Annotated in this window: 64 protein-coding genes and 3 tRNA genes (2 of these 67 cut by a window edge); 41 read left to right on the top strand and 26 right to left on the bottom strand. The window is 50.1% G+C overall.

Translation table 11 applies throughout. The features are described 5' to 3' along the window. Positions 1-414, top strand: partial view of a 6-phosphofructokinase gene (locus P304_RS0101590; protein ID WP_027389117.1) — the 3' portion only. It extends 678 nt beyond the left edge of the window; 414 of the gene's 1092 nt are visible here — the last part of the coding sequence; the start codon falls outside the window, past its left edge; it ends in the stop codon at positions 412-414. A 2-nt stretch (positions 415-416) separates the two neighbouring features. Then, entirely contained in the window at positions 417-1430 is a 1014-nt protein-coding gene (gene queA / locus P304_RS0101585) for a tRNA preQ1(34) S-adenosylmethionine ribosyltransferase-isomerase QueA (protein ID WP_027389116.1), read from the top strand. 14 nt (positions 1431-1444) lie between these two features. Here the strand turns inward: queA and P304_RS15860 are convergent, their stop codons facing one another. From P304_RS15860 to P304_RS0101560, 4 genes are all read right to left on the bottom strand, one after another. Beyond that, positions 1445-3970 carry an ATP-binding protein gene (locus tag P304_RS15860; RefSeq protein WP_051321303.1) on the bottom strand — a complete coding sequence of 842 codons (2526 nt, stop codon included), beginning with the start codon at positions 3968-3970 and terminating at the stop codon, positions 1445-1447. A gap of 3 nt (positions 3971-3973) precedes the next feature. Further along, entirely contained in the window at positions 3974-4789 is an 816-nt protein-coding gene (locus P304_RS0101575) for a substrate-binding periplasmic protein (RefSeq protein ID WP_027389115.1), read from the bottom strand. Between the two features lie 321 nt (positions 4790-5110). Further along, positions 5111-6229 (bottom strand): cytochrome d ubiquinol oxidase subunit II, encoded by a 1119-nt coding sequence (cydB, locus tag P304_RS0101565; protein WP_034763505.1) that lies wholly within the window; start codon positions 6227-6229, stop codon positions 5111-5113. Next, positions 6229-7767: a cytochrome ubiquinol oxidase subunit I gene (locus P304_RS0101560; RefSeq protein WP_027389113.1), complete on the bottom strand. Its 1539-nt coding sequence runs from the start codon at positions 7765-7767 to the stop codon at positions 6229-6231. The genes cydB and P304_RS0101560 overlap by 1 nt, the downstream gene beginning before the upstream one ends. Before the next feature lie 307 nt (positions 7768-8074). On the opposite strand from P304_RS0101560, the gene P304_RS15855 reads away from it, so the two are divergent. The 24 genes from P304_RS15855 (at position 8075) to P304_RS0101430 (ending at position 31826) form a co-directional block, all read left to right on the top strand. After that, positions 8075-9199 (top strand): gamma-glutamylcyclotransferase, encoded by a 1125-nt coding sequence (locus P304_RS15855; protein ID WP_152514458.1) that lies wholly within the window; start codon positions 8075-8077, stop codon positions 9197-9199. 140 nt (positions 9200-9339) lie between these two features. Continuing rightward, complete coding sequence (gene alr / locus P304_RS0101545) at positions 9340-10431, top strand: alanine racemase (RefSeq protein ID WP_027389112.1); 1092 nt, start codon at positions 9340-9342, stop codon at positions 10429-10431. Further along, positions 10424-11194 (top strand): MlaE family ABC transporter permease, encoded by a 771-nt coding sequence (locus P304_RS0101540; protein WP_027389111.1) that lies wholly within the window; start codon positions 10424-10426, stop codon positions 11192-11194. Before alr ends, P304_RS0101540 begins: the two co-directional genes overlap by 8 nt. A gap of 22 nt (positions 11195-11216) precedes the next feature. Further along, on the top strand, positions 11217-11960 hold the full coding sequence (locus tag P304_RS0101535) for an ABC transporter ATP-binding protein (RefSeq protein WP_027389110.1): 744 nt from the start codon (positions 11217-11219) through the stop codon (positions 11958-11960). Continuing rightward, positions 11950-13602 (top strand): MlaD family protein, encoded by a 1653-nt coding sequence (locus P304_RS0101530; RefSeq protein ID WP_027389109.1) that lies wholly within the window; start codon positions 11950-11952, stop codon positions 13600-13602. Before P304_RS0101535 ends, P304_RS0101530 begins: the two co-directional genes overlap by 11 nt. Before the next feature lie 3 nt (positions 13603-13605). Then, complete coding sequence (locus tag P304_RS13415; protein ID WP_051321301.1) at positions 13606-14271, top strand: cell division ATP-binding protein FtsE; 666 nt, start codon at positions 13606-13608, stop codon at positions 14269-14271. Next, on the top strand, positions 14255-15103 hold the full coding sequence (locus tag P304_RS0101520) for a cell division protein FtsX (RefSeq protein WP_027389108.1): 849 nt from the start codon (positions 14255-14257) through the stop codon (positions 15101-15103). The genes P304_RS13415 and P304_RS0101520 overlap by 17 nt, the downstream gene beginning before the upstream one ends. Then, positions 15100-16179, top strand: coding sequence for a murein hydrolase activator EnvC family protein (locus P304_RS0101515; RefSeq protein WP_027389107.1), 1080 nt, complete (start codon positions 15100-15102; stop codon positions 16177-16179). The genes P304_RS0101520 and P304_RS0101515 overlap by 4 nt, the downstream gene beginning before the upstream one ends. Continuing rightward, a complete protein-coding gene (locus P304_RS0101510; RefSeq protein ID WP_236613287.1) occupies positions 16176-17447 on the top strand; it encodes a S41 family peptidase in 1272 nt (423 codons plus the stop codon). The genes P304_RS0101515 and P304_RS0101510 overlap by 4 nt, the downstream gene beginning before the upstream one ends. A 15-nt stretch (positions 17448-17462) precedes the next feature. Further along, positions 17463-18716 (top strand): divergent polysaccharide deacetylase family protein, encoded by a 1254-nt coding sequence (locus tag P304_RS0101505; RefSeq protein ID WP_027389105.1) that lies wholly within the window; start codon positions 17463-17465, stop codon positions 18714-18716. Further along, on the top strand, positions 18716-19792 hold the full coding sequence (locus tag P304_RS0101500; protein WP_027389104.1) for a D-alanyl-D-alanine carboxypeptidase family protein: 1077 nt from the start codon (positions 18716-18718) through the stop codon (positions 19790-19792). The genes P304_RS0101505 and P304_RS0101500 overlap by 1 nt, the downstream gene beginning before the upstream one ends. 9 nt (positions 19793-19801) lie before the next feature. Next, the gene (locus P304_RS0101495; protein WP_027389103.1) at positions 19802-20905 is read left to right on the top strand and encodes a hypothetical protein; all 1104 of its coding nucleotides are present in this window, start codon (positions 19802-19804) and stop codon (positions 20903-20905) included. 3 nt (positions 20906-20908) lie between these two features. Then, positions 20909-21076, top strand: a complete 168-nt coding sequence (locus P304_RS17000; protein ID WP_160164993.1) for a hypothetical protein — start codon at positions 20909-20911, stop codon at positions 21074-21076. After that, a complete protein-coding gene (locus tag P304_RS0101485) occupies positions 21045-21917 on the top strand; it encodes an ATP-binding cassette domain-containing protein (RefSeq protein ID WP_084417473.1) in 873 nt (290 codons plus the stop codon). Before P304_RS17000 ends, P304_RS0101485 begins: the two co-directional genes overlap by 32 nt. Positions 21918-21932: 15 nt before the next feature. Next, positions 21933-22715, top strand: a complete 783-nt coding sequence (locus tag P304_RS0101480; RefSeq protein ID WP_027389101.1) for a formate/nitrite transporter family protein — start codon at positions 21933-21935, stop codon at positions 22713-22715. Between the two features lie 66 nt (positions 22716-22781). Then, on the top strand, positions 22782-23558 hold the full coding sequence (gene cysE / locus P304_RS0101475) for a serine O-acetyltransferase (RefSeq protein WP_027389100.1): 777 nt from the start codon (positions 22782-22784) through the stop codon (positions 23556-23558). After that, complete coding sequence (purD, locus tag P304_RS0101470; protein WP_027389099.1) at positions 23555-24826, top strand: phosphoribosylamine--glycine ligase; 1272 nt, start codon at positions 23555-23557, stop codon at positions 24824-24826. The genes cysE and purD overlap by 4 nt, the downstream gene beginning before the upstream one ends. Then, the gene (locus P304_RS0101465; RefSeq protein WP_027389098.1) at positions 24823-25590 is read left to right on the top strand and encodes a tRNA1(Val) (adenine(37)-N6)-methyltransferase; all 768 of its coding nucleotides are present in this window, start codon (positions 24823-24825) and stop codon (positions 25588-25590) included. The genes purD and P304_RS0101465 overlap by 4 nt, the downstream gene beginning before the upstream one ends. A gap of 461 nt (positions 25591-26051) precedes the next feature. Beyond that, positions 26052-28850 carry a monovalent cation/H+ antiporter subunit A gene (locus tag P304_RS13410; RefSeq protein WP_034763500.1) on the top strand — a complete coding sequence of 933 codons (2799 nt, stop codon included), beginning with the start codon at positions 26052-26054 and terminating at the stop codon, positions 28848-28850. Beyond that, the gene (locus P304_RS0101450; protein ID WP_027389097.1) at positions 28850-29185 is read left to right on the top strand and encodes a Na+/H+ antiporter subunit C; all 336 of its coding nucleotides are present in this window, start codon (positions 28850-28852) and stop codon (positions 29183-29185) included. Before P304_RS13410 ends, P304_RS0101450 begins: the two co-directional genes overlap by 1 nt. Next, positions 29185-30756, top strand: coding sequence for a monovalent cation/H+ antiporter subunit D (locus P304_RS13405; protein WP_051321318.1), 1572 nt, complete (start codon positions 29185-29187; stop codon positions 30754-30756). The genes P304_RS0101450 and P304_RS13405 overlap by 1 nt, the downstream gene beginning before the upstream one ends. Next, on the top strand, positions 30753-31250 hold the full coding sequence (locus P304_RS0101440) for a Na+/H+ antiporter subunit E (protein WP_027389096.1): 498 nt from the start codon (positions 30753-30755) through the stop codon (positions 31248-31250). The genes P304_RS13405 and P304_RS0101440 overlap by 4 nt, the downstream gene beginning before the upstream one ends. Next, on the top strand, positions 31244-31513 hold the full coding sequence (locus tag P304_RS0101435; protein ID WP_027389095.1) for a K+/H+ antiporter subunit F: 270 nt from the start codon (positions 31244-31246) through the stop codon (positions 31511-31513). Before P304_RS0101440 ends, P304_RS0101435 begins: the two co-directional genes overlap by 7 nt. A gap of 10 nt (positions 31514-31523) precedes the next feature. Continuing rightward, positions 31524-31826, top strand: coding sequence for a Na+/H+ antiporter subunit G (locus P304_RS0101430; RefSeq protein WP_034763498.1), 303 nt, complete (start codon positions 31524-31526; stop codon positions 31824-31826). Between the two features lie 70 nt (positions 31827-31896). On the opposite strand, the gene murB is transcribed toward P304_RS0101430, so the two are convergent. From murB to P304_RS0101395, 7 genes are all read right to left on the bottom strand, one after another. Then, the gene (murB, locus tag P304_RS0101425; protein WP_027389093.1) at positions 31897-32742 is read right to left on the bottom strand and encodes a UDP-N-acetylmuramate dehydrogenase; all 846 of its coding nucleotides are present in this window, start codon (positions 32740-32742) and stop codon (positions 31897-31899) included. Further along, positions 32739-34109, bottom strand: coding sequence for a UDP-N-acetylmuramate--L-alanine ligase (gene murC, locus P304_RS0101420; protein ID WP_027389092.1), 1371 nt, complete (start codon positions 34107-34109; stop codon positions 32739-32741). The genes murB and murC overlap by 4 nt, the downstream gene beginning before the upstream one ends. Positions 34110-34113: 4 nt before the next feature. Further along, entirely contained in the window at positions 34114-34608 is a 495-nt protein-coding gene (locus tag P304_RS15850; protein WP_051321300.1) for a GNAT family N-acetyltransferase, read from the bottom strand. An 81-nt stretch (positions 34609-34689) separates the two neighbouring features. Continuing rightward, positions 34690-34947: a 30S ribosomal protein S18 gene (rpsR, locus tag P304_RS0101410; protein ID WP_027389091.1), complete on the bottom strand. Its 258-nt coding sequence runs from the start codon at positions 34945-34947 to the stop codon at positions 34690-34692. Between the two features lie 21 nt (positions 34948-34968). Further along, the gene (gene ssb, locus P304_RS0101405; protein WP_027389090.1) at positions 34969-35421 is read right to left on the bottom strand and encodes a single-stranded DNA-binding protein; all 453 of its coding nucleotides are present in this window, start codon (positions 35419-35421) and stop codon (positions 34969-34971) included. After that, the gene (gene rpsF / locus P304_RS13395) at positions 35421-35861 is read right to left on the bottom strand and encodes a 30S ribosomal protein S6 (RefSeq protein ID WP_051321299.1); all 441 of its coding nucleotides are present in this window, start codon (positions 35859-35861) and stop codon (positions 35421-35423) included. Before rpsF ends, ssb begins: the two co-directional genes overlap by 1 nt. A gap of 81 nt (positions 35862-35942) precedes the next feature. Continuing rightward, positions 35943-36209 (bottom strand): hypothetical protein, encoded by a 267-nt coding sequence (locus P304_RS0101395; protein ID WP_027389089.1) that lies wholly within the window; start codon positions 36207-36209, stop codon positions 35943-35945. A gap of 140 nt (positions 36210-36349) precedes the next feature. Here P304_RS0101395 and crcB point away from each other — a divergent pair, with 140 nt between their 5' ends. From crcB to hflX, 11 genes are all read left to right on the top strand, one after another. Beyond that, positions 36350-36736, top strand: a complete 387-nt coding sequence (crcB, locus tag P304_RS0101390; RefSeq protein ID WP_027389088.1) for a fluoride efflux transporter CrcB — start codon at positions 36350-36352, stop codon at positions 36734-36736. Between the two features lie 57 nt (positions 36737-36793). Continuing rightward, a complete protein-coding gene (gene rpiB, locus P304_RS0101385; RefSeq protein ID WP_027389087.1) occupies positions 36794-37249 on the top strand; it encodes a ribose 5-phosphate isomerase B in 456 nt (151 codons plus the stop codon). Continuing rightward, the gene (locus P304_RS0101380) at positions 37246-38466 is read left to right on the top strand and encodes a bifunctional 3,4-dihydroxy-2-butanone-4-phosphate synthase/GTP cyclohydrolase II (protein ID WP_027389086.1); all 1221 of its coding nucleotides are present in this window, start codon (positions 37246-37248) and stop codon (positions 38464-38466) included. The genes rpiB and P304_RS0101380 overlap by 4 nt, the downstream gene beginning before the upstream one ends. Positions 38467-38504: 38 nt before the next feature. Next, the gene (locus tag P304_RS0101375) at positions 38505-39683 is read left to right on the top strand and encodes an HD-GYP domain-containing protein (protein WP_027389085.1); all 1179 of its coding nucleotides are present in this window, start codon (positions 38505-38507) and stop codon (positions 39681-39683) included. A 38-nt stretch (positions 39684-39721) separates the two neighbouring features. Beyond that, positions 39722-40237, top strand: a complete 516-nt coding sequence (locus P304_RS0101370) for a chemotaxis protein CheW (RefSeq protein WP_051321298.1) — start codon at positions 39722-39724, stop codon at positions 40235-40237. A 31-nt stretch (positions 40238-40268) separates the two neighbouring features. Then, complete coding sequence (locus tag P304_RS15845; protein ID WP_027389083.1) at positions 40269-41183, top strand: ATP-binding protein; 915 nt, start codon at positions 40269-40271, stop codon at positions 41181-41183. Positions 41184-41186: 3 nt separating this feature from the next. Next, a complete protein-coding gene (locus P304_RS0101360; RefSeq protein ID WP_027389082.1) occupies positions 41187-41372 on the top strand; it encodes a hypothetical protein in 186 nt (61 codons plus the stop codon). Between the two features lie 89 nt (positions 41373-41461). Beyond that, positions 41462-41536: transfer RNA gene (locus P304_RS0101355), tRNA-Thr, on the top strand. Positions 41537-41563: 27 nt separating this feature from the next. Continuing rightward, positions 41564-41648 (top strand) — tRNA-Tyr (locus P304_RS0101350). A gap of 9 nt (positions 41649-41657) precedes the next feature. Beyond that, positions 41658-41734, top strand: a tRNA-Gly gene (locus tag P304_RS0101345). Positions 41735-41812: 78 nt separating this feature from the next. Beyond that, positions 41813-43108 carry a ribosome rescue GTPase HflX gene (gene hflX, locus P304_RS0101340; RefSeq protein WP_027389081.1) on the top strand — a complete coding sequence of 432 codons (1296 nt, stop codon included), beginning with the start codon at positions 41813-41815 and terminating at the stop codon, positions 43106-43108. A gap of 371 nt (positions 43109-43479) precedes the next feature. Here hflX and P304_RS0101330 read toward each other — a convergent pair whose 3' ends face one another. From P304_RS0101330 to P304_RS0101300, 7 genes are all read right to left on the bottom strand, one after another. Further along, on the bottom strand, positions 43480-43740 hold the full coding sequence (locus P304_RS0101330) for a Txe/YoeB family addiction module toxin (protein WP_027389080.1): 261 nt from the start codon (positions 43738-43740) through the stop codon (positions 43480-43482). Continuing rightward, positions 43740-43958, bottom strand: a complete 219-nt coding sequence (locus tag P304_RS0101325) for a hypothetical protein (protein WP_027389079.1) — start codon at positions 43956-43958, stop codon at positions 43740-43742. Before P304_RS0101325 ends, P304_RS0101330 begins: the two co-directional genes overlap by 1 nt. A 158-nt stretch (positions 43959-44116) precedes the next feature. Next, the gene (locus tag P304_RS0101320; RefSeq protein ID WP_027389078.1) at positions 44117-44356 is read right to left on the bottom strand and encodes a CCDC90 family protein; all 240 of its coding nucleotides are present in this window, start codon (positions 44354-44356) and stop codon (positions 44117-44119) included. Between the two features lie 173 nt (positions 44357-44529). Continuing rightward, positions 44530-44778: a DUF2442 domain-containing protein gene (locus tag P304_RS13385; protein ID WP_034763494.1), complete on the bottom strand. Its 249-nt coding sequence runs from the start codon at positions 44776-44778 to the stop codon at positions 44530-44532. Then, positions 44775-45047, bottom strand: a complete 273-nt coding sequence (locus P304_RS0101310) for a DUF4160 domain-containing protein (RefSeq protein ID WP_027389077.1) — start codon at positions 45045-45047, stop codon at positions 44775-44777. Before P304_RS0101310 ends, P304_RS13385 begins: the two co-directional genes overlap by 4 nt. A gap of 429 nt (positions 45048-45476) precedes the next feature. Further along, positions 45477-46733: a porin gene (locus P304_RS0101305; protein WP_027389076.1), complete on the bottom strand. Its 1257-nt coding sequence runs from the start codon at positions 46731-46733 to the stop codon at positions 45477-45479. Beyond that, on the bottom strand, positions 46730-47020 hold the full coding sequence (locus P304_RS0101300) for a hypothetical protein (RefSeq protein WP_152514457.1): 291 nt from the start codon (positions 47018-47020) through the stop codon (positions 46730-46732). Before P304_RS0101300 ends, P304_RS0101305 begins: the two co-directional genes overlap by 4 nt. 957 nt (positions 47021-47977) lie before the next feature. Between P304_RS0101300 and P304_RS0101295 the strand changes: the two genes are divergently transcribed. From P304_RS0101295 to P304_RS0101280, 4 genes are all read left to right on the top strand, one after another. Then, positions 47978-48430 carry a PIN domain-containing protein gene (locus P304_RS0101295; RefSeq protein WP_027389074.1) on the top strand — a complete coding sequence of 151 codons (453 nt, stop codon included), beginning with the start codon at positions 47978-47980 and terminating at the stop codon, positions 48428-48430. Then, complete coding sequence (locus tag P304_RS0101290) at positions 48427-48630, top strand: hypothetical protein (RefSeq protein ID WP_027389073.1); 204 nt, start codon at positions 48427-48429, stop codon at positions 48628-48630. The genes P304_RS0101295 and P304_RS0101290 overlap by 4 nt, the downstream gene beginning before the upstream one ends. A 274-nt stretch (positions 48631-48904) precedes the next feature. Then, a complete protein-coding gene (locus P304_RS0101285; protein ID WP_027389072.1) occupies positions 48905-49204 on the top strand; it encodes a nucleotidyltransferase family protein in 300 nt (99 codons plus the stop codon). Continuing rightward, complete coding sequence (locus P304_RS0101280; protein ID WP_027389071.1) at positions 49197-49580, top strand: HepT-like ribonuclease domain-containing protein; 384 nt, start codon at positions 49197-49199, stop codon at positions 49578-49580. Before P304_RS0101285 ends, P304_RS0101280 begins: the two co-directional genes overlap by 8 nt. 27 nt (positions 49581-49607) lie before the next feature. Here the strand turns inward: P304_RS0101280 and P304_RS0101275 are convergent, their stop codons facing one another. The 8 genes from P304_RS0101275 to era form a co-directional block, all read right to left on the bottom strand. Then, on the bottom strand, positions 49608-50615 hold the full coding sequence (locus tag P304_RS0101275) for an ATP-binding cassette domain-containing protein (RefSeq protein ID WP_027389070.1): 1008 nt from the start codon (positions 50613-50615) through the stop codon (positions 49608-49610). A gap of 5 nt (positions 50616-50620) precedes the next feature. Continuing rightward, positions 50621-51307, bottom strand: coding sequence for a GTP-binding protein (locus P304_RS0101270; protein WP_027389069.1), 687 nt, complete (start codon positions 51305-51307; stop codon positions 50621-50623). Further along, the gene (locus P304_RS0101265; protein ID WP_027389068.1) at positions 51304-52539 is read right to left on the bottom strand and encodes an ABC transporter substrate-binding protein; all 1236 of its coding nucleotides are present in this window, start codon (positions 52537-52539) and stop codon (positions 51304-51306) included. Before P304_RS0101265 ends, P304_RS0101270 begins: the two co-directional genes overlap by 4 nt. A gap of 109 nt (positions 52540-52648) precedes the next feature. Next, on the bottom strand, positions 52649-53863 hold the full coding sequence (locus P304_RS0101260; protein WP_027389067.1) for an ATP-binding protein: 1215 nt from the start codon (positions 53861-53863) through the stop codon (positions 52649-52651). A gap of 240 nt (positions 53864-54103) precedes the next feature. Further along, positions 54104-54406 carry a helix-turn-helix domain-containing protein gene (locus P304_RS0101255; RefSeq protein WP_027389066.1) on the bottom strand — a complete coding sequence of 101 codons (303 nt, stop codon included), beginning with the start codon at positions 54404-54406 and terminating at the stop codon, positions 54104-54106. Further along, positions 54403-54771 (bottom strand): type II toxin-antitoxin system RelE/ParE family toxin, encoded by a 369-nt coding sequence (locus P304_RS0101250; protein WP_201766897.1) that lies wholly within the window; start codon positions 54769-54771, stop codon positions 54403-54405. The genes P304_RS0101255 and P304_RS0101250 overlap by 4 nt, the downstream gene beginning before the upstream one ends. A gap of 70 nt (positions 54772-54841) precedes the next feature. After that, positions 54842-55510: a DNA repair protein RecO C-terminal domain-containing protein gene (locus tag P304_RS0101245; RefSeq protein ID WP_027389064.1), complete on the bottom strand. Its 669-nt coding sequence runs from the start codon at positions 55508-55510 to the stop codon at positions 54842-54844. Next, positions 55507-55941: the 3' end of a GTPase Era gene (gene era, locus P304_RS0101240; protein ID WP_201766896.1), read on the bottom strand. Its footprint extends 468 nt past the window's final position; 435 of the gene's 903 nt are visible here — the last part of the coding sequence; the start codon falls outside the window, past its right edge; the stop codon is at positions 55507-55509. The genes P304_RS0101245 and era overlap by 4 nt, the downstream gene beginning before the upstream one ends.

Here is a 55941-nt window from a genome sequence, read left to right as displayed (position 1 = left end):
ATGGCACGAGAAGGGTTTACGATTATCGTTGTGGCCGAAGGGGCGAAGCCGATGGAGGGAACGGTAACTACACTTGGAAAAAAACAGGGTATCGTTGAACGACTCGGTGGTGTTGGGCAAAAAGTGGCCGAAGAGATTGAACAATTGACCGGTGCGGAAGTGCGCACAACCGTGCTCGGACATGTGCAACGTGGTGGCTCGCCAACGGCCTACGATCGCATCCTTTCCACCCGTTTTGGGGTCGAAGCGGTAGAGTTGATTCACAATGGTCAATTTGGCCGGATGGTTGCGCTGCGCGGTAACGATATCACCTCAGTCACATTTGAACAGGCAATTGAGCAGCTTAAATTCGTTGATCCCGATGGGCAGTTGGTGCACACCGCTGAAGCCATGGGCGTTTGTCTTGGTCGGTAACGGTGCTTCTTTCTGATTTTCATATCACCATTCCTACGGAGCTTATTGCGCAAGAACCGCTGGCACAGCGCGACCAGAGTCGGTTGCTCGTGTGTCGGCGGGGAGCACTCTCCTGCGAGGCAACGACTTTTCGGCAGCTTCCTAACTATGTACAGGCGGGTGACCTGCTGGTATTCAACGACACACGGGTGATTCCGGCACGTCTGCAAGGAAAGAAAACAACGGGTGGCGCTGTCGAAGTGTTTCTGCTGGAAAAACGCGCGGCGGGTACGTGGCAGGTGCTGGTTCGTGGCAAGCATATCCGAGTCGGTACGCTCCTGCACTTTGGTGAGCAGGGCGAGGTTCGCGGGGAAGTGACGGCGGATGAAGGGCAAACCAAAGTCGTTCATTTCGATGCTGACGACGCGCAACTTTTGCAGTGTGGATCGATTCCGCTGCCGCCTTATATTCGGCGCGCTGCGAATCAGCACGATCAAGAGCGCTATCAGTCGCTTTTTGCGCGTCACGAGGGGGCAGTGGCGGCACCAACGGCATCGCTCCACTTTACGCCAGAGATTATGGAACGGATGCAGGCGCGCGGCATTCGCGTCGCGTTCACGACGTTACACGTTGGCCTGGGGACATTTCTGCCGATCAAGGTGGAAAATATACGCGAGCACACCATGCATGCCGAATATTATGACGTTCCAGCGGCGACAATTGATGCGATCAGAGAAGTGAAGGCGCAAGGCGGTCGCGTGATTGCGGTTGGCACAACGGTGGTGCGTGCCCTCGAAAGTTGCTTTGCCGTGCCGGACAGATTGGCTCCGAATGGGCGAACCGAAATCTTTATCTACCCGGGGTATCACTTTCGTGTTGTCGATCAGATGATAACGAATTTCCATTTGCCCGATTCCACGTTAATTTTACTGGTCAGTGCGTTTCATGGCAAAGAGCACATCAAACGTGCGTATGAATATGCGGTGGCGCAGCGGTTTCGCTTCTTTAGTTATGGCGATGCGATGGCAATACTCTAACGGCTTTAGGTGTTTCAGCCGATGGTTTCGCGCGGGAGTTCGATGGTAAAGCAGGCTCCATTACCAATGTTTTCTGCCCAGATTTTCCCTTTCATTTTGTCCATAATGATTTTTCGACTTACCGCCAGCCCGATACCAGTTCCCTTTTCGCCTTTGGTTGAAACGAACGGCTGGAAGATCCCATCGGGCAATAAATGCTCAGGAATGCCACCGCCATTATCGTGGACACGTATAATGGTGGCTTGAGTTGTCTGCTGAAACGATACTTTGACGAGTCCTTGCGGGATAGAACGCTCGGTAAATACATCTCGTGAGTTGACAAAGAGGTTCAGCATCACCTGCTGAAATTCACTGCGATAGCCCGGTGTATAGAGCGGTGAGCCCGGCTCTACGTCGACATCCGCACTGATCATCCGCAGTTGGCTTTCACAGAGTTTCAGTACGGAAGAACAGGCTTCGCGAATGTCGAACATTTCGCTGGTGAGTGAGGGTTTGTAGAAATTGCGGAAGTCTTCAATCGTCTGACTCATAAAGCGCAGTTGTTCCATCATGTCTGTGACGTGTTCGTCAAGCTCTTCTTTGCCGAGCGCCCCTTCGGCGTAGAGGGTGGGCAGGTACATTGTCAGTAGTGAGATGGCATTGAGTGGTTGCTTCCATTGGTGGGCAATCACTCCGATCATGCCCCCAAGTTCGGCAAGTTTTGCCTGTTGAATCATGATGGCTTGTTGTTGTTCTTTTTCGTTTTCGAGATCTTTTAGGAGAGTGATATCGGCTAGCGACGTGACGACCGCAAAGGGTTGCGTTGCGTCATTGAGGATCAATGGTTCGGTATTGACTAAGAGCCAAACGATTCCTTCATCATGGCGCTGTACTTTTAAGATACGGTTGCGTTGTGGTTTACCGGTGTCGAGTGTTTTCTGGCTGGGGAACTGGTGGGGCTTCAAAAGCACACCATCTTCGGTGGTCGCTGTCTGGAGGATTTCCCTGAGGCAACATCCGTGAGGAGCGCCGCAACTGATAGTGTTCGCGCACTCTATGCCAAGTATTTGACGCGCGGCATAGTTGCACGTGGTTATTTCGCCGCTGAACTGTTGCACGATGATCCCGCTTGAAAGGGCATTTACGACGGAGCGATACTGAATTTCATTCGTTTTCATCTTCTCATCAGAGCGTCGCTGGGTGGTGATGTCACGTTGTACGACAATTGCACCGTTCCGTTTCGATTCATGGAGCGGATGGATTTCCAGCTGGAAGTAAAACGTGTGGCTGTCGGCGCCGAGGGAGAATTCTTTCGTTGCGATATCATCGCTGCCCGTAATAATCGCATCGACCTGCACGATGAATGGTTGATAGTCAGGTGCATCGCCAAAGAGGGTTTCGGCAACTTTCCGGTAGGGCCAGCCAATCGCAAAGCGTGTTGGTCGTGGTGCTATATGGCGTTCGCAAAATTTGTTCCACCGTTCATTTGTCATGATAATGTTGCCGTTTGCATCGAGCATAAGAATCGCATCAGGGATACTTTCCAGAAGCCCTTTGCGAAGGTTGGCTTCCATTTCTTCAGTATCCGCCAGTTCGAGTTTCATTTTTTGATGGCGATATACCAGTGCCAGCCCGAGAACAATACACAACAGCGCCAACCCGGCGCTCATGCCGACTACTTGTCGCCGTTCCGCGTGCCATTGAATGAGGATAGCCTCAAGGTCAAAATCAACAATGACCGCCAGCGGGAAATGGCGCGAGGCGCGAAAAGCGTAAATTTTTTCGGCATGAGAATCGTGTTGATCGATAAATTCTCCTGCTCCCATTACAGCCATTTTTTGATGCACGCGATGGTTGTTAAAGTGTGCACCAGCTTGATTGCGGGGATCGGTGGAAAACATCGTGATGCCATCCATCCGCTTGATGGAAACTTCGCCGCCGGACACGACCATGTTCTTTAGGTAATAATTGAGGTAGTAATCAACATTCAAACTGGCCAGCAGGGTGAAGCTGGAATTGCGCATAGTAAAACTTCGAATAACCGGAACAAAGAGTAAATCTTCACTTTTGGCGGGCATTTCGGGTGTTGCCCACAGTGCACCGGCGAGGTCGCGACCAATCCAAGGTACGTCAATGCGTAAGACGGTATCGCTGTGAAATGGGATAGGGAAAAAACGGGAAGTATCGACTTTTAAACCGATATTAGGCGTATAGGTGCTGATAATCACTTCGCCATCACTGTTCAGATATGAAAGGGAACGAAGATAGGGAGCACTGCGCAGGGCTCCCAGGAATACAGCAAGGAGCGTGGTATCGTCAGGATTCGTGTCGATTAACGTGGCGAAATTGCGAAAAAGATTTTCTGTCCCTTCAAGGTTTTGCGTCAGGTGATCCTCAAAGGCATGAGCATGCAGGGCGGCGATTTGCACGTTGGTGGAGATAGCTTCTTGGCGCAGACGCGACATTGCATAAAAAAGTATCCCCGATACCACCACCGCAAATATCAGGGTGCACGTCAGAAAAATACGGCTCGCTGGCAGTTGGAGAATGCGCCAAAGCATAAACTACTCAAGAACCAATATCGGCTCTAATCCATAGCGTCTGGCCGCCGCCTGCAGTCTGCCGTCTCGCTTTACTTGCTGCATAAAGCGTTCGGTGCGTTCGTACCAAGGGTCATCGCCGGGGGCGATTGCCCAACCATACGGCGTGACATGGAAACGTTCAGGCGGAGTAATCAGGCGCGCCCAGTCGGAAAATGCCAGCATCTGGCGTGTGTACGGGAAGTCGGTCATAAAAACATCGGCGCGACCTGCTTCCACTTCTACTTCACGGGCGCGTGGTGAGTCATACACGGCAAGCTCGGCGTGTCGCAGTTTATCGCGCATCACGGGTTCATGTAGCGTCCCTTTACTGACGGCTACAATCCGCCCCGGTTGATCAATGTCGTTCCAAGTTTGGATGCGGCGGTTACTGGCGGTGGTAATCGCATAAATATCGCTTGCCATATGTGGCGAGGTAAAGCGGAGGTGTTGCGCGCGCGCAGAGGTGATGCCAATGCCAAACATGGCGATATCACAACGCGATTGCAGGAGATCGTCAATCAGTGTGGCAAAAGAGCTTTCGACAAATTCTACGGTTGCACCGAGGTCTTTACTAAACTCACGCGCCATATCGGTATCAATTCCGTTTAGCGTCTGTGTGCGGCGGTCAAAGAACGATATTCCGTAATAGTCAGGCCAGAAACAGACGCGAAGTTGCTTTGTTTCCTTGATGATATCAAGGCGACTTTTCGCTTCGTTGCCAGCAGCCAATGCGGGGTGAAATCCAAAAAGAACACAGAGGAGTAACAGGTGTAAAAGGAGAGGTCTTGATTTTTTCATGCGTATTCCTCCTAATGGTCTCAATGCGTTTCCTCAGAGGCTGAATGATTCCGAAATGTAGCATAGTGATGGCGTTAATATCAAACCGAAAGAAAAAAAGGCACCCGCCTGAAATTTCTGGGCGGGTGCCTTTTATGTCGGCATAGAAAGCGTTTGCAATCAGTGCGTGGTCAAATGTGGTGCGGTGGTTACCCTTTATCTTCTTGAGAGGTATACCGTGTTAAACTCCAGACGCTGACTTTGTATCCAACAAAAATAACAAGTGGCCAGAGAAGGAGCAGCAGCGCAGAGCTGAGTTGTTCGTTCATCGTTCTTCCTCCCTTAGTACGCTTCTTTCGAATCTTTAATTTCATCATGGTGCAATTTGTTTTTATCCATTGCTCTCCACGTCAGAATGATGTAGCCCAGCACAACCGGCACGGTGATCGATACGATGGTCATGGCCATCAAGGTGTAGTGGCTTGAAGAGCTGTTGACAATAGTCAGCGAGCTTTGCAAGTCGTGGTACGACGGGTAAAAAGCAGTGCCGTTCAATCCAACGTTTAGGAAAAGACTCATGACGACCAGCACCGAGCCGACGCCGCCACTCCAAATTCCGGCACTCGATTTGGCAAAAGCACCGAGGTACACGGCGTAGAGGACACAAATGACACCAGCCAAAAACATCGCGAGTACAATCGGCATGGCAAGGAAGTTATCCAGATATTTGAAGCTTTCGAGTGTTACTAGCCCCGTTACTTGATCGTAGGCATACCCGTCACGCATCAGAAGTGCCACGACGAAGTAGAGGAAAAAGGGGAGGAAGCAAACGGTATTGATTAAGACCGAACGGCGCGCACGCTCAACCAACGCGGGAGCGTCGATATGGTTGATAAAATACAGGGCACCGAGCATTCTGCCTAAAAAGAAAACCGCCACGCCGAGCGAGACGTTAAAGAGACTGAAAGCCGCTTCAAGGCCGCGCAAATCGTTGTGCCATTGCGAAAGATTGTATTCATTCAGTGAAAACGCTGCGCCACTAAAGAGCGTAGCAACAGCGGTGCCGATCAGAATAACGCCGACCGAACCATTCAGGAATAAAAACGCTTCATAGACTTTCGCGCCAAGGAGATTGCCCGGTTTCTTGCGGAATTCATACGATACCGCTTGCAGTACAAAGCAGAGCAAGATCGCCATCCACACAAAGTACGCGCCGCCAAAGCTGGTCGCGTAGAACAGTGGGAACGCAGCGAAAAAGGCACCACCAAAGAGTACCAGCGTGGTAAAGCCCAGTTCCCATTTTCGGCCAAGCGAGTTTACAATCAGCTGCTTTTCCTCTTCGCCCTTCGCTAAAGTCAAAAGGAGTGTTTGCCCGCCCTGCACGAAAAACATAAATACCAGCAAACCCGCGAGGAGCGAAAGAATAACCCACCAATATTGTTGGAGCAGAAGATGTTCCATTATTTTCCCCCTTCTGGGCCAATCTTGATTTGTTCAAGCATAACCTTTAGTCCCGCCATGAAAAACACAACAAAGATAAAGACGAAGATCCAGAATGATATCTGGATGGCTCCTGCACCAATCGAAGTTGCCGCCGTGTGAACTGGCAAAAGATCCTGCACCGCCCACGGTTGACGCCCCACTTCTGCGACCACCCAGCCTGCCTGAGCGGCAATGTAACCGAGTGGGAGCCCGAGCAGACAGAGGCGCAAAAATGGCGGATATTTTTCGATTTGCCCACGGTGCAAGAGGAAGAGGATCGCGCCAAAAAGGGCGATAAAGAACATGCCCAGCATTACCATGATGCGGAAGCTGTAAAAAGTGATGCCGACTGGCGGCACAATATCTTCCGGTTTTTCGAGTGAACCGTAGCCGATATATGGAGCATTTTCGGCGACCGTCATACGATGAAACTCGCTGCCTGCCCGGTCGCCAGCTTTGACCGATTCCTTGTAGGCGGCCAGAGCAATTTGTGCTAGTGCGCCGCGTTCCATTAGCTCGCCTGCGCCAATAATCCCTTCCGCCGCATTCCCGTAGACTAAATCGTTAATGCCAGGGACAAAGGCATTCACGTCACGATATCCCATAAACGAGAGCGCGTAGGGGATTTTAATCTCAAGCCAGAATGGATCTTGCCCGTCACCCGGCTTGACATTGGGACGGAGGATGCCCATTGCTACCACGCCTGCCTGACGTTCGCCATCGTACAAGCCTTCCATGGCTGCCAGCTTCATTGGTTGCTTTTGCGCAATGATGTAGCCAGACTGGTCGCCAGTTCCCGCAAGGAAAATCGATGTGATCAAACCAAATGCCGCCGCGACGGCAATGCTCCGTTTGGCAAAAACCGTATCGCGCTTTTTCAGCAAATACCACGCGCTGACGGTCACGACAAAGAGTGACGCCACGACGTATCCACTGCCAACCGTGTGCAAGAACTTGATAATTCCCATAGGTGAAAAAAGAATTTCCCAGAAGTTGAGCATCTCAAGGCGAGCCGTGTCAGGATTGTAGTGCGACCCGACCGGATACTGCATCCAGCCATTGGCAATCAAAATCCAGAGTGCCGATAGGTTGGAGCCGATGGCCACCATCCATGTGGCAAAAAGGTGTGTTCCTTTGCGGACTTTATCCCAACCAAAGAACATGACTGCAAAAAACGTTGCTTCCAGAAAGAACGCGACAATCCCTTCAATCGCCAGTGGTGCCCCGAAAACATCGCCAACGACCCATGAGTAGTTTGACCAGTTCATGCCGAACTGGAATTCCATGATGAGGCCGGTTGAGATCCCGACAACAAAATTGATGGCAAAAAGCTTCATCCAAAACTTTGTCACGCGCTTCCAATACTCATCGCCCGTTCTGACATAAATCGTTTCCATGAACGCTACAATAAAAGCAAGGCCAAGCGTCAATGGAACAAAGATGAAGTGGAACATGGCGGTAACAGCGAATTGAAGACGCGACCAATCGACATGCGCCAACCCGGTTGCCAAATCCATAGCAAACTCCTTACAAAAATCGTTACGGGTATCAAGACACCCGATGAAAGACTGATAGCACTTTAATTCTCAAATGAAAAGGGGGGGAAAGTGTCAGCCGTGTGCCCGCCTTGCATTGAATACTGACTTGGTAAACGTAAGTGCTTTTCTGATAAAATTATGGAGCAAAGCACCTGCGAGAATTTTTTTTGCATCTGCTTTTTCCTTTCCATTTTCCAATAGATATTCCTATGATTAGACGCATGATACGCGAGCAGCTCAAGTGAAAGGTGATTTTGAGCTGCTTGATAGCGAGGATGCTCTCTCCATGGTACGAATACAAACACTCCTTGAACTTTTGCCGATCGCGCCGGAAGAAATTTTTCAGGTATTATCGCTCAGTCCACAACAGGCGACGGAGATTGATGATTTTTTTCCGAACGCGCATACGATACTTCCCCATCCTGAACAGTTGGAGTTTTTCACGACTGGTAGTTACCCGCAACAGCCACTTCCCTTTGCGGATCGCTCTTTTGACGTGATTTGCGCGGTTGATTGTTTTCATACCTTTGTGCGCCCTTCCGAAGCGTTATGGGAGATATTGCGGTTGCTCCGCTACGGAGGCGTGTACCTTATTGCTGGGGAAAAAACGGCGCTAGAGCGTTTGGGGAACCGTTTTTTTCTACCGTTTCGCGAGTGCGAAATGGTGGCCGAGCAGGTGCATGATGGGTATCGCGTTCTGGTTGTTCGTTGGCGTCAACCGCAACGGCGAATTTTTGAGCCAGGTACCTTTCTCTGGCCTACGCTGCTCCCGAAAGGGCAGGAGCGGGCGCAAATTCAGCGGGTTGATACCGCCAAAACACCATATTTCTTTTTTTACGGGAGCTTGATGGCGCGTTACAGCAACTTTCGTCGCTATCTGCGCGAGCAGGTGGTGACGGTAGAGCCTGCGTTTTGTGCCGGTATACTGTACGCGTTGCCGATGGGATATCCGGGGATGGTACAGTGTGAGAAGGGTGCGGGGACGATGATTTCCGGCGAGGTGATGACGTTTCATGACCCGTATCGTACGATGCGGGTGCTCGATCGTCTCGAAGAGTGTGTCGCAGAAGATCCGGGGCGTGGGATGTATCGTCGCGTGCTGCAACCCGTCAAAGTGCTGAGTGTTGATATGGAGGGCAATGCGCTCTTTTCACGTCGTTTGGCGTGGGTGTATTTCTTTCCCGAGCACAACTTGCGTACGGTTTGTCAGGGACAAGCGTGCGAGTTGCCTTGTGGTAGTTGGAAAGCGTACCGCACGCCACCCGAGGGAGAGTGGCGCCGTGAAGAGATGCACCTAGCCGCCGATTACGATTTGGTTTCCCCCTATTTACACCACAATTTCACATGGGAAACCCTGCCATGCCGCCGCCGTTGTCAGTCGCAGGTTTCCTGTCCGTGGTCTCCGCGTTAAAATAAAAGTTCATCGACCTGTGGGGCGAGGGTGTGCTATATGTTGCCAACTTTGGTTGGCGGTTTGGACGCGAGGTTTTTCCCTGCGTCCCCGTCAGCCTCTTCATGTTTTTTATTCCGGTCGAATAGGGTGAATGTTCTGTGCGTACTATTTACTGCGAAATTGATTTAGCCAAGCTGACCCATAACTATCGCCTTTTGCAAGATCAAGCGGGGAGATCTGCGGTCGTAGCGGTGGTGAAAGCGGATGGATACGGGCACGGTGATTACCAGGTTGCGCTCGCTCTGCAGCAAGCCGGTTGCCAGTACTTTGCTGTGGCACGGGTGCATGAAGGGGTAAAGTTGCGCCAAGCGGGTGTCGGGAGAAATATCCTGATTATGGGTGGTGCGTTTCCTGGCGAGTTTGAAGATATGTGCCGCTTCTCGCTTACGCCGGTCGTGTCGTGTCGTGAAAACCTTGAAGAAATGGTAGCAGCTGGTTTGCGCGGACTCGGCGTCCACTTGAAGGTAGACACGGGGATGAATCGCCTTGGTATCCATAGCGATGACTTGGGTGGGGTTGTTCATACATTGCGTCAAAGTGGTTTTACTCTTTTAGGCTTGATGAGTCACATGGCGTGTGCTGACGAAATTCAATCGCCGGTGAATCAGCTGCAGTTGGATCGGTTTCAAGTCGCATTGGCATCACTTCCGGCTGCCGAACGTCCAGCGCTGTGCCATATTGCCAATAGTGCGACGCTCTTTCACTTTCATCGCGCCGAAGATTTTTCGTTAGTGCGCTCAGGGATTATGCTCTATGGCGGCAATCCCGTCCCAGAAGTTTCCATTCCTCTGCAGCCAGTTATGACGTTAAAAACACGTGTGTTGCAGGTAAAAAGACTGGCAGTTGGCGAAGGGGTTTCCTACGGGCATAATTTTCGGGCGACACGTCCTATGCAGATAGCTGTGATTGCGGTCGGCTATGCTGATGGCTACCCGCGGTTGCTTTCAAATAAAGCGCGCGTCCTTATCGGAGGCCGTTTTGCGCCGGTGCTCGGGAATGTGTGTATGGATATGACGATGATAGACGTGACGGGTCGCCCAGTTAGCCGTGGCGATGAAGTGGTTCTCTTTGGTACACAAGGAGAGCAGGTGCTCCATGCGCAGGAGTTGGCAGATATCTGCGGCACGATAGATTATGAAATTTTTTGCGGCATTTCGCAGCGTGTAGAACGGGTGTATATCAATGGGTAAACTTCTCGAATCGTTGGGAACGCAAGGATATCGCACGGCGTATCTTTCCGGAGTAATCTTTTTTACTTTCTGGAACGCCATGCTGTGGTTGTTCCGTCCACCGTTCCGCTACCGGGAATTTATACGCCAGTTTGAGTTCATTGGTTTTGGCTCGCTGTTTGTGGTGATCCTGACGGGGACTTTCACCGGAATGGTGTTGGCACTTCAGCTCTATATTGGCTTTAGTAAATTTCATGCCGAATATCTGGTTGGGGCGGTCGCCGCTATTTCGATTACGCGTGAGTTAGGGCCAGTGTTGAGCGCTCTGATGATCACTGCCCGTGCTGGGAGTGCCATGGCCGCCGAGCTCGGGACGATGAAGGTAACGGAGCAAGTTGACGCGCTGGAGTCGATGGCGGTGGAGCCGATTCAGTACCTTGTGACGCCACGAATTGTTGCGGCATTTTTGATGTTTCCGTTGCTGACGATTGTGGCTGATTTCATGGGGATTCTTGGCAGTTATGTGGTCGGGGTGCATCTGCTCGGCATCAATCCCGTTGTGTATATGGATAAAATGGTGGCGCTCGTTGAGATAAGCGATATCACCAGCGGTCTGGTGAAAGCGGCGGTGTTTGGCGTCATTGTCAGTTCGGTAAGTTGCGGCATCGGGCTGCAAACTTCGCAAGGGGCAGTGGGTGTTGGGCGTTCGACGACGTCTGCGGTGGTGCTTTCGTCAACGCTGATTTTGGTGGCAGACTATCTACTCACGGCTCTGATGTTTTAGCAGCTTTTAGCGAGAGGGACACTTGATTCACATTCGCAATCTTCAGAAATCATTTGGCGAAAAACACGTGCTGCGGGGCATTAACCTTGATATTCCTGCCGGAAAAATCACGGTGGTGATCGGCGGTTCCGGCTCGGGGAAGTCGGTATTTCTCAAACATCTGCTTGGCTTAATTAAGCCTGATAGCGGGAGTATAACCGTCGATGGGATAGAGTTGACGGGATTGCGCGGTCGCGAATTGGTTGAGTTCCGCAAGCGTTTTGGGATGCTTTTTCAGGAAGCGGCACTTTTCGATTCCCTGAGCGTGGCCGAAAATATTGCCTTTCCGATGGTGGAACATACCCCATGGAATGTGGCCGAACGGAAGCGGCGTGTTCGTGAAAAACTTGATATGGTTGGGTTAGGAGAGATAGAACATCAATTTCCGGCGGAGCTTTCTGGGGGCATGCGCAAACGGGTCGGTTTAGCGCGAGCCATCGCAATTGACCCGAAGATTATCCTCTATGATGAACCAACGACTGGGCTTGATCCTATTATGAGCCATCAGGTGAATGCGCTGATCAGGGAGACCAATGATCGACTGGGCTTGACTTCGGTAGTGATCTCGCATGATATTCGCGGGGCACTACGAATTGCAGATCAATTGGTTATGTTGCATTTTGGAGCGATACTCCAGGCGGGAACGCCTGCGGAAATATTAGCATCGGAGAATGAAACGATTCAGGAGTTTCTGCGCTACGATGTAAGGGGGGATCATGAGGTTTAATGCCGAAGCCAAAGTGGGTGTGCTCATTATCGTGAGTTTTGCCTTCTTAGTGTATATGAGTGTGCAGCTTGGAACGTTACGGCTTGATGGCCGCAACTACTATCAAGTGCGGTTGCCATTTGAAAGTGTTGGCGGCTTAAATCGCGGTGCCAGTGTTAAAATGGCGGGGGTGAAAATCGGTTCTGTCGATGAGATTGCGCTGGAAGAAGGTCGTGTGCTCGTTACCGTCTCTATTCAGCGTGTCTATCGCGTCCCTGATGACGTACGTGCGGAAATTCGTACCGAAGGGGTGCTCGGTGAAAAATTCCTAGAGTTGGAGTATCGTCTTGATGGTGAACCTCTGGACGATGGTGCTACCGCTCGTGTGGTCAATCGTGCCACCAGTGACGATCTGATGGGCGCGTTTGGCAAAGTTGCCGATGATGTTTCCGATATCACCAGTAACCTCAAGCGTTCGTTAGGGAATCCGCAGACAAACGACAATATCAATGAACTGATTTATCAATTTAAAGAGTTAAGCACCAATCTGAACGCCTTGGTTGTTGCCAATCGGCAAAGTGTGGATGCGACGATGGAGAATCTCTCCGATATCACCAATGCGCTAAAACACATTATTGAGCGCAACGAGTCGCGTGTCGACCAAACGATGAGTAATTTGACGCAAATCACCGACGCGGTAAAAGGGATTACGTTGAGTAATGAAGAGAAGATCAATGCGCTGATTTCCAATCTCGAAATTTTTAGCAGTATACTGCGCGATCGTGGTGCCGGCGTCGTGAATGATCTGGAAGGGACGCTCCGCTCTGCTGATAGTGCCTTCAGTGGGCTTGATACGATTCTGATTGAGAATCGTGAAGATCTGCGCGAAGTAACGCGCAATGTGAATGCGTTGACCGCAAAATTGAATCGTGCGTCAGTCGATATTCAGGATATCACCGGGAAAATAAACCACGGCGATGGAACGCTTGGGAAGCTGGTGAACTCTGATGTGCTTCACGAAAGCTTAGTTGGTGCGGCAAAAGGGATTGAAAGCCTTACCGGAAAAATTGAGCAATTCAAAACAGATGTCACGTTACGCAGTGAATTCTTGACTGCCGTGAGCGAAACGCGAGGGACATTGTCCGTCCGCGTGACGCCGCCGCAGCGGAGTCGATTCTACGAAATTGGTTTTGTCAGTACCCCGTTTGGGCGCAACTCGCGCACGGAACGCCGGACGCTTACCTATGACCATCAGGCCGCTGGGCTGGTGAGTGATATCAGTACGATCGAAGATGAAAACAAATACTCGCTGGAATACAACGCCCTCTTTGGTTTTATTCCCTACGAAGATCTGGAACTGCGCGTTGGGCTGATGGAAACTTCTTTCGGCGTCGGTGCCAGCTATGTGTTGCCGTGGTTTGGCAAGAATATCCGCGTCGGGATGGAAGCATTTGACTTTAACCCGCAAAGCAATGATTCAAAAAATAATAACACGCATCTCAAGTTCACCACGGACTACCATATCTCAAATGCGTTCTACCTCACGGCGGGATTCGATGACCCGTTAAATCCAGCTCGCCGTAGTCCCTTTGCCGGAGTGGCGTTTACCTTTAGCGATGAAAACCTCAAATACCTAGCAGGGATGATCCCCATGGGGAATTGACGCTTGATCCAGTTTAGCAATGTCACCAAAAGTTTTGGCGAGCACTTTGCGCTCGATAACATCCGTTTGCGGGTCGGGCGTGGAGAGCTTTGTTTTCTCTGTGGCCCAAGCGGGTCGGGAAAAAGCACGATTATCAATATGATTCTGGGTACCGAAAAGCCAACTGAGGGGAATATTCTGGTGAATAACCGCAATGTGCCCCGTTTACAGGGGAATGCACTGGCGGAACATTTACGCCATATCGGAATGGTATTTCAGGATTACCGTTTGGTTGACCGCTTGAGTGCGTATGACAATATTGCTTTGGTGTTACGTATCTGTGGTATCTCGAATGTGAAGGAGATCGACCGCCGTATCCAAGCCGTGGCGCAATTGCTGGGGATACGTTCTTTGTTGGGTGCTAACGTGCATCGTCTCTCCGGTGGCGAAAAGCAGCGAGTCGCCATTGCGCGTGCGTTAGTGCATCACCCGCCACTGCTGATTGCGGATGAGCCAACCGGCAACCTTGATCCGCGTCAAACACAGGATATCTTCCGGATTTTCACAAAAATACAGGAAATGGGTACGACTGTTTTTGTCGCAACGCACGATCTGGATATGGTGCATCAGTCCGGGCGTGCCGCGTACGTCATTTCAGGGGGGGTAGTGCGCTATGTGGTTTCACCTTAAACGCGCTATCAGCAATATCTTTGCCACGCCGATCGTGACACTTGTGACGATTTTTACCCTCAGCAGTGCGATTGCGTCGTTGGTGATGTACCAAGCGGTAAACGATAACCTTGCTGGCTATATCGACTATCGGATTTCTCGCAGCGCGATTGCGGTGTATGTGAGTGGCGATGAAAATCGTGGGGTGCGTGAGTATGCTATGAAAGCCGGATTGCGCATTGCCGAGTTTACTCGGGCTGATGCGCTCGATATTTTTGCGGAGCGTTATCCCGACGAGGCGCAACTCCTGCGTGATATGGAAAACAATCCGTTACCCGCAACCTATCTGCTTCACTTGAACGAGCATTCGTTGTTACGTTATGAAGCGCATCTGGAAGCATTGCGTGCGTTGCCGGGCGTACTGTCGATTGAATTCCGATTGCAAGAAGTGGCCGGCCTGCAAGAAGCATTGGGCTGGGCCAGTCACGTTCGCTATGGTCTGGGAATTTTTGTTGTCTTTCTTTCGGCCGTCATGGTTTCGAATGCCATCCGTATTGCGTGGTACAAGTACCATCACGAAGTAGAAATTCTCCGCTTACTTGGAGCAAGTTCGCTCTTTCTGAAGGCCCCTTTTTTCATTGAAGCCTTTATTATTGGTGTTATTAGCGTGTTGGGCGGTGTTGCCTTAGCGTGGGTGTTGCTGGACGTGCTCGTAAGTCGACCAGCACTGCATGCGCTCCTTGATGGATACGAAGTGATATTCCCTGGGTTGACGCATGTCTTTTTTATCACATCGCTGGTGGCAATCCTCTCTATTCTTTCGAGCATGGGGACGCTCAGGAGTCGGCATTGAGGCGAAATCTCTGGTTTTTTGTTGCGCTCATACTGTGGTGCAGTTTCGCGTTGCTCCCTTCTCAAGCACAGACACTCGCCGCCGTTGATGACCGACTTGAATCGGTGTCGGGGCGATTGCACTCCATTTCGGCGGATATTGGTCGCATTGTTGCAACAATGGCACGGCTGGAAAAAACCACGCAAGCGCAGCAAACACAGCGCGAAGTGCTCCTTGAGGAGTTGAAGCAACAGCAAACGCAACTTCGCAATACGTCCAATCGTACCGAGGCTATTCAAGCGCGTTTAGCCGAAATTGAGGGTGAAATAATGGCGCGTCGTGTCGTGTTGGCACAGCAAGAACGTCGCATTGCCACGGTTGCTGATCGTCTCTACCGTGAAATACTCCTTCCTGCCGAACAAACACGCTACCTGCGCGATGCTCTTGGTTCGTTCTCGCTCTATCTGAGCGAAAACCGTGAAAATCTCCGCCAATTAGAGCAATTCGAAAAAGAGTACCGTGAGCGATTGTCTGACTATCACGGTTCATTAGATGAATCATTGCACATCGCGGAAGAAATTGCGCTGAAGCTCAAGGAGATTGAAGGGAAACTGCAGCAGTATCAGCGGACGCTCCGTGCCAGCGAAACCCAACTCAAAGCCCTATATGGAGAAAAGCAGAGTTTAGAAGAAGATATCGCGGTTTTATTCGAAACAAAGAAGCGCCTTTATCAGGATGTGCGTGACTTTTCCGGCTTTAAAGGGGTGCTTGAACCCCCTGCTACAGGAAAAGTGCAGATGGCTGCCGATGGAAAAGGGGTCTATTTCAGCCCGAGAAATGACGGTCGTGTCTATTGTATCTTCGATGGAGAAGTTGTATATAGAGGAGCTATTCCGAAATACGGCAGTGTCTTGATTGTCGATCATGGAGGAAGTTATTTCAGCGTGTACGGCGGCCTTGTCGATATTCTCGTCCAAGAGGGCGATAAGGTGTATGCCAACGAACTATTGGGTTCATCATTGCGGCTTTATTTTGAAATACGCCACCGCAAAGAGACACTTGACCCCCGCAAATGGATGAAATTGGAGGAACTGTGAAAAAAGTATGTATTGCTGTACTCAGTATGAGTGTGTTTGTCACGAGCGTTTGGTCAATGAGCAACGACGAGCTGCGCAAGCAGTTGAAGCTCTTTACGGAAGTGCTCTCGTATGTCAATGTCAATTATGTTGAAGCTCCCGAAGCACAGGAACTTATGCATGGTGCCATTAAAGGGATGCTTTCGGAACTGGATCCCCACTCTTCGTTTATGAAGCCCGAAACGTACAAGGAATTCCGCACCGAAACGAAAGGTGAATTTGGCGGGCTGGGTATACAAATCGCCATTAAAGATAAGGTGTTAACCGTTATAGCTCCGATCGAAGATACTCCAGCTGATCGCGTGGGTATTCTGGCTGGTGATAAAATAGTCCGCATTGATGGCGCTACCACCGAGGGGATGAGTGTCATGGATGCAGTGAAAATTCTCCGTGGCGCCCCGGGTTCAAAAGTGACCATTACGGTGTGGCGCGAAGGGTTCTCCAAAGTACGCGATTTTGAGATTATCCGCGATATCATCCGTGTTAAAAGTGTCAAAGCGACCCGCCATGGGAATCTTGGGCATGTCAAAGTGACGAATTTTAAAGAAAATACGACGCAGGAATTACTTGATGCCCTTGGCCAGATTGACGACCAGAAACTCGACGGTATCGTCCTTGACCTGCGCAATAATCCTGGTGGCCTTTTAAATCAGGCGAGTGATTTGGCAAGTATCTTTTTACCGGAAAATAAACTGGTAGTGTACACCGAAGGGCGTACTGCTGCCCGTTCCGACTTGTATTCACGCAAAATTATCGATAAGCCTCGCAGCTATCCGATGGTAGTGTTGGTCAACGGTGGGAGCGCATCGGCATCCGAAATCGTAGCCGGAGCATTTCAGGACCATAAACGCTCGCTCGTACTCGGCACCCAGACATTCGGGAAAGCCTCCGTGCAAACCGTTATCCCCCTTTCAGACGGAAGCGGAATCCGCTTAACGACGGCGCGCTACTACACCCCATTCGGGCGGAGTATTCAGGGGGTTGGCATTACACCCGACATTATTGTCAAGCAGGGAAAAATTGTCAGTAGTGACGAAGCGATGGATTCGGTGAAGGAAGCTGATTTGCCCGGCCATCTAATTGGCGAAGCCGAAAACGGACAAGGCATAGAAGGTTCTGATACTGGCGAAGCGTACTCTAACGACCTGCAACTGCAACGGGCTTTCGATATTCTGAAAGCGATACAGTTGCTTAAAGGGAATCAGGCTCTTTCCGCAGTCGTGCGCTAAGGCACCCTGCACCGTATGCGTTATCTGATCACCTCGTACTCTGGCCGCTGGGCAATAAGTTTCCTGTTACTGATTGCCCTTGTTGGTTGGATGATGAACATCCACGCGTATGCGTCAGGTCGCGATGTGCGCAACCTGACGTTGGCCAGTATCGCGGTGGAAAATGAATTGCGCCGTGTCTTGCTTGATTTTGACATTACAGCCGATGCGGTTTTGGTAGATGAACTGCAACTCGCCTTCCGCGATGGTGTACAGTGGAACTATTATTACAAGGAAATTACCTTATCAGGGACGATAGATTTCCTCCATTTTGAACGGGAACTCTTGCAGCAACTCGCCCCGTGGAAGATTACCCCGCACTCGCGTGAGTCAGGTAAAAAAGGCGACGAATTTTACTATAAAGTTCGCTTGGCATTCCCGAGCGATATTATCAGTCATAGCCTGTTGTTTTACTATACCGCCAGTACGCCACCACCATCCTTCCCCGAAGGGGTCGCGGCGGCTAAATTACCCGAAGTTCCCATACTGCACGATCAAGTGCAGAGCGCGGACGGGCGTCCACCAATCACGATTGTGCTCGACGATGCGGGGTACAACTTCTCGTTAGCGCGCGCTTTTGTCGACTACGATGTACGGCTAGCGCTTTCTATTCTCCCGAAACGTCCATACTCTCGCGAAATTGCGCGTTATGTGAACCGTAGGGGTGGCGAATACCTGCTGCATCTGCCGATGGAGCCCCTTGATCCCGAACATGAGCCGGGTTGGGGGAATTTACGTGTTTCGATGACCCCCGAAGAGGTGCGGAAAACGGCGCAGGCGTCGTTACTGGCGCTACCGGGATCGGTAGGGGTGAATAACCATATGGGATCGCGCTTTACGCAAGAAAAGGAACTCATGGAAGTTGTATTGCAGGTTATGGCAGACAATAACCAGTTTTTTCTGGATAGCTATACCTCGAACCGTTCGCAAGTCGCAGCGGCCACACAGGCGGTTCCGATCCTGTTTGGCGTCCGCGATATTTTTCTGGATAACGAAGATGATGTTGCTGCCATTGTCACGCAGCTTGAACGGCTGGTGGATCGAGCGCACCAGAAAGGTTCCGGTATTGGTATCGGCCATGTGCGTAGCAATACCTTGACCGCCATAAAACTCTTTTTCGCTTCACCGCGGGGGCAGCAAGTTGAGTTGATCACTCCACGTGAGTTGATTACCCGTTTTCCGGGAACGCTGTTGCCTGAAAAAACGCATACATCTAGCGCGGGTGAGTGATGGGAAAGCTGTATCTGAAGTTGGTATTTCTGCTTTTTCCCTTGTTTTATGTCTCCTATCTGCTCTATGGAGCGCTGACTATACCTCACGAAGATATCCGCATTTTGCGGCAAAGCTCATCGCTTGCATTGGCGATACCTGAGCGTAAGCCAGAACAGGCCGTCATACCGCCTTTGCTCGTAGCGCCGTCTCCTCCACCTCCCGTTGCGGTACTTGATGAACCGCCTAAAAGTCAGATATTGCCAACTCCCCGTGCGTTAGCTCCGAGTATGCGCCGGATACCTCCATTCACCGCCAAGTCTGTCCCTATCACCTACGCGGAAGAACGGCATATTCGCGCTGCTATCGTTGTCGATGCTGATAGCCGGACTATCTTGTATGCCAAAAATCATCGTCAGGAATTGCCAATTGCCTCTATTACCAAGGCGTTTCTGATGGATGAAGTGTATGATCAGATGAAGCGTGGCAGTTTCCGCATGGATACGGTGGTGACAACCTCTCGGCGTGCATCGTTGACCGGAGGGTCAAAAATGTATCTCCGTGAAAATGACCCCGTCATGATTAGTGATTTGATTAAAGGGGCGTTGATTCATTCGGCGAATGACGCAGCACACCAACTTGGCGAGCATATTGGCAGTGGCGATATTCGCCGTGCGTTGTCGCTCTTGAATAATAAAGCACACTCGCTTGGGCTGGAAAAAACCCGTTTATATAACGTAACGGGCTTGCCAGATGGAAATCGCGATAATATCTCTACGGCTTACGAAGTTGCCCAAATGGCGTACAAGATATTAGTAGAGCACGGCGAAATGGTCGGCGTGGCCAATACGCAGCTTGATTATTATATCCGTCCTACGGGGGATGAATTTATGATGGTCAATCGCAATCGCCCACTGGTACGGGTTGATTATATTGACGGACTGAAAACAGGGTTCACCAATCGCGCCGGATGGTGTTTGGTTGCGACGTCGCATAAAAATGGTCGTCGTTTGATTACCGTGATTCTCAACGCTACGGATCGCAATACGCGCGACCGCGCGGCGCGTAAGCTGATCGATCACTATTCGCGAAGCTAGGGAGGACGCATGGCTGGCACAAAACTCTTTTCCCGCACGCTCCCTTTTCTGCGCAATCTTGTGTTGTTTCTTGCGGCACTGCTGGTTGTCTATATCCCTGCGGTCAAACTGTTTGCCGAACATGGTGCTGAGTTTCTCCTGGCGGGGTGGGGGATTGGATGGAGTCGAGTGGTGTGGATTCCACTTGCCACATTGCCGTTGGCCTTTGGGTTCACCTATCTGACGCGAAGTTTGACACGTGGACAGGCCGTGGTGCTTTCATTTGTAGTGCTTGTCAATTTTTTTCTGGCAAAACCGGGTCATTCCGTGTCGCTCTGGCTTGTTTCGTTAGCGGTGCAGAGTGCCTTTCTGCTCCGCGCATGGAAGACCCCAGCCGCGTATATTCAAGAACTCTACCTGCTGGGATTCACGCCGCAACAGCAGTTTCGGCTCCATTTTCTGCCCAACGCCTTGCGTGTGCTTCCCCATGCGTATGGGCTTGGGATGATATTTGTGTTGTACCCCGAAGGGCGTTGGCACGACGCTCCGTGGCCGTTGGGTGTTCGTCTGTTGTATGCCCTTTTGCTGGGATACGCGCTTTGGCAATTGCACCGCACACAAGGGATATGGCGGCGTGATCCTTTTGAAAGTCAGTTGATGCGCCATGCGCTCCTTGGAGGTTTAGCGGCGGCTACCCTGACTATTTTTCTGGCTCCGCTGGCATTTGCTGATGGAATCGTGATTCCTCCGCAGTGGTGGTGGGGATTCGTGCCAACCGGCGCTGGGATTATCGTACTGTTTCTGCTCGGACTCGTCATGGACGGGATCAATGTATGGCAACGTTCGCTGGCGGTCTGCTGTGCCTTGGTGGCCGGTTGGGGCGACTTTTCCCTCTATTATCCCTTGGCGACACTGGAACCGTTGGTGTGGCGTTCGCTGAGCGTAGCATTCTGCGTTGCGCTACTGGCAGGTGCGTTTTGTACGGAACGGTGGCACCGCGCAGGTGGCGTGGCCGCATTGTTTGGTGCCGTGTCGTTCAGCTTTACTGGCTGGTGGGGTGGTATGCTGCTGGCGATTTGCCTTTGCGCAGTGGCCGCATGGTGTTTTCCAAAATCAACACCGTTGGGGGTGTAATACATGATTCGCTTACGAAAATTTGTCGTCGATGGAGCCAAAGAGCAGATCGATTATACGTTCCGTAAAAGTTATTTCTACACGTTATTGGGGGATCGCGATTCTGGCCGCAACGAAATCTATCGCGCGATGACAGGGATTGACGCCGTTGGCGGGGAAAATAGTTGTTGATGGGAAAGATGTCACCGAATTGCATCCGTCACGTCGTGGCCTAGTAACAATCACGTCGCACCCCACATTTGATATGGAAAAGTCGGTGCTCGACAATGTCATGGTCTATCGCTCGGAGGATCGCACCTTATTGAATGAGGCCATGAGCATTATGGGCTTAGGCGCGTATCAGCATCGGAAATGCCAAGATCTTGATGCCGGATTGCAGCAACGGGTCAGTATGGCACGAGCGTTAACTCGCAAACCGCAAGTGTTGATTTTGAACGATCCCGTCGATCGCCTTGGTTTTGAAGAGGGACTGTATTGCCTGCAAGTGCTCAAGCAATCGCTGGGAACGTTAGGGACGACCATTTTACACTTTACCAGTTCGCGTCAGGCAGCACTGGAGCTGAGTGATGAGATTTTGATCGTGCGTGAAGCCTATATCGTGGAGACAGGAACACCGGAAAAACTCTACTATGAACCGGAAACCGTGCATGGCGCATCGGCTGTTGGCGAAGTGAATTTTGTCAGCGGAGTTGGGCTCATGGAGAACCATATTCAATGTAACTACGGCATGCCGATCCGTATGCCGGAGTCGGTCATTGTACGAGAAAATGCCCCCTGCATGTTGATGTTTCGACCGGAAGCGGTACAGGTAAGCGATCGCAGTGAGCGTGGCTGTTTGAACATTCTGGTGCATTGCGTGGAAAATACCTTCCGTGGGAGCGGCTATTATACGACGTTCCAAAGTGAATTTGAAAAATTTACCGTGTACCTGTATCGGCCATTGCCACGCGACAAAGAGTGTGTGTTGAATGTGCCGTATAGTGAAATTCATATGCTACAACGGGAAAACTAAAGGAGTATCGTCGTTATGGCTTTCAAATCTCCTGCTGCGATTGTCCTGTCGCTCGACGCCGCCATTCCACCTCGCGCCTCTTTCAGTACCTCACGCCTCCTTGTATTAAGCTTCCTTGCGGGAGCCTACATTGCCCTTGGCAGCTTGCTGGCACTGATGGTAGGTGGCGGTCTGCCAGGATGGCAGGAAACGTTACCGGGACTGCAAAAATTCCTGTTTGGTGCCGTATTCCCTGTCGGGCTCATGGCAGTGGTAATGTGTGGTGCTGAACTCGTAACGGGCAATATGGCACTCTGGATATCGCCGTTGCTCCGCAAGAAGGTATCATGGTGGAGTCTGGGACGAAATTGGGGCATTGTATTTGTGGGTAATCTGATTGGATCGATATTTGTCGCGTGGTTTTTGGCGATTGAAACTGGGTTGATTACCGTTGCGCCATGGGCTGACGCGATTCAAGCTATTGCCCTTGCCAAAGGGAATGCCCCTTTCTGGGAGTTGTTTTGGAAAGGCGTTGGTTGTAACTGGCTTGTGTGTCTTGCTGTCTGGATGGCGCTTGCCGCCGAAGATGTGACGAGCAAGATGATAGCGGTGTGGTTTCCGATAATGGCATTTGTGGCGATAGGATTTGAACACTGTGTGGCCAATATGTTTTTTATTCCCGCCGGAATTTTTGCAGGTGCTCCACTCGAATGGAGCGGTTTTTGGATCACAAATCTTGTTCCAGTGACGCTAGGGAATTTGGTGGGTGGAGCATTATTCGTCGGCGGGCTGTATGGATGGCTGTACGGCAAAGAGTAAGCTTGACATTTTTGCTGTCGCCCTTAGGATGGTTTGCTGTTTTGACGTTGTTTTCTGGAGTGCAGAATGAAACTGCTTAAAGCGATGAAAGAAGATATCAATTCGGTTTTCAGCCGCGATCCTGCGGCGCGAAATGTGCTCGAAGTTATTTTATGTTATCCCGGGCTGCACGCGATTTGGATTCATCGAGTGGCACACTGGCTTTGGCGAAATCACTGGTACTTGTTGGCGCGGCTTATATCGCACTTTGGTCGTTTTTTGACGGGGATAGAAATTCACCCTGGCGCAAAAATTGGTCGCCGCTTTTTTATCGATCACGGTATGGGTGTGGTGATTGGTGAAACGGCAGAAATTGGCGATGATGTGACCCTGTATCATCAGGTGACACTTGGTGGCACTTCATGGGAAAAGACCAAGCGTCACCCAACGCTCGGTAATGGCGTCGTGGTTGGCTCTGGTGCAAAAATTCTCGGCCCGTTCACGGTTGGTGATGGCGCAAAAGTCGGATCGAATAGTGTTGTGGTAAAGGAAGTTCCTCCCAATTCAACGGTGGTAGGGATTCCCGGGAAAGTAGTGACGTTGGTTCCTAAGCCGGTGCCATCGGAAGCTCCCGTCAACCTCCCTTTTGGCGACGAGTCGTCGTTTGCCCGTCAAGTACGAGCCAATCTGGAGCATGGCGATATGCCTGATCCGGTGGCCAATGCCTTTCATTGTATGATTGATCGGATTATGGAATTGGAAAAAGAGGTGCGCGACTTGCGTTGCGTTGCGGTTCGCAAACAAGGCGAAGCGGAAAAAAAATTATCACCCGAACAGGGGAATGATAAAGAGGTGGCTGAATGAAGGTTCTTGTGATAGGTGGCGGTGGCCGTGAACATGCGTTGGTCTGGAAGATTGCCCAGTCGCCAAAGGTAACAGCGCTCTATTGTGCGCCGGGCAACCCTGGCATTGAAGGGCTTGCTGAATGTGTGAATATTGCGGTTGATGATTTGCCAGCGTTGTTGGCATTTGCCCAGAAGCAGGCGATTGATTTGACGGTTGTTGGCCCGGAATTGCCGCTGACGCTTGGTGTGGTGGATCTGTTTCAGGCACATGGCCTGAAGGTGTTCGGCCCTGCGCAGGGAGCCGCAGAGCTAGAAGGTTCAAAAGCCTACTGCAAGATGATTATGGAAAAGTACTCCGTGCCGACAGCTGCGCATCGCACGTTTACCGATGCGGCGAGTGCTATTGCCTATATTGAAGCGCAGGGTGCTCCAATTGTCGTCAAAGCAAGTGGCCTTGCGGCTGGCAAAGGAGTGACTGTTGCGCAGACAAAGGAAGAGGCGATTGCTGCCGTGCGTGACATCATGGAAAACCGTATCTTCGGCACCAGTGGTGATGAGGTGGTCATCGAGGATTTTCTGAAAGGTGAAGAGGCGAGTCTGCTGGCGTTTTGCGATGGCAAGCGCGCGGTGCCGATGGTGTCGTCGCAGGATCATAAGCAGGTTTTTGATGGTGACCGTGGGCCGAACACCGGCGGCATGGGGGCGTATTCACCGGCTCCGGTATTGACAGACGCATTGACGCACGAGGCGCAGCGACTGGTGCTCGACCCGATGGTTCGCGGGATGGCGGCTGAAGGACGACCATTCGTTGGGATTCTTTATGGTGGTTTGATGATTGACAATGGTCAGATCAAAGTGCTGGAATTTAATGTTCGCTTTGGTGATCCGGAGGCGCAACCCGTTTTGATGCGCCTGAAAAGCGATTTGGTTGATATTATGCTGGCGTGTATTGAGGGTCGTCTCGATGAGATCACTATCGAATGGCACGAGGCTCCGGCCGTGTGTGTTGTTCTGGCGAGCGGCGGATATCCCGGCGACTATACCAAAGGATTTCCGATTCACGGGCTTGATCGCGTGAGTGACCCTGATGCCTTTGTATTCCACGCTGGTACAGCAAAACGCGATGGCGCTATTGTCAATACTGGCGGGCGTGTACTTGGTGTGACGGCGCGTGGTGCTTCGTTGCAAGAGGCCATTGATCGTGCGTACCAGAATGTCGATTTGATATCGTGGGAGGGGGCGTTCTGCCGCCGTGATATCGGGGCCAAAGGGTTGAAAAAACGGTGATTCAGTATGAAGAGCCTCTAGATTTATTCACCTCTGACACGATTTATTCTTCGAAAATACATGTTCGGCAACATCGGGATGGCTACCGTTTTGGTATCGATCCCATTTTGCTGGGGCACTTTACACCGCTGGCCTCTGGTAAGCGGGTGCTTGATATCGGTACGGGGGCAGGGGTAATTCCCTTGCTGCTGAGCTATTTGTATGCGCCACTAGAGCTGTGTGCTGTCGAATTACAGCCGTCTTTGGCTGCGTTGGCACGACAAAACTTTCAATTGAATGGTCTTTCGGTAGACCTTTTTGAGGGAAATTTTCTTGATTATAGCGCGCCACCATTCGATGCCATTTTCAGCAATCCTCCCTATCGTCGTCACAATGCTGGACTGCACGCTGATGGAGAAAGGAAACATGCACGCCATGAAAGTGTGATGACGCTGGAGCAGATGATTCGTCATGCGTCGTCAATGCTCGTTTCTGGTGGGACGTTATCATTGGTGTTAATCCCAGAGCGTTTTGCGGAAACAACGGTATTGCTGCGGCGGGCGAATATTGAGCCGAAGCGGGTACGTTTTGTTCATTCCACGCTGCAGGCGGAAAGTCGAATCTTTCTCCTTGAAGGAAAAAAAAGCGGCAAGCCTAGCATGAAGGTAGAGCCGCCATTGATTGTCTACGATGACCCGCACGCTCATGTGTATACGCCTGAGTGCCGAGCATTACTATGGGAAGGGGGTAACCCCCCTTCCCATACACCCCACGCCGCCTATTGACCTAGATTTTGTTGATTCTTCGTTGGAGGAGGAGAGATTCCAAAAAGACGCCCGACCCCCAAAGGGGTCGGGCAACGGTCAATAGGAGGTTATGCTCGGCGAGCAGGGGAGGGATATCCTGCACGCCTTTGGGGGTTACTCCCTTGGGGCAGGGAGAGAAAAGATGACCTCTTTTCTGAAATTTTTATAACTCAACTAGCCACAAAATGCACCATATTTTTTTGCAAAAAGCGAATTATTTTCTCTGAGTGTGGCCCGGTGCCGAATGGATGCGGTGTGACGGCTGACAATAATGCAATGCGATCTAATTTATTTGCACCAATGCATCGTTAAAGCAAGATGTTCATGTGACGATAATTAGTCTTCGATTTTGCTTGCATTGAGAAAATAGAGACACTAAATTACCGCTTCGTTCGGGGAATCATGATGGTTCCTTATATTTTTTTCGGAAATGGATGCCTATGACAACTCTTCCTCTTATCCCGTTGCTCCCATTGCTGGGGGCGATTATTCCGGCGTTTTTCCAAAACCGGAATGCAAATGCGCTAAGTGCAGGCGCGATTGCCGCTACATCGTTATTGCTTTTGTTGGGACAGGCGCCAGTGGTCTTTCAAGGTGCCATGCCGATTGCGAGTTGGAGCTGGATTCCAGCGATTGGCCTGAACTTTGCCTTTCGCGTCAGCGGATTTGGTTTCATGTTTGCCTTTTTGATCCTCTTTATTGGTTTACTGATTGTGCTCTATGCGCGCTACTATTTGAGCGCCAGTGATCCGATGGGTCGCTTCTACTGTTATCTACTCTTTTTTATGGGTTCGATGCTTGGGATTGTTCTGTCCGAGAATCTTCTTTTGCTGATGATGTTCTGGGAATTAACGAGTATTAGTTCTTTTCTATTGATTGGATTTTGGAGCTACCGCACGGATGCTCGCGAAGGGGCGCGTATGGCGCTCGTAATTACTGGTGGCGGTGGGCTTGCGATGTTGGCTGGGTTTTTGGTGCTGGGTAATATCGTAGGGAGTTTCGAACTCAGCGATATTTTGGCATCAAAAGAGTTGATTCAGTCACACCCACATTACTTAATGATGTTGATATTGGTGCTTCTCGGGGCGTTTACCAAATCAGCACAGTTCCCCTTCCAGTTCTGGTTACCGCACGCGATGGCCGCACCGACTCCAGTCAGTGCTTATCTTCATTCCGCAACGATGGTAAAAGCTGGCGTCTTTTTGCTGGCCTTACTGTTCCCTGTACTCGCGGGAACACCGGAATGGTTCTTTATTGTGACCCCAGTCGGCTTGATTACCCTGATGTTCGCTGCGCATATGGCGCTCTTTAAGGATGACCTTAAAGGGTTATTGGCTTACTCGACGGTGAGTCACTTAGGGCTTATCACGCTTCTCTTCGGCCTTGGAAGTCCACTAGCCGCATTCACGGCTGTTTTTCATATTTTGAATCACGCGAGCTTCAAAGCAGGTCTTTTCATGCTGGCGGGGATTATTGATCACGAAACAGGCACGCGCGATATGAAAAAGCTGGCAGGTCTTTGGAAGTACATGCCGCTAACCGGAACGCTCACTATGATTGGGTGTGCGTCGATGGCGGGCGTGCCGCTCTTTAACGGATTTTTGAGTAAAGAGATGTTCCTTGCTGAAACATTGATGCCGAACTTCTTTGGTTCACTGAGTTGGATTGTGCCACTCGGGGCAACATTGGCAGCCGTTTTTGCGGTTGCCTACTCGATTCGCATGGTGCACGACGTGTTCTTTAACGGTGTGGCGCATGATTTGCCCAAGAAACCACATGAGCCGCCCCATGGTATGCGTTTGCCTGCTGAAATATTGATGGTAGTATGTATTGCCGTTGGTATTTTCCCTGCCGCGTTAGCTGGGCCGATGGTGAATGTTGCTGCTGGCAGTATTCTTGGTGCTGACCTACCCGACTATCATATTGCAATCTGGCACGGCCTGAATATGGCACTATTGCTGAGTGTTGTCGCTCTTGTTGGCGGTGCGCTCCTGTACTGGCAAAAAGCCAAGGCGTTCGACGCACATGCGTGGTTCATTACCCGTTGTGATGGAAAAAATAACTTTGAAGTAATTATTGCAAACATAATTCGTGCCGCTCGGGCGGTGACGGCAACGCTTGAAAATGGTTCGCTGCAACGCTATTTGGCACTTTTTGTCGGCGCAGCGATTGTGCTTGGATTTAGCCCTTTCCTTGGCGATTCGGCGCCATTCCTTGGCGATGTACCTATGACGTCTGTCGATCTAGCCACGCTGGTGATGGCTGCTATTCTTGCTATCTGCGCGGTTGCGACGGTGGTATTTCACCGCCAGCGCATTGTTGCTCTGATTATGCTCAGCGCCGTCGGCTTGATCGTTTCGCTTGCCTTTGTCCGTTTTTCGGCACCAGACCTAGCATTGACGCAGCTTTCAGTCGAAGTGGTTTCGATTATCCTTCTGTTGAAGGCGCTGCATTATTTGCCGCGCACAACGCCGGTTGAGTCATCTTCGACTCGTCGTTGGCGTGATATTGTGCTTTCACTCGTCGCTGGTGGTGGGATTACAGCGCTCATGATGGCGTTCTTGACCCGTCCGTACGATACTATTGCTGGATTCTTCTTGGAAAACAGCGTGCCGGGTGGTGGCGGAACAAACGTGGTCAACGTTATTCTGGTCGACTTCCGGGGATTTGATACGATGGGCGAAATCACGGTGCTGGCGATGGCGGCGCTCGGTATTTACGCGTTACTCCATGGAATGCGCATCTCCGGCCCAGAGCAGGATGATGCTGGCAGAGAGTGGAGTAAGGATCGCTTCCCGATGATTCTCGCTACACTGACTCGACCGATTTTGCCGCTCGCGCTGCTGTTTTCCGTCTATATCTTCCTGCGCGGCCATAACGAGCCTGGCGGAGGGTTTATTGCGGGACTGATTACCGCGTGTGTGTTGATTCTGCAATATATCGCCAGCGGTTCTGATTGGACTCGCGCCCGTTTGAAATTTGATAATCACGTGATCATGGCGTGGGGATTGATGATTGCGGCGTTCACGGGGCTGGCGAGTTGGATTTTTGGACACCCATTCCTGACCAGTACCTTCACGTACTTAACTTGGCCCATTGTGGGCAAGTTTGAGGTGGCCAGTGCCATTGCCTTCGACCTTGGGGTGTATTTAACCGTTATCGGGTGTATTATGGTGGTGCTGGTGAAGTTGGGAGCGATCGGTCGCGCGAATCCCGCTGGAATGGAAGGGGGGCGTTAATGGAATTGTTAGTCTCGCTTTGTATAGGCCTGTTGGTGGCATGCGGTGTCTATTTGATGCTCCGTGCGCGCACGTATCCGGTCATCGTGGGTCTTTCGCTACTCGGGTATGCCGTGAACTTATTCCTGTTTCTGACGGGGCGTCTTGCGACAAATCTTCCGGCAGTCATTCAAAAGGGTCAAGTTGCGGAATATACCGACCCGTTGCCGCAAGCGTTAGTGTTAACGGCCATTGTTATTGGCTTTGGGATGGTGGCGTACGTCGTGACCCTTGCAATCAAGGCACAAGCGGAAACAGGGAATGATCACGTTGATGGTAAGGAGAACACGTTATGATAAACCATTTGATAATTTTACCGCTCGTTTTGCCGCTCTTGCTGGGCGCGGTCATGACGATTTGCGCCAAGCAATCAATACAGTGGCATCGTTCGCTCGGGTTGCTCGGAACGGCGGCGTTGGTGGTCATTACGTTGGCACTCTTTGTACAAGCAATTTCTGGGCCGATTCAGGTGTATGTATTGGGGAACTGGCTTCCGCCATTCGGTATTGTCCTTGTGTTGGATCGCTTAAGCGCTTTAATGATTTTGATGACGTCGATTCTGGCATTCGTTGCCTTACTGTATGCGACACGCGGTGGAGATACGTTAGGAGTTAACTTTCATGCTCTCTTTCAGTTTCAACTTCTTGGAATTGGCGGAGCGTTTCTGACAGGGGATATTTTCAACCTCTTTGTTTTCTTTGAAATTATGTTGCTGGCGTCGTACGCGTTGCTCCTCCACGGCGGTGGCAAAAAACGTACCTCGGCGGGATTACATTACGTAGTGCTCAATCTCTTAGGGTCAAGTCTATTTCTGATTGGCGTCGGGGTGCTGTATAGTGTGCTTGGCAGCTTGAATATGGCTGACCTTGCGCTTCGCATCGGTATGGCGAGCGAAGAAAACCGTGCGCTCTTGATGGCCAGCGCTTTGATTCTCTTTACGGTGTTTGCTTTGAAGGCGGCGCTCTTGCCACTTTATTTCTGGCTTCCGAGTGCCTATGGTACGACAAGCGCACCGGTTGCGGCACTCTTTGCGATTATGACCAAAGTTGGGATTTACGTTATTCTGCGCGTCTACACCCTTATCTTCGGAGAACATGCCGGTGTCGTCGCTGGCGTTATCGACCCTTGGTTGATTCCGGTGGCACTCATCACCTTGATTCTGGGGGCTATTGGCGCACTTGCCAGTCGCGATTTGCGGACGACTATTGCGTACCTTGTAGTGGTGTCGGTAGGAACGCTCTTGGCGGTAATAGGTACGTTTGATCAGGCTGCTATCGCCGCTGCGATCGTATATCTGCCGCATACCACCTTTGTCACCGCAGGGATGTTCTTGATTGCCGATATGATTCAACAGCAGCGTTTAACCGAGCGAAGCGGGTTACGCCCTGACTTGCCAGTAGCGCAACCCCGTTTACTCGGTTTGTTGTTCTTTGCGGGCGCCGTTGCAATCGCAGGGCTGCCACCATTGAGCGGGTTTGTGGCGAAAGCGATGATGTTGATTGCGGTTCAATCGCATCTGGCCGCTCCGTGGATTTGGGCGATTATTTTGGTGGCAGGCTTGTTCGGACTGATTGCTATCGGGCGTGCGGGAAGTGTCATTTTCTGGAAAATACTCCCCTTCGACGAGGGTGGCAAAGACGGCTATACCAAAGTCCCATACGCCGATGCGCCGCGTTTTAGTGCAGGGTATGCCGCTCCCGCTCTAGTATTAATTATTATCAGTCCTCTGTTGGTGATTTTTGCAGGAGCGCTGAGTGAGTTTGCTACGGTTACGGCGGCGCAGATTATGAACCCACTAGAGTATATCCGTGCGGTGCTTGGAAATGACGCTAACTTTGCTGTTGCGACTCTTGGAGGTGCATCATGAAAAACCGTCTGTTACCCCACCCATCGCTGACCATTGCGCTTACACTTTTATGGTTGCTCCTCGTAAACTCGCTCGATATGGGAAATATTGTTTTGGGGATTATCCTTGGTCTTGTGATCCCGTGGTTTACCGATCGCTTCTGGCGAGAGCGCCCGAAAATTGTGAATTACCCGCTCCTGTTCCGATTTTTCTTGGGAACATTCTTGTACGATGTGATTGTGTCGAATTTTACCGTGGTACGGCTTATTTTGAAGCCGGATATTTCTACGCTTCAACCCGGATTTATCGAAATTCCGCTGGATACGTCTGACTCTCTGGTCATATCAATTCTGGCGAGTGTTATATCGTTGACGCCCGGGACGGTCTCTTCTGACGTGAGCGAAGATCGCACCATGCTGCTCGTGCATAACCTGCATGTGCCTGATAAACAAGCGGCTATTGATGGGATTAAGAGTCGCTACGAAGCAACGTTGAAGGAGATATTCGGATGCTAGCGTATTCAATCATTATCGCGCAGGTGCTTTTGACGGTTGCACAGTTGTTAAACTTGTATCGCTTGATTAAAGGGCCAGGGATGACAGACCGGATTTTAGCGCTCGATACTATGTACATCAATGCAATTGCGATGCTTTTACTGTTTGGGATCACCTTTAACTCTGCCGCATATTTTGAAGCTGGTTTGATTATAGCGGTGATGGGTTTTATTAGTACCGTTGCCGCGGGTCGATACCTGCTACGCGGTCGGATCGTGGAATAAAGGGGTGGGTATGTTTGGAGAAATACTACTGTCAGCGCTGATAATCTTTGGCGCCTTTTTCGCCTTAGCGGGATCGATTGGCCTGTACCGTTTGCGGGATTTTTTCACGCGTCTGCATGGACCAACGAAGGCGACGACCCTTGGTGTCGGGAGTATTGCGCTCGCGTCAGCGCTTTATTTCAGCTGGTATGGTTCCGGGGTGAGTGTGCACGAAGTGCTGATCATCCTGTTCTTATTCATTACTGCGCCGATCAGTGCACATATTCTTGCAAAAGCTTCACTGCATCGCAAAGAGGCTGATCCGAAGAGTTGATGACGAAAGGCAAAAGCGGTAGTTGGCCTTGGCTGACTACCGCTTTTTTTATGCAGAAAACATGGGTTGCTTACTCCCATCCATTTTGCCCAAGGAAACGGACTTCACGGCTGAGGGGAATCTGGAATCGTTCGTTGACGGCTGCTGCCATGACTTCCGAAAGTTCACGATACTCATCGGGATTGGCGTGATGGGGGGCGCTATTCACAATGAAATTGGCGTGCACTTCGCTGACCTTCATGGCACCGATGCTCTTTCCTTTCAACCCACATTCATCAAGTAGTTTCGCACTGCTGTAGGTTTCGCCATTTTTGAAGTTTGAGCCCAGTGTTGGTTCGGTATAGGGCTGTGTGGCTTTCTTGAGGCTCAGTTTTTCCTGATAGATCGCCATGTCGTCGCGCTGTAGGGTAATATCAAAAGCGGCGCGTACCACGGGATGTGCCAGCGAACTTTGGCGATAGGCAAAAGTAAGTGCGGCTTTCTCGCGACGAACGAGTGTGCCATGCTCAAGGCACTCGACCCAAAGTAAACGGTCGGAAATCGTTGTGCCAAAACAGCCCGCATTCATCATCAGCGCGCCACCAACCGTGCCGGGAATGCCGGCGAGTGCGGCGAATCCGCCATAGCCCCGCTTCGTCAGCGCGCTCGCCAAGGGCGGTAGCGCCACTCCAGCGTCAACAAGGGCTATCGTGCCGTTCTCTTCCCAGTGGCGCAACTCTCGGGTGACGATCAGTGCGTGTGTGCCGCTCGCAAGGAGGAGCGTATTTGATCCGCCACCCAGAATCGGCACATCGGGATGGGCGGTGACGACTTCGCCAAACTCCTCGGGCGATTCTGGCAGATACAGGATGCCGACCACGCCACCAGCTTTCAGGGTGGTGTAATGGGAAAAAGGGACATCGTAGAGTGTTTTCATGGTGTGACTGGTGGCACCAATGCACTGCACACTTGGTTGATGTTGCCTGCGCCCAGCGTAATCATAATCCCATCCTCGCCATGCTGCTCCCGCAAATAGTCTGCAATTTCGTCGATACTCGGAATGTGGCGTACGGATTTATGGCCGCGGGCTTGAATATCGAGGGCAATCTGATGCGAGTTTAGTCCGGCAATCGGTGCTTCGCCAGCAGGATAAATGTCGGCGACGATTACTTCATCTGCATGGTAGAACGATTTGGTGAATTCTTCGTAGAGCGACTGTACGCGGCTGTAGCGGTGCGGTTGGAAAATAGCGATCACTTTTCCGGTGTAGCTATCGCGCGCGGCTTGCAAGACGGCGGTAATTTCGGTTGGGTGGTGTCCATAATCATCGACCACGGCAAAACCGTTGCGGTGCCCAACAATTTCAAAGCGGCGATGGACGCCGCCAAAGTTGGCGATGGAACGGGCGATGGCCTCGGGTGCCATACCGCATTCGATCGCAATACCAATGACCGGCAGCGAATTGAGCACGTTATGCATGCCGGGCAGGGCTTGCGTAAAGCGACCGATCTCTTCGCCTTTATAGTTAACGCTGTAGTGGTACTTTCCGTCGATGCGTTCGATTTTAACGGCCTGAATATCGGCATTGGCATTCAGACCATAGGTCATAAAAGGTTTTTCAATGAGTGGCAGTAAGCCCTGAATATGTTCGTCGTCGAGACAGACGAAACTCATGCCAAAGAAAGGGGTTTTGTTGATAAATTGCAGAAAGGCTTGCTTGATATTTTCCAGCGTGCCGTAGTGGTCAAGGTGTTCGTTGTCGATATTGGTGACCACCGAAATCGTTGGCGAGAGGTGGAGGAAAGAGCCGTCTGATTCGTCTGCTTCCGCAACAATCAGCTTCCCTTGGCCAAGTTTAGCATTGCTTTTAATCATATTGAGGCGACCGCCGATAACTACGGTCGGGTCAAGGTTGGCGTCGGTCAGGACGGTCGCCGCGAGGCTGGTCGTCGTCGTTTTGCCGTGCGCGCCTGCTATCAGAATGCCGTATTTCATCCGCATCAGTTCGGCGAGCATTTCCGCGCGTGGGATAACCGGAATACGGCGGCGGCGTGCTTCTTCCACTTCTGGGTTACCATTGTGAATCGCACTGGAGATCACTACGACGTCAATATCAGCAATGTTTTCACGGTGATGCCCTTCGTAGAGTACGGCACCCAGTGATTCCAAGCGGCGCGTAATGACAGAGGCGCGAATATCAGAGCCGGAGATACGGTAGCCAAGGTTGATCAGCACTTCGGCAATGCCGCTCATGCCGATACCGCCAATGCCGACAAAGTGGATACGATTCTTTTTGCTAAACATTGCGTCATGACCTCATAGGTGAAATGGTTTGTTCGAGCAGTATGTTATACGGAATAAATCCCATTTTTTGGTAAAATTTTACGGCGCCACTGTTGTCATAGGAAGCCTCAACGCATACGCGCGTAGCGCCACTGCTGCGCGCCCACGCTAAAAAGTGTTCGACCAGTTGTTCGCCAATGGCGCGGCCACGCCACGCTGGATCAACGAACATGCTTTCAAGTTCGGCAACCTGTGAAATGGTGCGATAGGAGTGCGCTTCGCGCATCACAGCGGTAAGAAAGCCCACGGTTTTCCCATCGACTTCGGCCATGAAGGCCACCCCTTCGGCGCCGCTGGCGCGGTCGCGAAAATACTCGGTTGCTTCTTCACTCTCTGGCCACTTGGCATTGAGTGTTTCATCAAAATTCGCATCATAGGCGATCAGTGCTTCGTCAAACGCTTTCAGGGCGGCAAAATCATCAAGTGTGGCGCGTCTGGTCGTAATCTGTGGCGTGCTCATATATCCCTCACAAGCAAGCGGCTCATACGCAAAACGGCGGCTTGCATGATGCAGGCCGCCGTATAGGTGCGAGTGCGTGAATTAAAATTCAGCGGTAAATGAAAGGAGCGCCATCATCCGCGAACGCTTAATTGCGGTCGAAAGAAGACGCTGGTGCTTCGCGCACGTGCCAGTCATGCGACGTGGCTTAATTTTGCTGCGTTCGGTGATAAACCCGCGCAGACGTTTGCTGTCTTTATAGTCAATGTAGTCTATCTTTTCAGCACAGAACGGACATACTTTTTTGCGGCGCGTAAAACGGCGCTTTTGAAAACGGCGAGGACGTGCTTCTGCAGTCATGTACAGTACTCCTTGAGTTTCTTAAAACGGAATATCGTCGTCGGGAATGTCAACTGGTGGCATAGTTCCTTTGGAACGTGATGCGGGAGCGGCAGCTGGGCTTTCCTGAGCGTACTCATTGCTGTACCCTTCGCCATCGCTATTTCCGCCACCGCCACGACCGGTGCGGATGAATTGAACGGTTTCTGCAACCACTTCATGTTTCCCACGTTTCTGGCCGGATTGTTTGTCTTCCCACGTGCGATAGGTTAAGCGCCCTTCGATAAGAACGCTTGACCCTTTGGTCAAGTATTTTGCGCAGTTTTCCGCTGGTTTGTTCCAGACGGTCACATCAATAAACATCGTTTCGTTTTCAACACGGGGGTTGTTTACGGCGAGGCCGAGAGTAGTAACAGCGGCACCCGATGGGATAAAGCGCAGTTCAGGATCACGGGTTAAGTTGCCGAGCAACACCACCTTGTTAAAACTTGACATTATTGTGCCTCTTGCGGTGCTTCCTCAGCGGCGGCTTCTGCGGCAACTGGCTCTTGAGTTTCTACGCTCTGAGTCTCTTCTTCAAGACGGGCAGCACGGGCTTTTGCGCGAGCTTCAACGGCGTCAGCCGCTTTCTTCATCGCTTCAAGCGCGTCTTTTTCCAGCTTCACAACAATGTGACGCATTACTTCGTCGGAAATTTTAAAAATCCGCTCGATTTCGTCGATCATTGCCGATTGGCCATCTACATGATACATCAGGTAGTGTCCGTAGCTCTTCTTCTGGATGGGGTACGCGAGTTTCTTCTTGCCCCAATTCTCAAACTTGTCGATTTTTCCTTCAAAGCGGGCGATGATATCATCAATCCGGGCGATGTAGGCTTTGAGTTCATCTTCGCCTAGCTCTGGCTGGGCGATGAACATGACTTCGTACTTGCGCATGTTCGCGATAAATCCTCCTCTCGGGTTATAGCCGGTGCACTCACGGCACCAGCGAGGACAGTAGTCCAAAGCGCGGTATATTCAGGTATTGCTATGTGGCTTGTCAAGGAGATTTTTCAGACGGTAACGGCTGCCGATAATCTGCCCGCAAATGCTGAGTGCTAAAAAGAGCGGAATATAGAGCCACTCGACGCCATAAAAAATACGCAATGCCGCGACAAATGGGATGGGAGCATGAATAACCAGCAACCACTGGAAGGAAAACTTTCGGAATTGTGGGCGGATATAGCCGAGTGGAAGATTCACCAAAAAAGCAAAGATCGCAATGAAAAGAATGGTAAGCGTCACCGAGTATAGCTCCGAGGTATAAAATCTGCACACATTACTCTACAATAAAGCGCTCTCTACTGCAGACCTACCGTGCTTTTGATTTGCCGACAATATCACCTTCGTGATAAGAAACAAAAGCGTTTTATCTTGGAGGCTGCATGCTCAAGGTTTTTTCCGTTGCCGCTGGCGGCGCTCTTGGCGCTCTGAGTCGCTTTTATCTGGGCTCACTGGTAACACGCCTTGCTGGAAGTGCGTTCCCCTTAGGGACGCTGCTGATCAATGTCAGTGGGTCGTTTTTCATTGGCGCTATCTTTATTTTTTTTTATGATAAGGGGCTTGTGTCCAACGAACTTCGACTCGCGGTAGCGGTCGGCTTCTTGGGTGCTTTTACGACGTTTAGCACGTTTAGTTTAGAAACACTGGTACTCTGGCGCGATGGGCTATGGGGACTCGCTTTCCTCAATATACTGGCCAACATTGTGCTTTCACTTGGGGCGTGTGCGCTGGGAATTTGGATGGCACGACTCATACTCGGAAATAGTTAACGGAGCAGTTACTGCTCAATATACATTTTGGATTGATACTCTCAAATGGAGGCCATTTTGAAAATAGCAGTTGGTTGTGATCACGCCGGATTTATTTTGAAAAACACCCTTCTCGCGACGCTGCAACGTCATGGTGTTGAAGTTATTGATATGGGTACCCACTCGGATAATCGAGTTGATTATCCCGACTATGCCGCAAAGGTAAGCCAAGCGGTAGTTCAGGGCGACGCCGCTCGCGGCGTACTGATTTGCGGTAGTGGTATTGGTATGAGCATCGCAGCGAATAAGTTTCCAGGCATTCGCGCTACGTTGGTCAATGATTTGTATTCGGCACGGTTTTGCCGCGAACATAACGACTCCAACGTGCTGTGCCTTGCTGGTCGTTTAATCGGAATTGATTTAGCTGATGCGATTATTTCTACTTGGTTGACGACTACCTTTGAAGGTGGAAGGCACGCCGAGCGGCTTTCAAAAATCGCTCTTTTTGATGGCAGTGCGGGGAGAGTACGATGAGCGGAAATCAGCAACGCTTTGATTCGATTGTCGACGCTATAAACGATATCCGCCAAGGGAAAATGGTCATTCTTGTTGACGATGAAGACCGTGAAAACGAAGGCGATCTCGTGTGTGCCGCAGATAAAGTGACCCCAGAAATTATCAATTTTATGGCGACTCATGGGCGTGGCCTGATTTGCCTTTCGCTCACGGAACAAAAGTGCGACGAGCTCAAACTTCGTCCAATGGCAGACGACAATGATTGCCGCTTTGGTACTGCATTCATGACTTCGATCGAAGCCAAACATGGTGTGACTACGGGGATCAGTGCTAGCGACCGTGCCAGAACTATCTTGGCCGCTGTTGATCCCCAGTGCAAACCAAACGATCTGGCGCGTCCGGGGCACATGTTCCCACTTCGCGCTCGGAACGGCGGCGTTTTGCAGCGGACAGGGCAGACGGAAGGGAGTGTTGATCTCGCCCGTCTGGCTGGCTTGACACCGGCTGGCGTTATCTGTGAAATCATGAAAGATGATGGCACAATGGCGCGCTACCCTGAATTGCGCGAATTTGCCGATCGCTTTGATATGAAACTGGTCACCATTAAAGACCTTATTTCCTACCGTGTCCATGTCATGAAAGAATTTTCTGTTGAACGGATTGCCACAGCGAACCTTCCAACCTCTCATGGCGGTGACTTTAGCCTCGTCGGGTATCGTTCGAAAATCGATGGTACGGAACACGTTGCGCTGATTAAAGGCGATGTGGCGGGAATAGACCCGGTATTAGTCCGTGTGCACTCGCAATGTTTGACTGGCGATGTGTTCGGATCGCTCCGTTGTGATTGTGGCAATCAACTGCAAGAAGCGATGAAAATCATCGATAAAGCTGGCAAAGGGGTTATCCTGTACCTGTTTCAAGAAGGTCGCGGCATCGGGTTGATGAATAAAATCCGTGCTTATCATTTGCAAGACGAAGGATACGATACCGTAGAGGCCAACGAAGCCCTCGGCTTCCCCGACGATTTGCGCGATTACGGCATGGGTGCGCAGATAATTGCCGATCTTGGTATTCGCCGTATTCGCCTGATGACCAATAATCCACGAAAAATCATTGGTCTAGCGGGTTACGGCCTAGAGGTATCTGAGCGGGTGCCTATGCAGACTGGCTCATGCGAACACAATGAACGATATCTTGGCACCAAAAAAGACAAACTCGGACACATACTCGGATAACAGCGCTTTTGCTGAACGACAATTGAGGGTGAAAGCACATGCGTAAAATGCCGATTCAAAACATTCTTCCCGGGATGAAAACAGCCTGTCCTGTAGTGACTGACGGCGATAGTATGCTGATCGGCGCCGGATATGTGCTCACGCCAAAAAATATTGAACGCCTTGTCGATATGAAACTCAATTGGGTGATGGTTGACGATCCGTTAACGGCGGGCATTGAGCCTACGGAACCATTGCGCGACAGCGTTCGTCGCGACTTACAGAAAAAAATGACGAAATTAGTCGATGAAGTTCGCAAAGCAACTCCGCGCCCGCCAGAATCGACGTGGAGTGACTATTGTGCGCAGTTTCGCGGCCAACCATTGCCAGCGATAGCCATCGAGTTGGCCGAATATATCGCACTTACTGCACAACGGGAAATAGAGCAAGACAGCAAAAAAGTCATAGCGTACATGCCCGCCGCCTCGGAAGAACTTTACTTGGTTGACCATGCGCTCGACGTGATGTGTTTAAGTATTATGCTGGCGCAGGCGGCTGGATTGACCGGGAAAGAAATAGGTGAACTCGCCCTTGGTGCACTGCTGCATGACGTTGCGCTCTTCTTTTTACCCGTTCCTGAAAAGCATGATGGCGCTAGCGAAGGTGAGTTTTACGACACGGGAGCCCTCAAAGAGGAACATACTACCGTGGGGTACGATATTTTGCGCAAAACACCGCGTGTCGGGATATTAAGCACGATAGTGGCGTATCAGCACCATGAGTATCAGGACGGAAGGGGATTTCCGCAGGGAATTACCGGCAGCAATAAAATCCTCCGTGGCAAGGAACTTATGCAATCGAAAGGGATAATACATCCTTATGCTGAGATATGTGCGCTTGTTGATACGTTTGTAACCCTTACCAGCGACTCTCGTAATCGCATTCCCTTGCCGTTTGATAAGGGACTCGATATGATTATGCGATTGGCGGGGACGCGGCTGAATATGGAGCTGGTTCGTCTCTTTTTGGGGCATGCGCCACGTTATCCGCTGGGAAGCGAAGTTATCGTCCAAAATGGTCACTATAGCGGCAGCCGTGCCATCGTCGCACAGATATCGCACTATGCGCTCAATCGCCCTATAGTAAAACTACTCGAAGATGAATCGCAAACGCGCTATGTTCAGGAAATAACCATTGATCTTGAAGCCAACCCCTCCGTATTAGTGCGGGGAGTCTGATCCTTCTCATAAGGTAGAAGAACGCCAAGGAGTCCATTATGTCAAAGACAGCCGCATCGCCGTCACCAGAGACTGCTCTCCACGATGCCGGTGAGCATGTAAGCGAAGAGATGGTTCAGTTTGTCAGCTTTCTGGTTGAAGATGAAGAGTACATGATCGATATCAGATTGGTGCGGGAGATTATAAAAAAAGTAAAAATAACGACGCTCCCTAAAAGCTCCTCCTTTATTGAGGGGATACTTGATTTGCGAGGCGCGATTATTCCTATCGTCAATCTGCGCCGCAAACTTGGCCTTCTAAAAGCTGACATGCAGGGAAAAGAAGGGAATATTGTCATTGTCGAAAATAAAGGGAAATTTATCGGATTGATTGTCGATGCGGTTCGTGAAGTAGTAAGAGTAAAAGCAAAACAGATTGAATTGAAGCCTACCATCGCCCGTGCTGAGCGTGAATATGTTTCTGGAATCTGTCAATACGGCGACCGCCTGTTGATTCTGCTTGCCATTGACCGCCTGTTTAGTGCCGACGAAATGGAGATGTTTGCCAACTTGTAGTCGCCGCCGGTAAACGCAAGGAGTTTCCGCAGTGTATCACCGTTCCGTACTCTACATCCGCGATAGCGATTGGAACCACGACGCGCAGGCGCTTAACTGCTCTTTAGAGCAGGCGGGCTACGTTGTGCACTCCGTGACCTACGCCGAAGGCTACGATTCCTTTCTCAGCAATATGCAGGACATTGTCGTCCTCGAAATGCACCTCAGTGAAGAGCAAGGGTGGGACATCGTCCGTAAAATCCATAAGACAGCTCCGCAAGCGCCTGTTGTTATCCTCTCGCATCAAGGGTCTGAAACGCGACTATTGACCGCCATTGAGTGTGGCGTCAGCCAGTTTTTCCCGAGCCCCATAGAGCAGAAAAAACTCGTCGATGCCCTCAATAGCCTTGCCGAAGGGGTCATGCACAGCTTTGCCACGAGCCTTGCGCTACGGACACTCCATCAGGAACGGAAAGTTTTTTGGCTGAATAATACTGTCGAATCTGCCACAGGTGCGCTGAATACCATTATCCCGACCCTCAACGTGCACTGTTCGCCCAAAGTAGCATGTGAAATCCGTATGGCCGTTTTTGAAATCCTGCTCAATGCCATTGAACACGGCAACCTTGGGATCGGATATCAAGAAAAACTCGACTCTATCGGAAGCGATACCTATCATGATCTCCTTCGTGCCAAGCAGCAGGAAAACATCGCCAAACGAGTTTATTTTGAATATATCTTCGACGACAATCAATTCACATTTATTATTGAAGACAGTGGCCATGGATTTGATCTGAAATCGGTCCCAAATCCACGCGACACAGAAAACCTACTCAACTTCTCCGGACGTGGCATTTTGATGGCGTTTTTCTATATGGATTCTGTGCAGTATAACGAAAAAGGGAACCGCGTGACCCTAGCTCGTCATGCCGATAGAATCACCACTATTCCTGAATCGAAAGGATAACGTATGACGCAAACCTGTACGACCTGTGCATGGCGTGGCGGCTGTAATAAGAAGTTTTCCATTGCCGACCCCTCCCGTTGCGTGGACTATGCGCGCGATGTTTCTTTGCCGGCGACGACTACGGCTCCAGAAGGGTCAGTTAAAGTAAATGCGGAAAAATCAGAGAAAACAGAGGATAAGATGAAATAAAACGTGTTAGATTGTATTTAATCGCCATTAAACGAGATTGCATGTTGCAGGCGATTTCCCTATATTCCCTCCCCGTTGCACGGCAAAGGGCTGGTGTGGCTCAACGGTAGAGCAGCTGATTTGTAATCAGCGGGTTGGGGGTTCGATTCCCTTCACCAGCTCCATTTTTTGCTCTTTCAACAACCGAATAGGGGGAGATTCCCGAGTGGCTAAAGGGAACAGACTGTAAATCTGTCGTCATCGACTTCGGAGGTTCGAATCCTCCTCTCCCCACCATTTTTTCTTGCGGGAGTAGCTCAGTTGGCTAGAGCATCAGCCTTCCAAGCTGAGGGTCGCGGGTTCGAGCCCCGTTTCCCGCTCCAAGAAAAACCTGACAGCGGACTCTTTCATTGGAGTCCGCTTTTTGCGTATTTTAACCGCAACGATGCGAAAGGAACGATATGTTCGACCGGGTCGCCTCTGGCGAGAAAGCATTGATAGTCCACGTTGAGTTTACGAACTCCCTTCGCCATGAGCAAGACGATCCGCGCGAGTGCATGCTTTTGGCAGAATCTGCGGGTGGCGAAGTGCAGGCCGTGCTGCGAGCCCATCGCCCATCGCCTGACGCAAAGTTCTTTGTTGGCACCGGAAAAGCCGAAGAAATAGCTGAGTTTGTGCGTAACAACGGTACCGAAATTATCATCTTTAATCACATCCTTTCGCCGTCCCAAGAACGGAATTTAGAGAAGCTCTGCGAGTGCCGCGTGATCGATCGCACGGGACTCATTCTCGACATCTTTGCCCAGCGGGCTCGTTCGTTTGAAGGGAAACTTCAGGTTGAACTCGCGCAACTGCGCTATGTCTCTACCCGTCTGATACGCGGTTGGACGCACCTTGAGCGCCAGCGCGGTGGCATTGGGATGCGTGGCCCAGGTGAAACTCAGCTGGAAACCGACCGTCGCTTAATTAAAGTGCGAATTGCCAACATTCTCGGACGACTCGAAAAAGTCGCCCAACAGCGCGAGCTGGGTCGTGCGCACCGTGCGAAAAGCGATATCGCCTCCATCTCGCTGGTCGGATACACCAATGCCGGAAAATCGACTCTCTTTAATCACCTGACCGGTGCGGATGTCTTTGCGGAAGATCAACTCTTCGCCACGCTCGATACGACCATGCGGCGCATTGCCCTACCACAAGGGACAGAAGCTGTCATTGCTGACACCGTTGGCTTTGTCCGCCACCTGCCGCACGCCCTTGTTGCCGCCTTCCGTTCTACCCTCAAAGAAACGCGCGAAGCGACCCTTTTGCTGCACGTCATTGACGCCGCCGAAGACGACCGCGACGTGCAAAAGCAGCACGTACTGGAAGTGCTCCGTGAAATCAAGGCGGATGAAGTGCCAATGCTCGAAGTGTATAATAAAGTTGATCGACTGCTCGGGAACGTGCCGCGCATCGAATATGACATTGATGGCGTCACCCCCGTGCGCGTGTGGCTGTCGGCACTCACTGGAGCCGGATGCGACTTGTTGATGCAGGCCATCGCCCTACGCCTACGCCCGGCAACACGCAACGTTACGCTGATGCTCCCGCCACATTACGGGAAGCTTCGCAGCATACTGTACCGTGAACGGCTGGTAAAAAGTGAAATAGTGCAGGATGATGGAATTGCGAAACTCGAAATTGATGTTGCCCAAGACGTGTGGGATGGCATGATTCGTCAGCACCCGGAACTGCTCTCCTTTTGCGTCTCAGCGTGAAAAGAAACAAAAGAACATCACGCAGAGGCACGGAGGCCGCAGAGGGAACTATTCGTAGTCTCTCTATGGTAAATACACAAACCGAGATTCGCGATTTAATTGCACCAGCTCAGCCTAAACTCAAAGAATATTGCCCACAGCTACGCTACTTTCTCCTTGCTGAGAATACCATCACTCTGTAATGCGGGTATCCAGTAGTGCACAGAAAATTAATCACTCTGACCATGATTCATTGCAGAGGTATCTATTAAACATTATTACCGCAACTCAGCCTGAGGATGTTGTTGAAATAAAACCACATTGAGTCAAGATGCTCGGTAGTGTTTCCTACGCTTGCCGCACAGCTTGACCGCCTCACGCACCTGATGACCTTACTCGTAATGCGTCCACATACGGTACACCTTAATCAATCGTTCTTGTTCAACTACTTCATAAACCAAACGGTGCTGCTTATTAATGCGGCGACTGATGAGGCCTTTCATGCTACCCTGAAGATATTCAAACGCTGGTGGATATACATAAGGATCTTTTTGAATTAGCTCCAACAGTTTTAATGCTTTTGGTTTAAGCCCAGAAGCAGCAAGCTTTTTCGCATCCTTTTGAGCTTGTGACATGATCAAAATCTGGTACATTACCAATCCAGTTGATTTAAATTGACACCATTCTTCACATGCTCTGCTCTTGCTTTCTCAATACTTGTGACCATACCGTCAAAAGAGCGCAAATACTCATCGTCAGACAAAAAGTCACCCACTTCAACAATACTCACTTCATTTTGAGAAAATTGCCGAAGTAACCAAAGAAACTTGTTGCTGACGCTATCGTCGATTTTTAACGTTAAGGTTTTCATTTAAACCTCCTTCAAAAACAACAACTTAACTCTAAAGGTATAATTGCAATGATAATTATACAGAAAACAACAACTTTCTAAAGAATTAATTACTTTTCTTGGGTAAGTTAGTTTAGCCTTATTTCGGGTGTCCTTTACTGCCTTAGTAATTCAGTCGTCTAAAGTAACTTCACCAAAGCCGCTACGACAGCAATAGATGCTGCCAGCATACCGCCAAGACGTATCGTGAGAGAATATTCAAGTTCGCGCAACCGCATATCTAAGTGCTGTTTGGTAACTAAGTGATCTTCGATAAGTTTTTTTTGCTCCTCAGCAAAAACCTCTGCTTGTTCTTCTGAAAATCCAACGGATTTTAGCCTTTTTACGTAGCTGTGCGTGTCAAAAGTAACCGTAGCCATTATTGCCTCCTTATCTGATAGTCAATCGGGCAGACATAAGTTGGTAGCATAACAGGCGCTACGTAGAAAATCAAAAATTATACAAGGGGGTGTTGGATGCCAGTATTAATATGGGTGTCCTGTAGTGTTCTTATTCTTAGGTGTGTTCTTAGGTGTCCAATAGAGTATAGAGCCTAGAAAAAAACTTGACCATTACAGGGCAAAAGTTTGGCTGCAATGGTATCTGCCGAAAGATCAGCACCGCAATCCCACTCGACAAAGTATCCGCCATTGCGTACTTTACGAAACTCAGTCTGCTCTTTTAAAGCCTCAAACGCCTCACAGTCCAAGTATGGCTTCACATCAAAGAGACCAACTATACCGTCCGATGCTGTAATAAGTAAACTGAGATCATCTAATGGTTTAACATCAGCAATTCTCATTGATCAAGTCCTTTTATTTTAAATGGTTGCCTGCCATTTACTGCTAATTCCCAGTCTGCAAAGAGGTCTTCCTTGTGAATTTCAATCCACGCAACAACAAGTTTATGCTTGTTTTGTGGAATACCGCCAGAGAGAACAGATCCATCTTCGATTGAGTATACTGCTACATCGCCCTGATAGTCAGCATGGATATGAGGTAAATGATGTCTCTCAATATCTTTGAAAAACATCCTGATAAGTATTCCGTAAAACATACTGATCGTTGGCATACCATCACCTCTTGACAAACGATAGCAAACCGGCAAAGCAAAGTCAAACCATGAGTAAATATAAGAATAGGTCTTTGTGTGTAGGGTAAGGGAAGCAGTACCTGAAAAGGAAATTGGTATACTGTAGCTTTGAGAGTGTTAAGTAAAATCCAAAGAAATGCCATGTTTCATGGGAAAAGTTAGATGCGTCTTAAAGTGGGTGTCCAGTAATTCCTTGTCTTAAAGTGGGTGTCCAGTAATTCCTCCTCTTGATCTCTTGCCAGCTTATCCCGGCGCACTGGGTGTCCAGTACTGCCTTCTCTATTGTGTGTTTGGGTGTTCTATGCTGCTGCTGCTGCTGCAGTAGTACCTGTGCTTAAACAAAAATACCCTCCCCGTGTAACACACAGGGAGGGTAAAGAAGATTCGTTTAGGGCAAAGCGTTAGAGATTAGAACTTAACAGAAAGTCCAAGGCCAGCAAAAGTGGCGTCATCTCTTTGTGTATTTGCTTCGTCAAGCTCAGCTGTAGCGAGTTGAAGAGTCAGAGTAGCGTTATCGTAGATTTTGTAGCTACCATACACGCCAAACTCTGTGATCTCTTTTTCGTTTGCGCCAGTTACGGTTTCAGCATCTTCAGCATAGATAGCGTGAGCACCTACACCAAACTTATCAAATGCATAGTCAGCATAGAGTTTGAACGCATTGATACCGTTGAAGTATCCAGAAGCTGGCTGAGACACGTTCTTTCCATCAGTACCATAGAGCTTAGCTCCGTCATGCGAATAGTCGTTCCAGAAAATGAACCCTCTCATTGGGTTGTTGCCTGGATCGCCATCAACAAAAGAGACAATGGCTTCATTTTCATTATCTGCTGCGTTATCATCACCTTGCATATAGGTGTAGCCTGCGCCGATGGTCAAGCCAGGGATAGGTTTAACATTGGCCATGAGGTTGAACACGAGACCTTCAAGATCTTTGTCAACTGCGCCAGGAGTTTCTTCTTTTCCATCTATCATATACAAGGTGCCATCAACGCCAAACATTCCAGCTTTGAATCCTGCATCAACACCAAGAGCCATGCGTTTTACGTTAGCGCCCAGAGCCTCATCTTTATCGTTGTCATAAACGAAGTATGGGCTTACTGTCAGGTTGTCCATAGGCTTTACGGTTGCTTTAACAAGATACACATCTCTGTCGCCTTCAGCTGTTACGCCTACATTAAGTTCACTGTCTTCAACTTTAATGTTACCAGCTTCTACGCCAACCATGCCAAACGTGTTCGTGTACAAGAAGCCATCGTTGCGGTGGAGGTTGAGAAGAAGACCGGTGCGCTCAATGTCATATCCAATGGTACCAGCAGTCAATGTACCAAGGTTGCTTGGGAGCTTCATGGTCAAGAAAGCACGATCAAGGCGGAATTTATTGCCACCATTGTTGCTCTGTGTATCGTTTGTTCCCCAATCACCTTCAGAAAGGTCGCTTCTCAAAGTTACGCTGATAGCGTCAGAAGCTTTCATGACCGCTTGAACGCGAACGCGTTGATCGTAGAAGCGAGCGTCAGTGCCATTGTCATCATTTGCATTGAAGTCTGTGTTGTCGAGAGCAAATCCACGAAGATCATAAGACCCGCTAATTTTCACATCAGCAGCGAAAGATGTAGCAGCAACGGCGGCTACGGTAAGTCCAGCAAGAACGATTTTTTTCATAACTCTTCTCCTTTTTGTTTTTTGTTTTTACAAACAAAATTGGTAACGAGTGGACAGATAACACTGGGCGTTTCGGCTGTCAAGCAAAAAACTTGAGCAAGTGCGTCATTTTGGCGTATTTTTTTGGGGTGGCGTGACAAAATGGCGTAGTGGCTGTTCTTTCTTTTGGAACCAAAAGAGAGAACCAAAGAAAAGTGCCCTCGCGCTTTTGCTTCCCATTGGTTTTGCTTGCCTGCCTCAGAGATCCGGCACAATGCCCCTCCGTGGACATGTGCCGGACTGGCCACTTCCTGTGGCCGCCCCGTGCGGGGTCTAGCTGAGCAGGCGGCGCACCCAATGGGCAAAAGCTTACCGAGGGAGGGAAAGGAAAGGAAAATATTCTGAACAGGTGTCTTACTGCTTCGATCTGTTGTCATTTCGACGAGCATCGCGAGGAGAAATCTGGATCTCTCACATTCATTCGAGATGACAAGTGGGTGCGGTACTGCTCTATGGCCACCGCCTGCTCAGCACCACCCCGTCGCTACGCGACACCCCTCCAAGGGAGGGGAATTACGGAGGGGCATTGTGTCTGCCGGATCTCTGACGCAGGCGGCGCAACCAAGAGGCATAAGCTTACCGAGGGAGGGAAAGGAAAGGAAAGGAAAATATTCTGGAGCAGGTGCCTTACTGCTTCGAGTTGTTGTCATTTCGACGAGCATCGCGAGGAGAAATCTGGATTTCTCACATACGTTCGAGATGACAAGTGGGTGCGGTACTGCTCTATGGCCACTTCCTGCTTGGCACCACCCCGTCGCTACGCGACACCCCTCCAAGGGAGGGGAATTACGGAGGGTCATTGTGTCTGCCGGATCTCTGACGCAGGCGGCGCACCCAATGGGCAAAAGCTTACCGAGGGAGGGAAAAGAAAGGAAAGGAAAGGAAAATATTCTGGAGCAGGTGTCTTACTGCTTCGAGCTGTTGTCATTTCGACGAGCATCGCGAGGAGAAATCTGGATCTCTCACATACGTTCGAGATGACAAGTGGGTGCGGTACTGCTCTATGGCCACTTCCTGCTCAGCACCACCCCGTCGCTACGCGACACCCCTCCAAGGGAGGGGAATTACAGATCGTATCTTTGAGGTTGGCAAGCAAAAGCAAGGGGTCGAGGGTGGGAGGCGCTAACGAAATGTCAAACGGGTTTACTCAGGTCATTTTTTGCTTTATGTTTTGCAGTATACTCATTACTCGCAAGGGGATTTGCATGACGCAGCGTCCTATTTATCTTGATGTTTGCGCACTCTGTCGTCCGTTTGATGATCAAAGCTTTGTAAGGATAAGGCTGGAAAGTGATGCCGTGCGTCTTATCTTGCAACACGTTCGTGCTGGGGAGCTTCGTCTTGTTTACTCGCCAGTACATCAACGGGAAATTGCAGCTATTACTGAAATTTTTGAGCGGATGGAGCTGCTTGCGATCCTTTCCAGTGTGGGGCATCCTGTGACACTGTTAGACGCCAAAGCAACACGAACGAGGGCGGAATATTTAGTGCAGCGCGGTTTTGGCATTGCGGATGCTGCTCATGTATCATTTGCTGAAGCTGCGCTGTCAGATTTTGTTACGTGTGACGATCGTCTACTTCGCAAATGTCGTCTGGTACAGAGTACCGTCTGGTGCGGCACTCCGATAGAGTTTTGTGGAAAGGAGGATCTGAGATGAAAGCAACGCGATATATGAGTGACGAGTTGGTCGTGCAAAAAGGTGTTGAATTACTGGTGAAAGGCTTAGGGCCTGCGGAAGCACTGCGATTCCTTAACTTTCCCCGCGAGCGCCGTATAGAAAGTGTAAAAAGACACCGCGAATGGCAAAAGTCCCTCGATCAAGAGCTGTTTTTTGATGACGTTTTTGTGGAGCAATAATCTGCACTGGGTAAGCGGGTGGATGCTGTAAAATATTCAGGAACAGGTGTCTTACTGCTTCAGGCTGTTGTCATTTCGACGAGCATCGCGAGGAGAAATCTGGATCTCTCACATTCGTTCGAGATGACGAGTGGGTGCTGGATCTGGCTGAGCTGGCGACGCAACCAGGGTTGAATGGGGTTGCTTCTCAAGGGAAAAGTGTAATCCTCTCCATTGTTTTTTATTCAACTATGATTAAACTCAGGGCATAGAAGTCTAAGGAGGTTTCCTTAAAATGAGAAAGAAACTTGATAAATCTCTCATTCTTAACTACTTAAAGGAGCACTCTCCTGAGTTTCAGGAAAAATATTCTGTCGAAAGGATTGGCTTGTTTGGGAGTTACGCAAAAGACACGGCAAGCGACAGCAGCGATATTGACTTGTTTGTCACTATGAAACCATCGCTTTTTGCTATGGCAGCTATTAAAGAGCAGATTGAGTATGATTTGCAGAGGAAAGTTGATATCGTTCGTGATCATAAAAATATCAAGCCACTTTTTTTAGAAACCATTCGGAAAGATTTGATTTATGTATGATGCTGAGCAAAAAATATTACTTCTGTCAACTCTCGAAGATATTAAGTTTTCAATAGAGCTTATTCTAAAAAGGTTTAATGGAATACGCTCAAGCGATGATTTTTTAAGGGATGATGATGGTCTTGAGAAGCTTGATAGTATCTCTATGAGGCTCGTAGCGATCGGTGAGGGTTTTAAAAATATCGATAAAATTAGCGAACACAAATTGCTCCTCAGCTATCCGAATATCCCGTGGAGGCAAGTCAAAGGCATACGGGATATTATTTCACATCACTATTTTCATCTTGATTCTGAAATCATTTTCGAGATATGCCAAAATGAAATGGATACGTTACTCGAAACAACTCTCTCTATTATCAGCGATATGAGGCGATAAAATAAAAAATTTCACGTCACATGTCTCTTACTCGACTCTGTCGATTGTCTCGCCGCTACGCAATCGATTCCGCAGGCGGAGGATTTTTTGATCGAGAGCAGACAGGGCAACGAGGTTATCTTTTTCGGCCTGCGAGGTTTCCAGAATCTTATACACTGCGCCATTGCGGATAACTAAACGGCGGCTGGCCATCAATGCCAAGATCGGGTCGTGCGTGGCCATCAACACGATTTTCTCCCCTTTTACGAGCAGGTCGAGTGCTTTGCGGCGATCAATACCGGCATTTTCGATTTCGTCAATCAGAACAATCGGCGAACGGCTGAGAAAGGCCGTATCGGCGATCATCAGTGCGCGTGATTGCCCGCCGCTGAGTGAAGTCACTGGGGTATCGGCACTGAATTTTTCGCCAGCGAGTTCGTTGGCTTCGTGAATAATCTTGCGAATGACTTCATCTTTGTTTTCGATTAAGCGGCTTTCGGCGTGCATTTCCACAAATTCATGGACGCTTAAATCCATAACAAAATTCATGTTTTGCGACAACTGCGCAACCAACTTATGTTCCAGCGAAAAACGCCATTGTGAATCAGGTACGGCATTATTGATGAGCACTTGCCGTTTCGTCGGCGTATCTTTCTGCGCCACCCACTCAATATCGGCGAGCAGGCGGCTTTTGCCCGATCCCGTCGGCCCGACGATGCTGACGACGTCACCGGGGCGCAAGGTAAGTTCAAAGTTTTCCGGCTCGCCACTTTTGCTGAACCCACCAATAATGGTAAGTGATTCGACTACGCGCTCATTGCTGGCGTTCATGGCGCACATCCCCTGATAGAAGGCGATGAAGGTTTCGCGGAGCGCTTCGGGTGTTGTGCCGGCATCTTCGTAGGCATCTTCGGAAAGCGTTGCTAGGAAGTCTGCCAATGTTGGCGCTGTAAGGTTAAGCGACATGCCGTAGGAGTCGAAAAAGTCTGGAATATAGGGGGCAGCTTCCAGCAACGAAGCGAGTGGCTGCGTCAGTATATCAGTGGCATTTTTCATGATTCCTACTCCTTCATTTCCATTTTACGCACGTTGCCCATCTGGTACGATGCGCCAATGCGCGTTTCGCCAAGGCAATACGAGCAGAGCGCCGACGGCATCGAAAAGCGTAGTTGCTTCCCATTCATGGTGATGTCTTCCGGCGCGTCCGTAAATACCGTGGCCAGTTCGTATGCCCCTTGTCCGGTGATACCGTTGACGTGCAGGATAATCGCATTCGGGTTGACGTTTTTGACGCGGTAGGCGAACACTTCCCGTTCGGCTTGCGACACGATATCGCCTTTGGTGATCACCACAATGTCGGCAGATTTGAGCATTGGGCCGATCTTTTTCGGAGTAGCAACTCCACTGAGGTTATCGATCACGCAGACGGCTTTCACATCTTTAATGTGTGGCGAACAGCGGTTGCACAGCCCAGCCGATTCGCTGATCAGGATATCCACCCCCTGCGCGATGCCCCACTGTACGCACTCTTCAATATTGCTGACGAAAAAGTGGTCAGGGCACATGGAGCCGGAAAGCCCTTTTTTGACGGGAACTCCCCGCTTTTCGTAGAGTTTATCGTCATCAGTGTTCAGACAGTCAAACTTTACCACGCCAACTTTTTGGTGCTGTTTGAGCGCATCAATTACACCGAGAATAACCGATGTTTTTCCCGAAGATGGCGGCCCGGCGACGGTAATCACTTTCATGGCAGTGGCTCCTTCTGACATTCTGCTTCAAATACCTGATTGGTTTGAGCGATAAGATCGCTGATGTCGTGCTGATAAATATAGTCCCAGCCAATCCATTTCCACGGCGCACTCGCGGGCAAGTCGTTCTGTACTTCAGGATTGAGCGACGGGAACAGGCCGTTAATCCCCAGAATTTCCCCAATTTCTTTTCCCGCCAGGACGTCGGTCAACGGTTTTAGTAACTCAGCTTTTTCGCGCTTTACCAGCATGAAAACTGGGCTGATGATAGCGCCATCTTCTGGCCAAACCACTTCGGAACGGGCGCTGTTACGTACCATCTTGGTGAAGAAGTACGGCATAATTGTCACGAACGGTTTGTGGGTTCGTTGCTGCTTCGCCGCCTTCACCATCTGCGCGGGGTGTAGGTTGGCGATCATGGAACGAGCCAGCGAGCGCACGCCGTCATCGCCAAATTCTTTGTGAATCGTCAGTAGCATGCCGTTAAAAAGATCGAAGTCGGATACCGGCAGGGCTACCTTTTTTTCATACTCCGGCTTCAGGATATCGCCCCATGTGCGGGGAATGGCTAGGTCAGGGTAGTTTTCTTTGTGAATAACGAAAACGGCGGCGACCACAGCGACGATCGAATAATCACCGTCTGGATCTTTGATTTGGATGGAATCAAAGGCGGTGTTAACCGTGGGCGACGTGGTATCGACAAACTTTTTATTGCGCTTCCATTCGCCAATCGCTTTTTTATCGAAAAACATTTCAAATCCGGCAGAAAGGAAAATATCCGGCAGTGAATCGATCCCTTTGGCGGTATCAATATTGTTGGCAAACCAGTGAGCGCCGACAGAAGCCGCTTCCAGTTGATAGCTCACTTTCAGACCACTGCTTTTTTCAAACTCCTGCGCATGGGCGTGGAATGTTTCGGTAATTGGAATCCGCACTGGACAGGGGAGTAGGCCAGCGACACGCACGTCACCCGCCGCGTGTTTGTCGTGCGTTAAGCTGATATCAGCGGAGTCATCCTTTTCGGTAATGATCTCTTCGAGGCGAGCGATAAAGGTGGCGGTATCAAACTGCTTTTGCTTGAGCAGTGTGTCGAGTTTCAAAAAACGCCCAACGGTATCGACTGTTTTGGCATCGGCAAACTGTTCAAATCCGTGAGAACGGAAAACCGGTAATGTTTGTGGCCACGTATCAAGAATTTCTTTGACGGACATATCAGAACGAACTTGTGACATAGATGCACCTCCAATGTGAGGCAGAAACTACCACACGAAAACGGTTCCTGAATTGATAGATATCAAGCGGTGAGAAAAAATTACGGCCTCTTCCCACTGATTGCTCTCTTTATTGTGTAGCGCGTTCAGCTCCAATTGGCATCGCCATAACGTGTAGTGACAAAGGTACTATTTTTTCTGTCAAGCAAAGAACCGCGCCATGCCCGATTGGCTTGCCCAGTTTTTGCAGTACAGAAAAACTCTTGGTACTGTTTTGCGACGGGGTTGCGGTTTTTTTGATCTCTATCGGGTAAAGGGTATTATTCGCTTCTATCAGCACGTCAACCTCTTTTTGATCGGTGTCACGATAAAAATAGAGATTCGCCTCTTTGCCATGGTGCCAATAGCTTTTCAAAATTTCCGCAACAACGAACGTTTCTAATATCGCCCCACTCATTGCCCCAGCTTCAAGCGCTTCGGGACTCGTCCACTTGGTCAGATAAGCACACAGGCCGGTATCAAGAAAATAGAGTTTGGGCGTTTTGATAATCCGCTTGGTGACATTGGTATGATAGGGGCGGAGGAGGTAGACAAGGCCAGATGCCTCCAGCACAGAAAGCCAGGCCTTGACGGTTTTATTGTCAACGGCGACATCTCTGGCTACATCGGCATAATTGAGCAGCTGCCCGGTTCGTGCGGCAATGGCTCCGAGAAAAGTGTGAAAGGCAATTTCGTCGCTGATACTGAGCACATCTTGAACATCACGCTGGATATACGTTTGCACATACGAACGATAAAAAATATCTCTTATTTCTGGGTGATCGACCACCCGGGGAAACGAGCCAAGCCATATTCGGCGGTAGGTTTCCATTAACCCAACACCTACGAGCGGTTTTATTTCGTTTGAAGGTAAAAATGGTATGGACGATGCTCCCTGATGTGCAATTTCGGCAGCAGAAAGCCCCAGTAGGTCAAGCACCGCTACCCGTCCGGCCAAACTTTCTGTAATCCCCTGCATGAGATGGAATTTCTGCGAACCGGTCAGCCAGAACTGGCCGTTTTGCGGGCTCCGATCTACCACGATTTTTATGGCCGAAAACAACTGGGGAGCGTATTGAATCTCGTCGATAATCAACGGAGGCTTGTACGTTTGCAAGAACAGTGCGGGGTCGCTTTGCGCCAAACTTCGCACATCAAGATCATCCAGTGAAACGTATTGCATACCCCGTGGGGCGCACATTTCGAGCAATGTGGTCTTTCCCACCTGTCTTGGGCCGGTCACAAGCAGCACCGGAAAGCTTTCGCTCACTTGTTTGATTGTGGCTGCCAAAGTTCGTGCATACATAAACTACCTCGTTCAATATGGAATCCAATTCCATATTGAACGAAATATGTAGCAACTTCAAGTCATAATTCACGTTTAGCGAGTGGCAGTTTGCCAGCGGATCCGTTTGCTGGTAGGGTAATTGGCCATAGCGGAGGGAGGTGAGGTGGGTGTCTAGTTACGAAATTCCGTGATTGTACTATTCCCAACCGTCATTCTCTATCAGAGGAGCATTTAACCATTTCTGAATGGGAAACGCATTTAAGTAATCACCTCAAGGCCTTTTTGTTCAACAATGGAGAGCATCTTCAGTGCCGCACCGCGTGGCTTACTGAGCCCTTGCTCCCATTTTTTTACCAGCTTGTCACTGACATTCAGATATTGGGCAAACACAGGCTGTGATAGTTTATATTTAAGCCGTAAATTCCGAACTTGCTCAGGGGTAAAGTCATGCACAACTGTCAGGCACAATGAATCAAACTTACGCATGGTTTCTTTGTCGATTACACCAGATTTTTTTAACCCTTTTGCTGTTTGGTGTACTGACTTTAATATATCGCTCATAATTCACCTACCTTTATTAGCTCTCCATCATTGAGAAGTTGTTCGATGCTATCTTGATCAAGTCCAAAGAGTGTTTTTGCAAGCTCTTTTAAAGCAAATTGTTCCTTTATGCTGACATTTGACTTTTTGTTTTTCGCGAACACGTACAGGAAAAAATATCTCTCCCCCACTACTGCGCCAATAATAGTCCGGTAGCCGCTGCTCTTGCCTCTATTGCCTTTAGAAATTCTTTTTTTATAGACGTTACCACCCAAATCAGCATCGAAGAGGCCACTTTGCAACTCTTCACATGCACCAATAAGGTCGTCATCAGAAAAGGGTTCCTTTTTGCTTAGCGCAGCAAAAACTTTAGTCTTGTAGATCAATGTATACTCCATTGGGGTATGTTTTCAACAATGAATTATGGTTATCCAGTTTGAGGACATATTAAAAAAACTAAAGATGTCGTCCAGAAGCGGTTCTTCCCGTATGCCAGTGGATATGAGCGACGATGCTCGGGAGGAGTTGGCGATACATGTCAGTGTCAAGCGTGCAGTGTTGCACAAATTCTTCGGCACTCAAATGTTGCGCAATGCGCAGCAGTGCTGTTTGGGCTGGGGTATACGCTATGCGATGGTGCGGGAGTGTGGCTCCGCGCTGGCAGCATTCTTGGCAACCGATGCCGTGCGCGGTGACAACGGCTTGGTGCATAGCGCTGTGGCATTGGGGGCAGTGTTCTGCAAACAGACCGGTTCCCAGCATGGCGACAAAGTGAAGATAGGTGGTAATCATGGCATGCGGCGGGCAGCCTGTGCGCAGTGTGTGGCGAATGCTGGGGTAGAGCTCGGTAGGATCGCTATTCCGGCCAAGCATGGCAATCACTTCGCACCAAAAATGGGTGGCCGCTAGTGATGCGGGATGGAGTAAATGGGGGTTTGGTTCGGCAGTAAATGAACGGATGATTTTGCCATCCAGCTCCACCTGCGCTATTTCGCCGCGATTGAGTGCCCCCCGCGTGCGGACGGAATGGAGTATTCCCTCGCTGATCCCCTGCGGTGTGAAGAGGAGGTAGAACAGCGAGTGGCCACGCATAGAACGTTGCAGCAGGGGAATAGCTTCGATCATTGACTCTGGTCGGAGTACCCGAACTCGCGCAGTCTGCTTTGCTGTTTGCGCCAGTCGTCGGAAACGCGCACAAAGAGTTGCAGGAATATTTTGACGCCGAGCAGTGCTTCCAAGTCAATCCGTGCGGTGGTGCCGATTTCGCGCAGGACGGCTCCTTTTTTGCCGATGATAATCCCTTTTTGCGACTGACGTTCGACGTGAATAGTTGCTTCAATTTTGACGATTTTCGGTTCTTCGGTAAAGCTGTCAATGGTTACGGCCACGGAGTGCGGAATTTCGTCGTGCGTCAGGTGGAAGATTTTTTCGCGAATAAACTCGGCGACTAAAAATCGTTCGCTGCGGTCGGTGATCATATCTTCGGGGAAATACCGCGGCCCTTCCGGGAGTGCTTCGATGATCAGCGGTATCAGCGCGGTCAGGTTTTCGCCTGT

Source organism: Chrysiogenes arsenatis DSM 11915, assembly GCF_000469585.1.
Classification (GTDB): Bacteria; Chrysiogenota; Chrysiogenetes; order Chrysiogenales; family Chrysiogenaceae; genus Chrysiogenes; species Chrysiogenes arsenatis.
The sequence above is the reverse complement of the archived record's forward strand: the minus strand, read 5'-3'. Positions and strand labels throughout refer to the sequence as shown.

Excerpts from the sequence above, each read along its gene's own strand:
- P304_RS15860 (WP_051321303.1), bottom strand. The coding sequence starts at position 3,970 with ATGCTTTGGCGCATTCTCCAACTGCCAGCGAGCCGTATTTTTCTGACG.
- P304_RS0101575 (WP_027389115.1), bottom strand. The coding sequence starts at position 4,789 with ATGAAAAAATCAAGACCTCTCCTTTTACACCTGTTACTCCTCTGTGTT.
- cydB (WP_034763505.1), bottom strand. The coding sequence starts at position 6,229 with ATGGAACATCTTCTGCTCCAACAATATTGGTGGGTTATTCTTTCGCTC.
- P304_RS0101560 (WP_027389113.1), bottom strand. The coding sequence starts at position 7,767 with ATGGATTTGGCAACCGGGTTGGCGCATGTCGATTGGTCGCGTCTTCAA.
- P304_RS15855 (WP_152514458.1), top strand. The coding sequence starts at position 8,075 with ATGGTACGAATACAAACACTCCTTGAACTTTTGCCGATCGCGCCGGAA.
- P304_RS0101540 (WP_027389111.1), top strand. The coding sequence starts at position 10,424 with ATGGGTAAACTTCTCGAATCGTTGGGAACGCAAGGATATCGCACGGCG.
- P304_RS0101530 (WP_027389109.1), top strand. The coding sequence starts at position 11,950 with ATGAGGTTTAATGCCGAAGCCAAAGTGGGTGTGCTCATTATCGTGAGT.
- P304_RS0101520 (WP_027389108.1), top strand. The coding sequence starts at position 14,255 with ATGTGGTTTCACCTTAAACGCGCTATCAGCAATATCTTTGCCACGCCG.
- P304_RS0101505 (WP_027389105.1), top strand. The coding sequence starts at position 17,463 with ATGCGTTATCTGATCACCTCGTACTCTGGCCGCTGGGCAATAAGTTTC.
- P304_RS0101500 (WP_027389104.1), top strand. The coding sequence starts at position 18,716 with ATGGGAAAGCTGTATCTGAAGTTGGTATTTCTGCTTTTTCCCTTGTTT.
- P304_RS0101495 (WP_027389103.1), top strand. The coding sequence starts at position 19,802 with ATGGCTGGCACAAAACTCTTTTCCCGCACGCTCCCTTTTCTGCGCAAT.
- P304_RS17000 (WP_160164993.1), top strand. The coding sequence starts at position 20,909 with ATGATTCGCTTACGAAAATTTGTCGTCGATGGAGCCAAAGAGCAGATC.
- P304_RS0101480 (WP_027389101.1), top strand. The coding sequence starts at position 21,933 with ATGGCTTTCAAATCTCCTGCTGCGATTGTCCTGTCGCTCGACGCCGCC.
- cysE (WP_027389100.1), top strand. The coding sequence starts at position 22,782 with ATGAAACTGCTTAAAGCGATGAAAGAAGATATCAATTCGGTTTTCAGC.
- purD (WP_027389099.1), top strand. The coding sequence starts at position 23,555 with ATGAAGGTTCTTGTGATAGGTGGCGGTGGCCGTGAACATGCGTTGGTC.
- P304_RS13410 (WP_034763500.1), top strand. The coding sequence starts at position 26,052 with ATGACAACTCTTCCTCTTATCCCGTTGCTCCCATTGCTGGGGGCGATT.
- P304_RS0101450 (WP_027389097.1), top strand. The coding sequence starts at position 28,850 with ATGGAATTGTTAGTCTCGCTTTGTATAGGCCTGTTGGTGGCATGCGGT.
- P304_RS0101440 (WP_027389096.1), top strand. The coding sequence starts at position 30,753 with ATGAAAAACCGTCTGTTACCCCACCCATCGCTGACCATTGCGCTTACA.
- P304_RS0101435 (WP_027389095.1), top strand. The coding sequence starts at position 31,244 with ATGCTAGCGTATTCAATCATTATCGCGCAGGTGCTTTTGACGGTTGCA.
- P304_RS0101430 (WP_034763498.1), top strand. The coding sequence starts at position 31,524 with ATGTTTGGAGAAATACTACTGTCAGCGCTGATAATCTTTGGCGCCTTT.
- murB (WP_027389093.1), bottom strand. The coding sequence starts at position 32,742 with ATGAAAACACTCTACGATGTCCCTTTTTCCCATTACACCACCCTGAAA.
- murC (WP_027389092.1), bottom strand. The coding sequence starts at position 34,109 with ATGTTTAGCAAAAAGAATCGTATCCACTTTGTCGGCATTGGCGGTATC.
- P304_RS15850 (WP_051321300.1), bottom strand. The coding sequence starts at position 34,608 with ATGAGCACGCCACAGATTACGACCAGACGCGCCACACTTGATGATTTT.
- rpsR (WP_027389091.1), bottom strand. The coding sequence starts at position 34,947 with ATGACTGCAGAAGCACGTCCTCGCCGTTTTCAAAAGCGCCGTTTTACG.
- ssb (WP_027389090.1), bottom strand. The coding sequence starts at position 35,421 with ATGTCAAGTTTTAACAAGGTGGTGTTGCTCGGCAACTTAACCCGTGAT.
- rpsF (WP_051321299.1), bottom strand. The coding sequence starts at position 35,861 with ATGCGCAAGTACGAAGTCATGTTCATCGCCCAGCCAGAGCTAGGCGAA.
- crcB (WP_027389088.1), top strand. The coding sequence starts at position 36,350 with ATGCTCAAGGTTTTTTCCGTTGCCGCTGGCGGCGCTCTTGGCGCTCTG.
- P304_RS0101380 (WP_027389086.1), top strand. The coding sequence starts at position 37,246 with ATGAGCGGAAATCAGCAACGCTTTGATTCGATTGTCGACGCTATAAAC.
- P304_RS0101375 (WP_027389085.1), top strand. The coding sequence starts at position 38,505 with ATGCGTAAAATGCCGATTCAAAACATTCTTCCCGGGATGAAAACAGCC.
- P304_RS0101370 (WP_051321298.1), top strand. The coding sequence starts at position 39,722 with ATGTCAAAGACAGCCGCATCGCCGTCACCAGAGACTGCTCTCCACGAT.
- P304_RS0101360 (WP_027389082.1), top strand. The coding sequence starts at position 41,187 with ATGACGCAAACCTGTACGACCTGTGCATGGCGTGGCGGCTGTAATAAG.
- hflX (WP_027389081.1), top strand. The coding sequence starts at position 41,813 with ATGTTCGACCGGGTCGCCTCTGGCGAGAAAGCATTGATAGTCCACGTT.
- P304_RS0101330 (WP_027389080.1), bottom strand. The coding sequence starts at position 43,740 with ATGTACCAGATTTTGATCATGTCACAAGCTCAAAAGGATGCGAAAAAG.
- P304_RS0101325 (WP_027389079.1), bottom strand. The coding sequence starts at position 43,958 with ATGAAAACCTTAACGTTAAAAATCGACGATAGCGTCAGCAACAAGTTT.
- P304_RS0101320 (WP_027389078.1), bottom strand. The coding sequence starts at position 44,356 with ATGGCTACGGTTACTTTTGACACGCACAGCTACGTAAAAAGGCTAAAA.
- P304_RS13385 (WP_034763494.1), bottom strand. The coding sequence starts at position 44,778 with ATGAGAATTGCTGATGTTAAACCATTAGATGATCTCAGTTTACTTATT.
- P304_RS0101310 (WP_027389077.1), bottom strand. The coding sequence starts at position 45,047 with ATGCCAACGATCAGTATGTTTTACGGAATACTTATCAGGATGTTTTTC.
- P304_RS0101305 (WP_027389076.1), bottom strand. The coding sequence starts at position 46,733 with ATGAAAAAAATCGTTCTTGCTGGACTTACCGTAGCCGCCGTTGCTGCT.
- P304_RS0101295 (WP_027389074.1), top strand. The coding sequence starts at position 47,978 with ATGACGCAGCGTCCTATTTATCTTGATGTTTGCGCACTCTGTCGTCCG.
- P304_RS0101290 (WP_027389073.1), top strand. The coding sequence starts at position 48,427 with ATGAAAGCAACGCGATATATGAGTGACGAGTTGGTCGTGCAAAAAGGT.
- P304_RS0101285 (WP_027389072.1), top strand. The coding sequence starts at position 48,905 with ATGAGAAAGAAACTTGATAAATCTCTCATTCTTAACTACTTAAAGGAG.
- P304_RS0101280 (WP_027389071.1), top strand. The coding sequence starts at position 49,197 with ATGTATGATGCTGAGCAAAAAATATTACTTCTGTCAACTCTCGAAGAT.
- P304_RS0101275 (WP_027389070.1), bottom strand. The coding sequence starts at position 50,615 with ATGAAAAATGCCACTGATATACTGACGCAGCCACTCGCTTCGTTGCTG.
- P304_RS0101270 (WP_027389069.1), bottom strand. The coding sequence starts at position 51,307 with ATGAAAGTGATTACCGTCGCCGGGCCGCCATCTTCGGGAAAAACATCG.
- P304_RS0101265 (WP_027389068.1), bottom strand. The coding sequence starts at position 52,539 with ATGTCACAAGTTCGTTCTGATATGTCCGTCAAAGAAATTCTTGATACG.
- P304_RS0101260 (WP_027389067.1), bottom strand. The coding sequence starts at position 53,863 with ATGTATGCACGAACTTTGGCAGCCACAATCAAACAAGTGAGCGAAAGC.
- P304_RS0101255 (WP_027389066.1), bottom strand. The coding sequence starts at position 54,406 with ATGAGCGATATATTAAAGTCAGTACACCAAACAGCAAAAGGGTTAAAA.
- P304_RS0101245 (WP_027389064.1), bottom strand. The coding sequence starts at position 55,510 with ATGATCGAAGCTATTCCCCTGCTGCAACGTTCTATGCGTGGCCACTCG.